46 protein-coding genes and 1 pseudogene are annotated in these 46,749 nt (G+C 57.6%); 12 read left to right on the top strand and 35 right to left on the bottom strand.

All coding sequences use genetic code 11. The features are described 5' to 3' along the window. The 3 genes and pseudogenes from ACCD02_RS29165 to ACCD02_RS29155 form a co-directional block, all read right to left on the bottom strand. Positions 1-335: pseudogene (locus tag ACCD02_RS29165) on the bottom strand (hypothetical protein); the annotation flags it as partial. A gap of 26 nt (positions 336-361) precedes the next feature. Then, positions 362-745 (bottom strand): GFA family protein, encoded by a 384-nt coding sequence (locus tag ACCD02_RS29160; protein WP_413309548.1) that lies wholly within the window; start codon positions 743-745, stop codon positions 362-364. A gap of 741 nt (positions 746-1,486) precedes the next feature. Beyond that, positions 1,487-2,089, bottom strand: coding sequence for a hypothetical protein (locus tag ACCD02_RS29155; protein ID WP_413309546.1), 603 nt, complete (start codon positions 2,087-2,089; stop codon positions 1,487-1,489). 432 nt (positions 2,090-2,521) lie between these two features. Here ACCD02_RS29155 and ACCD02_RS29150 point away from each other — a divergent pair, with 432 nt between their 5' ends. After that, the gene (locus ACCD02_RS29150) at positions 2,522-3,640 is read left to right on the top strand and encodes a hypothetical protein (RefSeq protein WP_413309544.1); all 1,119 of its coding nucleotides are present in this window, start codon (positions 2,522-2,524) and stop codon (positions 3,638-3,640) included. Between the two features lie 45 nt (positions 3,641-3,685). Here ACCD02_RS29150 and chrA read toward each other — a convergent pair whose 3' ends face one another. The 4 genes from chrA to ACCD02_RS29130 all read right to left on the bottom strand — a co-directional run bounded on the left by chrA (position 3,686) and on the right by ACCD02_RS29130 (position 7,155). After that, a complete protein-coding gene (gene chrA / locus ACCD02_RS29145) occupies positions 3,686-4,900 on the bottom strand; it encodes a chromate efflux transporter (RefSeq protein WP_413309542.1) in 1,215 nt (404 codons plus the stop codon). Positions 4,901-4,982: 82 nt separating this feature from the next. Then, positions 4,983-5,588, bottom strand: a complete 606-nt coding sequence (locus tag ACCD02_RS29140; RefSeq protein ID WP_413309540.1) for a hypothetical protein — start codon at positions 5,586-5,588, stop codon at positions 4,983-4,985. 165 nt (positions 5,589-5,753) lie between these two features. Continuing rightward, entirely contained in the window at positions 5,754-6,389 is a 636-nt protein-coding gene (locus ACCD02_RS29135) for a hypothetical protein (RefSeq protein ID WP_413309538.1), read from the bottom strand. A gap of 16 nt (positions 6,390-6,405) precedes the next feature. Beyond that, entirely contained in the window at positions 6,406-7,155 is a 750-nt protein-coding gene (locus ACCD02_RS29130; RefSeq protein WP_413309537.1) for a creatininase family protein, read from the bottom strand. Positions 7,156-7,305: 150 nt separating this feature from the next. Here ACCD02_RS29130 and ACCD02_RS29125 point away from each other — a divergent pair, with 150 nt between their 5' ends. Beyond that, positions 7,306-7,458: a hypothetical protein gene (locus ACCD02_RS29125; protein WP_413309535.1), complete on the top strand. Its 153-nt coding sequence runs from the start codon at positions 7,306-7,308 to the stop codon at positions 7,456-7,458. Positions 7,459-7,546: 88 nt separating this feature from the next. On the opposite strand, the gene ACCD02_RS29120 is transcribed toward ACCD02_RS29125, so the two are convergent. Continuing rightward, the gene (locus tag ACCD02_RS29120; protein ID WP_413309533.1) at positions 7,547-9,493 is read right to left on the bottom strand and encodes a helicase; all 1,947 of its coding nucleotides are present in this window, start codon (positions 9,491-9,493) and stop codon (positions 7,547-7,549) included. Positions 9,494-9,734: 241 nt separating this feature from the next. Between ACCD02_RS29120 and ACCD02_RS29115 the strand changes: the two genes are divergently transcribed. Beyond that, on the top strand, positions 9,735-10,145 hold the full coding sequence (locus ACCD02_RS29115; protein WP_413309531.1) for an ester cyclase: 411 nt from the start codon (positions 9,735-9,737) through the stop codon (positions 10,143-10,145). Here the strand turns inward: ACCD02_RS29115 and ACCD02_RS29110 are convergent. The 3 genes from ACCD02_RS29110 to ACCD02_RS29100 form a co-directional block, all read right to left on the bottom strand. Beyond that, entirely contained in the window at positions 10,137-10,622 is a 486-nt protein-coding gene (locus ACCD02_RS29110; protein ID WP_413309529.1) for a MarR family winged helix-turn-helix transcriptional regulator, read from the bottom strand. The genes ACCD02_RS29115 and ACCD02_RS29110 overlap by 9 nt on opposite strands. A 38-nt stretch (positions 10,623-10,660) precedes the next feature. Then, positions 10,661-10,990 (bottom strand): DHCW motif cupin fold protein, encoded by a 330-nt coding sequence (locus tag ACCD02_RS29105; RefSeq protein ID WP_413309527.1) that lies wholly within the window; start codon positions 10,988-10,990, stop codon positions 10,661-10,663. A 276-nt stretch (positions 10,991-11,266) separates the two neighbouring features. Beyond that, the gene (locus ACCD02_RS29100) at positions 11,267-12,175 is read right to left on the bottom strand and encodes a DUF6508 domain-containing protein (RefSeq protein ID WP_413309525.1); all 909 of its coding nucleotides are present in this window, start codon (positions 12,173-12,175) and stop codon (positions 11,267-11,269) included. A 103-nt stretch (positions 12,176-12,278) separates the two neighbouring features. Here ACCD02_RS29100 and ACCD02_RS29095 point away from each other — a divergent pair, with 103 nt between their 5' ends. Continuing rightward, on the top strand, positions 12,279-13,067 hold the full coding sequence (locus ACCD02_RS29095; protein WP_413309524.1) for a phosphodiesterase: 789 nt from the start codon (positions 12,279-12,281) through the stop codon (positions 13,065-13,067). A gap of 69 nt (positions 13,068-13,136) precedes the next feature. Then, a complete protein-coding gene (locus tag ACCD02_RS29090) occupies positions 13,137-13,340 on the top strand; it encodes a DUF4214 domain-containing protein (RefSeq protein ID WP_413309554.1) in 204 nt (67 codons plus the stop codon). Positions 13,341-13,415: 75 nt separating this feature from the next. Here the strand turns inward: ACCD02_RS29090 and ACCD02_RS29085 are convergent, their stop codons facing one another. The 3 genes from ACCD02_RS29085 to ACCD02_RS29075 all read right to left on the bottom strand — a co-directional run bounded on the left by ACCD02_RS29085 (position 13,416) and on the right by ACCD02_RS29075 (position 16,405). Beyond that, on the bottom strand, positions 13,416-14,345 hold the full coding sequence (locus ACCD02_RS29085; RefSeq protein ID WP_413309522.1) for an SdiA-regulated domain-containing protein: 930 nt from the start codon (positions 14,343-14,345) through the stop codon (positions 13,416-13,418). 63 nt (positions 14,346-14,408) lie between these two features. Continuing rightward, complete coding sequence (locus tag ACCD02_RS29080) at positions 14,409-15,863, bottom strand: MFS transporter (protein ID WP_413309521.1); 1,455 nt, start codon at positions 15,861-15,863, stop codon at positions 14,409-14,411. A gap of 122 nt (positions 15,864-15,985) precedes the next feature. After that, entirely contained in the window at positions 15,986-16,405 is a 420-nt protein-coding gene (locus ACCD02_RS29075; protein WP_413309519.1) for a Rid family hydrolase, read from the bottom strand. A gap of 185 nt (positions 16,406-16,590) precedes the next feature. On the opposite strand from ACCD02_RS29075, the gene ACCD02_RS29070 reads away from it, so the two are divergent. Further along, complete coding sequence (locus tag ACCD02_RS29070; protein WP_413309517.1) at positions 16,591-17,538, top strand: GlxA family transcriptional regulator; 948 nt, start codon at positions 16,591-16,593, stop codon at positions 17,536-17,538. A 33-nt stretch (positions 17,539-17,571) separates the two neighbouring features. Here the strand turns inward: ACCD02_RS29070 and ACCD02_RS29065 are convergent, their stop codons facing one another. The 4 genes from ACCD02_RS29065 to ACCD02_RS29050 all read right to left on the bottom strand — a co-directional run bounded on the left by ACCD02_RS29065 (position 17,572) and on the right by ACCD02_RS29050 (position 20,818). After that, a complete protein-coding gene (locus tag ACCD02_RS29065) occupies positions 17,572-18,054 on the bottom strand; it encodes a YybH family protein (protein WP_413309515.1) in 483 nt (160 codons plus the stop codon). A 47-nt stretch (positions 18,055-18,101) separates the two neighbouring features. Further along, a complete protein-coding gene (locus ACCD02_RS29060) occupies positions 18,102-18,953 on the bottom strand; it encodes a DJ-1/PfpI family protein (RefSeq protein ID WP_413309513.1) in 852 nt (283 codons plus the stop codon). A 150-nt stretch (positions 18,954-19,103) separates the two neighbouring features. Then, the gene (locus tag ACCD02_RS29055) at positions 19,104-19,850 is read right to left on the bottom strand and encodes an SDR family oxidoreductase (protein ID WP_413309511.1); all 747 of its coding nucleotides are present in this window, start codon (positions 19,848-19,850) and stop codon (positions 19,104-19,106) included. A 167-nt stretch (positions 19,851-20,017) separates the two neighbouring features. Beyond that, on the bottom strand, positions 20,018-20,818 hold the full coding sequence (locus tag ACCD02_RS29050) for a hypothetical protein (RefSeq protein WP_413309509.1): 801 nt from the start codon (positions 20,816-20,818) through the stop codon (positions 20,018-20,020). A 213-nt stretch (positions 20,819-21,031) separates the two neighbouring features. Between ACCD02_RS29050 and msrA the strand changes: the two genes are divergently transcribed. Together msrA and ACCD02_RS29040 are read left to right on the top strand one after the other, a co-directional pair. After that, positions 21,032-21,538: a peptide-methionine (S)-S-oxide reductase MsrA gene (gene msrA, locus ACCD02_RS29045; protein WP_413309507.1), complete on the top strand. Its 507-nt coding sequence runs from the start codon at positions 21,032-21,034 to the stop codon at positions 21,536-21,538. Positions 21,539-21,663: 125 nt separating this feature from the next. Continuing rightward, a complete protein-coding gene (locus ACCD02_RS29040) occupies positions 21,664-22,365 on the top strand; it encodes a DUF3053 domain-containing protein (protein WP_413309505.1) in 702 nt (233 codons plus the stop codon). Between the two features lie 160 nt (positions 22,366-22,525). On the opposite strand, the gene ACCD02_RS29035 is transcribed toward ACCD02_RS29040, so the two are convergent. Continuing rightward, a complete protein-coding gene (locus ACCD02_RS29035; RefSeq protein WP_413309503.1) occupies positions 22,526-23,452 on the bottom strand; it encodes a Gfo/Idh/MocA family protein in 927 nt (308 codons plus the stop codon). Positions 23,453-23,720: 268 nt separating this feature from the next. On the opposite strand from ACCD02_RS29035, the gene ACCD02_RS29030 reads away from it, so the two are divergent. Beyond that, positions 23,721-25,109, top strand: coding sequence for an ATPase domain-containing protein (locus tag ACCD02_RS29030; RefSeq protein ID WP_413309501.1), 1,389 nt, complete (start codon positions 23,721-23,723; stop codon positions 25,107-25,109). 82 nt (positions 25,110-25,191) lie between these two features. Beyond that, positions 25,192-25,554, top strand: coding sequence for a response regulator (locus ACCD02_RS29025; protein ID WP_413309499.1), 363 nt, complete (start codon positions 25,192-25,194; stop codon positions 25,552-25,554). A gap of 192 nt (positions 25,555-25,746) precedes the next feature. On the opposite strand, the gene ACCD02_RS29020 is transcribed toward ACCD02_RS29025, so the two are convergent. From ACCD02_RS29020 to urtA, 9 genes are all read right to left on the bottom strand, one after another. Then, on the bottom strand, positions 25,747-26,781 hold the full coding sequence (locus ACCD02_RS29020) for an XAC2610-related protein (protein WP_413309552.1): 1,035 nt from the start codon (positions 26,779-26,781) through the stop codon (positions 25,747-25,749). Between the two features lie 170 nt (positions 26,782-26,951). After that, positions 26,952-27,422, bottom strand: a complete 471-nt coding sequence (gene gvpU / locus ACCD02_RS29015) for a gas vesicle accessory protein GvpU (protein WP_413309497.1) — start codon at positions 27,420-27,422, stop codon at positions 26,952-26,954. Positions 27,423-27,527: 105 nt separating this feature from the next. Next, positions 27,528-27,875, bottom strand: a complete 348-nt coding sequence (locus ACCD02_RS29010; RefSeq protein WP_413309495.1) for an FmdB family zinc ribbon protein — start codon at positions 27,873-27,875, stop codon at positions 27,528-27,530. Between the two features lie 175 nt (positions 27,876-28,050). Beyond that, a complete protein-coding gene (gene fmdA / locus ACCD02_RS29005; protein ID WP_413309493.1) occupies positions 28,051-29,280 on the bottom strand; it encodes a formamidase in 1,230 nt (409 codons plus the stop codon). Positions 29,281-29,398: 118 nt separating this feature from the next. Beyond that, the gene (gene urtE / locus ACCD02_RS29000) at positions 29,399-30,088 is read right to left on the bottom strand and encodes an urea ABC transporter ATP-binding subunit UrtE (RefSeq protein WP_413309491.1); all 690 of its coding nucleotides are present in this window, start codon (positions 30,086-30,088) and stop codon (positions 29,399-29,401) included. An 18-nt stretch (positions 30,089-30,106) separates the two neighbouring features. Continuing rightward, complete coding sequence (urtD, locus tag ACCD02_RS28995) at positions 30,107-30,865, bottom strand: urea ABC transporter ATP-binding protein UrtD (RefSeq protein ID WP_413309489.1); 759 nt, start codon at positions 30,863-30,865, stop codon at positions 30,107-30,109. After that, entirely contained in the window at positions 30,862-32,028 is a 1,167-nt protein-coding gene (urtC, locus tag ACCD02_RS28990; RefSeq protein ID WP_413309487.1) for an urea ABC transporter permease subunit UrtC, read from the bottom strand. Before urtC ends, urtD begins: the two co-directional genes overlap by 4 nt. 10 nt (positions 32,029-32,038) lie before the next feature. Continuing rightward, complete coding sequence (gene urtB / locus ACCD02_RS28985; RefSeq protein WP_413309485.1) at positions 32,039-32,956, bottom strand: urea ABC transporter permease subunit UrtB; 918 nt, start codon at positions 32,954-32,956, stop codon at positions 32,039-32,041. 148 nt (positions 32,957-33,104) lie between these two features. Continuing rightward, complete coding sequence (gene urtA, locus ACCD02_RS28980; RefSeq protein ID WP_413309550.1) at positions 33,105-34,334, bottom strand: urea ABC transporter substrate-binding protein; 1,230 nt, start codon at positions 34,332-34,334, stop codon at positions 33,105-33,107. A 405-nt stretch (positions 34,335-34,739) separates the two neighbouring features. Between urtA and ACCD02_RS28975 the strand changes: the two genes are divergently transcribed. Together ACCD02_RS28975 and ACCD02_RS28970 are read left to right on the top strand one after the other, a co-directional pair. Next, a complete protein-coding gene (locus tag ACCD02_RS28975; protein ID WP_413309484.1) occupies positions 34,740-38,129 on the top strand; it encodes an ATP-binding protein in 3,390 nt (1,129 codons plus the stop codon). Continuing rightward, complete coding sequence (locus ACCD02_RS28970) at positions 38,104-38,781, top strand: response regulator (RefSeq protein WP_413309482.1); 678 nt, start codon at positions 38,104-38,106, stop codon at positions 38,779-38,781. Before ACCD02_RS28975 ends, ACCD02_RS28970 begins: the two co-directional genes overlap by 26 nt. Positions 38,782-38,845: 64 nt before the next feature. Here the strand turns inward: ACCD02_RS28970 and ACCD02_RS28965 are convergent, their stop codons facing one another. From ACCD02_RS28965 to ACCD02_RS28935, 7 genes are all read right to left on the bottom strand, one after another. Further along, entirely contained in the window at positions 38,846-40,459 is a 1,614-nt protein-coding gene (locus ACCD02_RS28965) for a hypothetical protein (protein ID WP_413309480.1), read from the bottom strand. Continuing rightward, the gene (locus ACCD02_RS28960) at positions 40,456-41,172 is read right to left on the bottom strand and encodes a hypothetical protein (RefSeq protein WP_413309478.1); all 717 of its coding nucleotides are present in this window, start codon (positions 41,170-41,172) and stop codon (positions 40,456-40,458) included. Before ACCD02_RS28960 ends, ACCD02_RS28965 begins: the two co-directional genes overlap by 4 nt. A 159-nt stretch (positions 41,173-41,331) precedes the next feature. Continuing rightward, entirely contained in the window at positions 41,332-42,273 is a 942-nt protein-coding gene (locus ACCD02_RS28955) for a LysR family transcriptional regulator (RefSeq protein WP_413309476.1), read from the bottom strand. Positions 42,274-42,342: 69 nt separating this feature from the next. Next, on the bottom strand, positions 42,343-43,221 hold the full coding sequence (locus ACCD02_RS28950; protein WP_413309474.1) for an aldose 1-epimerase: 879 nt from the start codon (positions 43,219-43,221) through the stop codon (positions 42,343-42,345). Between the two features lie 147 nt (positions 43,222-43,368). Beyond that, positions 43,369-44,649 carry a TRAP transporter large permease gene (locus ACCD02_RS28945; protein WP_413309472.1) on the bottom strand — a complete coding sequence of 427 codons (1,281 nt, stop codon included), beginning with the start codon at positions 44,647-44,649 and terminating at the stop codon, positions 43,369-43,371. After that, on the bottom strand, positions 44,650-45,177 hold the full coding sequence (locus ACCD02_RS28940; RefSeq protein WP_413309470.1) for a TRAP transporter small permease: 528 nt from the start codon (positions 45,175-45,177) through the stop codon (positions 44,650-44,652). 67 nt (positions 45,178-45,244) lie between these two features. Then, positions 45,245-46,219: a TRAP transporter substrate-binding protein gene (locus ACCD02_RS28935; RefSeq protein WP_413309468.1), complete on the bottom strand. Its 975-nt coding sequence runs from the start codon at positions 46,217-46,219 to the stop codon at positions 45,245-45,247. Between the last annotated feature and the right edge of the window lie 530 nt (positions 46,220-46,749).

Below are 46,749 nucleotides of genomic sequence, written 5' to 3'. Positions count from 1 at the left end.
CGACATTTTCGCGGATGAATCCGCTCCCACATAATTCGCGATACCTCGTACGCAACACTTAATGCAGACAGAGCCAAAAGATCCGCCCCGTCCATATCACTTCGCGCCAGTCCCGCTGTCTGTGCGCGTTCCAGCAGTCGCGTGCCGGACGCTTTCATGCTGACGCACGATGCATGCAGTGCCGAGTCGGGGTCTTCGATGGCGGCGACCATGGCGGCGATGACACCGCGCAGGCTGCAGGCGATTTCGACAATTTCCCGCAGCCAGGTCACCAGCGCCAGATCGGCCGGTTCCATGCCTTGCAGCTCCTCGGCGCGTACGGCCAGGGTGTTCACACCATGCCTGCGCACCTCGTTGAGCCTCAGTCCAGGTAAGCCCAACCATCTGCCCCATCAAAATGTCGAACCGGGGTCTTGTTGATCAGCGCCTGACCAAAGTTATTGATATTCACGCCAATATCGGCACCCGCCTCGGGCAAAATCGCTTCCCAATGGGTAACGCAGCCGCAGGTGCTACAGCGGATTGTCCTGAGGGTTTCCTTACCCCAAAGGTATGAAGAAGTGTTTTCCGGGTGCCCGACAATGTCTACCATTGCCGCGTCGTAATGAGCCCAATGTGCGCCCAGCCTGATGCAGATAGAGCAATTGCATTTGATGGCGTACGCGGGCGGATGGGCAAGCGCGATACGTACTTTTCCGCAATGGCAGGAACCTTCCAGTCTTTCATTTTTGGCTTTTATGCCCATTCTTGCTCCTTGATTGGCTCAACTTGCTCAACATCATTTTTTGAAGCGAGCGCTACTGCCAAAGCCTGATCCCCAATGTAAAAAGCGACCGTATTATTATTCTGACGGTGGATGGCAAAGAACTATTAACGGAGGAATTGACGTCTGAACGAGCCACCAGGCAGCTAAAATCCACGATATGGACTCATGAAATAGGAACGATATTTTTGCTCTGTTTATCCTGGATACTTCATCGCATAGTAAGAAAAAAAGCGCCCCATCAGGCAACCCTGACTCAGCTTGATATCATCGTTTCGAGCTCACTCTCCAGCCTCGATAACGCAACGTTTTTCCCTTCACCCCGGTACGCGACACGTCCCTCACAATCAACAACCACCCTGACTCCCGATCCCGTCCTGTCCCCCGGAAACTTGCGTAACCCCAACTCCACCACCGTATCACTCAACCAAACCGACCGATCCACCGACCAACACGCATCTGCAAACTGAAAAACACATACCCCCCGCTGCGTATCAACAATGTATGGCGAATACACCCACAGTGTATTACGTGCCTCCCAGGGCAATACTCGCACACAGTAGCGCCCATCAGGCGAAGTGGAATGCAGCTCACTCTCCCCCATCGGCATTTCAAAACCCGGCGGATTTTGTTCAGTGCGTGAGGCGGATTTACCAACTTCCGGAGAAAGAGCCGCATCAGGCTCGCCGTCAAAGCACGCCCTCAACCAACGCACAAACTTCATCACTGCGGCTTCAAACCCATGGAAAACTCGTCCAGGGTTTCCTTGTCCACCCACCCCGCCGCGCAGTCGCCGGTATAGGCGTAGCCACGGCGGGTGAAGTTCGTGCCCGCTCGGGTGCAGGGTTTGCCGGTGACGGGTTTGAACCATTGCACGGGGCGTTCGCCGTAGTCGGTGCAGATCGCATTGTCTTTGCAGTTTTCCACAGTCGCGACCGGTACGGCCTGAATGTAGTAACGCAGGGTTTCTTCTTTTTTGCCGACGATCTGAATGCAGACGAATTGCCCTTTGGACAGGTGGGCGATGGGTCGGGTCAGGTCCAGGTTGATGTTGTCGGCGAGAGTAACGCCGTCGTCGGCGTAGACGCCTGCGTAAAAACCGTCGCTGTCGCAGCCGTAGCCGCCGATTTCGTATCCGTCGGCGGTGCATTCGGGGTAGTTGTATGCGTTCTTGTGGCAGTCGAGTTGCGCGGTGGGCGCGCGGGCGGCGATGTAGGCGCGGGCCAGCTCGACGTTGCGTAGCGGGTCTTCGGCTTTGCTGGCGGCCAGGGCTGTGAGTGACAGGGCACACAGTACAAAGGAACAGATGATCTTCGGCAGTTTCATAAGGGTCTCGAGTCCTTGCTTCGGAACTTGAACAGCTCAAACACATGGCTGGGAGTGAGACGCCAACAATCCATGTCGCTAGTGCCCTGTCTCGCAAATAGAACCTGAAGCGTGTATGCGATGAAGTTGCCAATCCTCCGGCCTTTAGTCAGGCCCGTCAAACCTCAGTGGCAGGGGAGAAAGTTTCGCGATCTGATCAAATTTTTCGGAAACGTCGCGTTGTTCACACTGCGTTTGGTCGGGGTTTGACAGTGGTCCCGGAAAGATCGGAGGATCTGATGGATAACTTTTTTGGATAACCATCCTCGCTGATGGGCTCGCCATGTTAATCAGTCCCCTTTGCGTCGCTCGGCTATTTCGCTGACGGCATCCTTTCAAGGCAAGCCCGTAAAAAACACTATGAAGATCCGCTCGGCACTATTCAGTTTTCTAATGCGCGCGTTGCAGGTTGCCTTGAGCTTTGCGGGGTTTTTCGTCGCGGGCTTTACCCTGGGCATGTCGTTTGACATAGGCGCGCAGCCCTTCTCCACCATTCTGGGAGTGATTGTGCTGGGCTTCCTTGCCACGGCTCTGCACGAAGCCGGCCACTGGCTGGGTGCACGGCTGGGCGGGATGACGGTGTTACAGGCACGGCTCTTTGCCGTCGATATTCAGGCTCTGCGCCATGGAGTTCGGGCACGGTGGGCAAGAGGCGGCAAGGGGCAGTCATGGCTGGGTTTTGTGTTTGCGGCGAATGCGCCCGATCAACCCGTCCGGCGCGCCAAGCTGTTGTTTATCGCCATGGGCCCGCTGATAAACCTGATGATTGGCGGCGTTTGCCTGGCCGGCGCGGCCATCGCCTGGCCCCATGGCGGCGTGGTATTGGCGTTTGCCGCAGTCAACCTGGCCATCGGGCTGGCCAACCTGGTGCCCACCAACAAAGGCATGCCGAGCGATGGCGCGCAGTTGCTGAGCTGGTGGCGCAGACCCGATGAGCACAGCCCTGACTTTGCTTATTCGCGCTTGTTGGCGCTGTATGTGTCTGGCGTCGATGCAGCGCAGTTGCCCGCCGCTGATATGCAAACCCTGGCCCGACAACCCATGCCCATGCCGTTGGTGGCGCTGTCCTTTCGCCTTGCGGCTTTGCAAGTCGACGGCGATTGGGGCGCAGCGCTGCGCCTTGATGACGAGTTGAAAGACTTGCTCGACGCCAACCCGAAGGCCCTGGGGCCGTGCGCTGCAAGCATTGCCATCCTGCGCCGTGAACTGGATTTCTGTCGGGCGATGGTCCACGGCGACGCCGGGATATTGAATGCGCCGTTGCTCAATCGCGATATCGACTGGTACTCGCCGACACTGGCGCCGCGGTGCCATGCCCTGCAGGCGGCGCTGTCCGGCGATGGCGTCGCGATGGAGCATTATCTGGCTGAGGCCATGATATTTGCGCGGAACTCCCAGGTCCGATCCTTCGCGCCGTTTGAGGCGGCGCTGGCCCCGCAAATCCGGGCATGCCTGCGTAATCCTCAAGCCGTATCGACGGCGTTGTATTCGTCGGGTGAGCTGCAGGCGTGAAGGTGAAAGGCAAAAGCCTGCGCCAACGCTGCGAAACGGCTTTTCTCAAACAACCGCGCCGAGCAGCCATCCGCACAAACCACTGCCCAATACGACGGCCCAAGGCGGTACCTTCCAGAACATCAGGGCCACCAGGGCGATCAGGGCCAGGCCAAAGTCCAGCGGCTGCACGATGGCACTGGTCCAGACCGGGTTGTACAAGGCAGCCAGAAGCAGTCCTACCACCCCAGCGTTGACACCGGCAAGCGCCGTTTGCGTGCGCAAGCTATGGCGCAGTCGTTCCCAGAATGGCAATACGCCGATCACCAACAGGAATGACGGCGCAAAAATCGCGACGAGGCAGATCATGGCGCCGACCCAGCCAGAAGGCGGCACGTTCATGGATGCGCCGAGAAATGCCGCAAACGTAAACAGCGGGCCGGGCACGGCCTGGGCCAGGCCATATCCGGCGAGAAAAGTGTCGTTGTCCACCCAGCCGTTGGGGACCGTGGCCGACTGAAGCAACGGCAACACCACATGACCGCCGCCGAACACCAATGAGCCCGCGCGGTAGAAGGCATTTACCATGGCCAATGCCTGAGACGGCCAAGCCTGAATCAGCAATGGCAGGGCAGCCAGTAAGCCGAAGAACAACGAAAGCGATATCAGGCCTGCCTTGCGGCTGACCGCGAATGGCAAGGACTCGTCAATCCGGGTGTGCACGGGCTTGAACAGCAGCAAGCCTATGCCGGCGGTGCAGGCAATCACGCCTATCTGCCCCACGGCGCTGGGCCAAAGGAGTGCCACGCAGGCTGAGAGCGCAGCGAGGGTCACCCGCGGTACGTCGGTGCAAAGATTACGCGCCATGCCCCATACCGCCTGCGCGACAACAGCAACCGCGACTATCTTGAGGCCGTGCAACAGCCCGTTTGGCATAGCCCCGCCCCAAGTGGACAGCCCTTGGGCGAAGAGAATCAGGATGAGCGCTGAAGGCAGAGTGAACCCTGCCCAGGCGGCGACGGCGCCTGAAAATCCGGCGCGAGACAGCCCGATGCCTATGCCGACCTGACTGCTCGCCGGCCCTGGTAGAAACTGGCAGAGGGCAACCAGATCGATATAACTGCGTTCACTGAGCCATTGGCGCCGAGTGACGAACTCTTCGCGAAAGTAGCCAAGATGGGCAATCGGGCCGCCAAATGAGGTCAGCCCCAGGCGCAGGAAGATCAGGAACACCGTCCAGGCGCAATCAGGCGGGGCTGCCCTGCTGTTATTTGCCGACACGGCTCAGGCTCCTCAAAGCGGTAGTTTCAGATGAGTTTAATCGCTGCGAAATCACGCTTATAGAGTATGCGAGCCAGGCTCATCACGGTTTTTTCGCTGGATGCGCCGCAACCGTAAAAGTAAACGGCATGCGCTTCTCGGCGTTCTCCATCATGAAATACTGCCCGGCGATGCGAATCTGCCCGTTCTCTTCGTGAAAGCCCTTGCTGCCTTTCTCCACCCAGGCTGAATAAGCGTCGTCGATGCCAGGAATATCCACGTCCTGATTGCTGATTATTTTCCCGGTGGCCGGGGACAATTCCGTCACGCTCAGTAGGGTCTGCGACAGGGAGGTCGCCTGGTTGGTGTCGGTCTGGACCAATACGAACAACGATCCATCCATGGCGAAGCAGTGGGTGGCGCGGTTCTGGTACATGTCGGCGTCCGCCAGCGGGATGGCAGTCATCCAGCGTGGCTGGTGGGTCTTGCTGTCTTTGAGGTACACATAGGCGCGGCCGTCCATTCCTTCCCTGGTGGCGTCCCCGGCAACACATTCGCCGCCCTCCACCGCCGTGGAACCGTAGAGGTGGAAGGTCTTTGACCATTTGCTCTCGGCAGGCTCGGTTTTCGCGGCGGTGGCGCCATGGGCGAGCCAGGGCAAGGCGAGCAGGCCGGCAAGCAGCCAGGCGCGGGAATGATCATTCGTCACGGGTAACTCCTGTTTAGCGGGCGCGTGTGTTTATGTCGGCGCCCTGAATACCCGTCGCCCGCAGGTTGAGCAACTGATGGCACGGCACAAGACACCAAGGATGAGACCAACTTGGCAATTCAGGCGTTTCGTTACTCCCGTCGATGCAGTGCTTGAATCCAGTCACTACAAATCCAGTTGCATGACATCGTGCATGCGCTCGCCGATGGAGCGCCGCAACCAGGTCGCATGAAACTCCATTTGCTCAAGTGGAATGTCCATGCCGAAACGACGTTCGGTCGGCTTACCGTTGGTGCCGATGTAACTCACCTGGTAGTGCCCGGACCTGGCATAGCTATAAAGCAAATAGGGGGTAATCGACTGGATTGCACTGTAGGCCACCGTGATTTCAACGGGCTTGCGCATAGAGCGAAGTTCCGTGAAGGTCATGATTTGTCGCGGCTCATCGAAGCTGAACCTTGCCACGGTCGGGCCAGACCCCGCCCAACGAACCGCCACCGCGCCTAACACCGCGGTGCCGATCATGGACCCGAAAAACATGGGGCTGCCCAGCGTTTGCATATAGGACAGCGGCAACCCCTTGAGCGCCTCCGCAGCGGTGATAACCAATAATGTCAGAGCGTAAAACGGCAAACAGATCGCGATGACGACGACAAAAATAAATCCCATCACTGACAGGCCCGGATGAACAGACAGACCGTCGTCCGAATGCCAGTAAGGTGGATGGTCTTCGACAGGCTTGCCTTCGGTCACAACAGAGGTCGTCGACTGGATCAATCGGGGCGGCGCTTTTCGTTTCATCAAAGGCTTTCCGACGTCACTGCGGCGTCACCTCCCGACTGAACGCCTCCACCGCCCGCACCAGCCCCTGCGCTGCCAGTTTGACCAGTTCGCCGCCTTTTTCCGGCGTAGCCAGGGCCGGGTCGGAGCCCATGCGGCCATCAGGGAAGCGCGCGCGGAAGTCCCGGGCTTCGCGGATGGGGCCGGTCGGGGCAATTTGCGGTTGGTAGTCGGCGGTCTTGATCGACTCCGGGTAGGCCCATTGAGTGATGGCGATTTCCGAAGGCGTGGCATGGCTGCCATGGCCGACAGGGAATTGTTGATTGGCCAGGGCATTGACGCCCTCCAGATCCCACCAATTGCACAGCTTCAAGGCAAAGCCTGCAGGACGCCGGGCAAAACTGGCTTCGGCGTACAGCTCGGAGAATGCGGCTTCGATGGTGGCGACATTGCCGCCATGGCCATTGAGGAAGAGGATTTTTTCGAAACCGTGCCCTGCCAGCGAGCGAACCCAGTCACCGATGGCGGCGATAAAGGTCGAGGGACGCAGGGAGATGGTACCGGGGAAGCCCAGATGATGTTGTGCCATGCCGATATTGAAGGTCGGGCCGACGAGGATATCGGCGTTGGCCTGGGCTTGATGGGCAATGATTTCCGGGCACATCCAGTCCGTGCCCAACAGGCCGGTTGGGCCGTGCTGCTCGTTGGACCCGATGGGCACGACGATGGTGCGGCTGTGGCTGAGGAATTGTTCGATTTCAATCCAGGTTGATCGGTGTAAGAGCATCTGGGCCTCTGGGTTGGCAGGGATTGGCGGCGCGTCAGGTATATACGCCTTGGCACAGATATAACAGAGGATGGGGTCGTTGTCGGCAACGACGGGCAGCAATAGCATCAAGTGGGATCTGGGTCGAACGGACGGAGCATTGATTCAGCCATGACAGGCGCCATCGCGGCGCCGACTATCTTGGGCGCCGCAGAAGAGATGATGGCGTTTGCCGTGCTTCAGGACGATCCGGGGGCGGTGTTCAATCAGCACTTGAGCAAGTTGCTTGGGGCGTTTGGGGTGCCGATGCGACCGGCTGGCTAGTCAAGCGACGGATGCCTGCGCAGGAGCCAATTTGTCGGCGAGCGGCACGACACGAGGTTAGATATCGCGCCTCATGGTGAAAGCTCGCTCACAGGTGACTTTTCGCCCAATTTGAATGGTCTGAAATCCAGTCCTTCATATAGCCGGGCACAATCAATTTGAAGCGTGTGCGTGTGCTGCCTATATAGAGTGCAGCGAAGGCTCTGGCTGCGCTTTTGCGATCCGTGGCGCGATCGTCATAGAAAAGGTCAGGAGCCAGCATAACGGAGTCAAGTTCAAGATTTTTAGCATCGAAGACCTTTCCAAGCCTGATGATCGGCCTATCCGCCTTTTCGAGTTTAGCCCATGACGCTTCAAAATCCGCTAACTTGTAACCTCGCTGCAGCATTCGATCTATCAGTTTGAAAGAGGGATCATTCTGCATGGTATATTGCAGATCCGACCAGTCATCATAGTGAAAAAGAGCGCCATGGACCGGATGATTGCCTGCTCGATGATAAAAATTAATGCACTCTATCGCGAAGCGTTTAAACCCTTTCCTGGACTGGGCAAGAATATCAAATTTCACATTCTCATTTCCCAGCCGTTGAAACCATTCGAACAACCCCCACTCCGAATTGACCAGAATAGTAGTGCAACCATCAGGAATTTCCGTCTTATCATAATAGACGACCTGCGAATCGTGACCTCTACTTCCTTCCAGGAGGGGGACATGAACGAAGGGATTACTGTTTATCAGCGGGTTGACGACCGCTTCGATCTGCCGACCAGCTCTTACCGAATGAGAGATCTCACGATACCGCACATGCTTACCTCGGCAAGGGGCCCAACCGTCCAGTCGCTGGCACGGATCGCCAAGTGTAATGACTTGCTGATCACACCTATCTAGAAACTGAATCAGAGGAGGAGTTAAATCATGAGACTCATCGATAATTATGTGCGTGTAACGAGCTGATAGCGTTATATGTTTCAAAAGAGAGAGTTTTTTTACTAGATGAAACCCGCGGAGCGGGAGTTCGTGAGTGGGGTCGGTTGGTACGGTGGTTTGCTCCCATAACCGGGTCGCATACTGCACTAACACTTCCTCTTCGGGTTTTGAAAATGTGAACCTTTGCGGGGGTATGTGCCTTGCGGTGACGGCGTTATCACGGCCATGGCAAAAGCGTTTGACCATGCTTGTACAAATCAAGGCCACCATTGTCGAGCCGAGACGACCCACAGGGAGAAATTTTAACCGTTTGGCGACATTCTCATATGAAACCTGATGTTCCTGACGGCTTCGATATGCTCTTCGCACTAATGATTCACCGTGGGTGAACCGGAGAAGACCATCTGCCAGCTGTGAATATGTCATCCCACAGACTTTTTTTTGCCCGGCTCGGTCTAGCAACGGTTTAAGTTGTGCCCATGTGAATGCCAATACCAGAGGTTGATAATTTGCCAATGCCTCAATCATTCCACCGATCATATGGGTTTTGCCCGTCCCCGCCAAAGCCTGAATATGAAGATGGTCTTCAGGGTTGCTCAAAAAATCGGCGTAGGCACGAGACTGCTGCGAAGTTAATCGAATGGTGGCACCTGAAGGCATCGCAAAAGCCTCGGTAACAGGATTAAGCGTCTGAGCATATCGTGTACGAAAACTGAAATCCCATTGCCCACTTTCAAGCAGATAACCCTGCCCAGACAAGGCATCACTGTCGATCAGTCTTATATTACAGGACACCAGTAACCCAACACCTTCCTTGAACAGTAGAGGGTCAAAACGTCGAGCAACGAGTGTCTGAAGGTCCTCTTCACTCTTTGCGTCAAGTAAACCAACGCCCGTCTTTATTATTTCCGCAAGCTGCCTTTCTATCAACTGGAGAGTCCTGTGACGCATATCATTACTACATAGTTTTTGAACTGTGAAGACAGCCGCAGCTTCAGCGATGCTGTAGGAACTTATCTCGGATTCAAGATCCCGTTCAGAATCGACCAGACGGCGAATATGTGCAGTAGTCAGCGGGATAAACAACACTTCCGGTTTTTCGAACATGATCTGATCTTGAATGATAGCGACCGCCCAGTATTGTTATTTCCAGACATCCCAGATACAGGCAGAAAGGATCACTAGTCGTGGGAATCATCCGAAGAGAGTGTCGGATGCGTCTGGCGGCGGTATGAGCCAGGCGGAGAATCAGGCCACGACCTCACGCTCGTTGGGTACCTTGTAGATCGAATTGCATTTATACAGTCTAACTGTATATTAATTGTAATCCTCATCTCAAAGGTGCCTCATGTCCGCCACCCACAAAACCATCGTCCAACGCTTCAACCAAGAGGTCATCGCCCAGTGCCAGCGCGAGGCTTTCGAGGCGTTGGTCGCCGAGGATTTCGTCAATCACAGCGCGTCCTCGGGCCAACCTCAAGGCCGGGAAAGTCTCTGGCATACGTTCAAGAATGTGCTGCACGCAGGGTTGGCGGACTTGCAGGTCGAGGTGCTGGATCAGATCGCCGAGGGAGATAAGGTCACGACCCGCAAGCGCATCTCCGGGTTGCACAGCGGGGATCTGCTAGGGATTGCGCCGACCGGGCGCCGGGTGGTCATCGACGTGATTGATATCGTGCGCATTCGCAACGGCCAATATGTCGAGCACTGGGGGATGAACTCGTTAGGCAGCGCCCTCGCCGCCTTGCGCTCAGCCTGACTGCTCAGTTGGGTCGTCTGCCACCAGTCGCTCAAGGATTACCACAGCCTCGCGCAGGGTATTCAGTTCTGCGCAGGTGGCCTTTTGCTGGAGCTGGTCGGCCAGCCATTGGCTGCGTTGATGGCGTTGCTGCTCAACGGCAGCGCGGCCCTGGCCAGTCAGGGTGATCAATTGTTTGCGGCCATCGGCAGGGTCAGGGGCGCGCTCGACCATGCCTTGTGATTCCAGCTGATCAATGACCAGACGCATGCTCTGGTGTTTGACGTGGCGGTAGGCAGCCATCTCGCTGATGCTGGCAGGACCATTGCGGTCGATGAAGCCCAGGGTTTCCGATTGGGCTGATGAGGGCGTCTGCGCCTCGCCGCGTACCTTGCGCACCAGGTTGCCAATGATCGAGCGCAGTTGCTCGGCGACCCGATCGGCCTCAGCGGCCTCGGGCGTGAGCTTGTGCTGACCGGATTTTGCAGGCGAAGACAAGGCGGTTCCTCTGGGCAGGTGAAGCGGAAAAATAGCAACTAATCGACAATAAACAATTTCGCGCCGGTCTGGGTAAACGACCGATGCCCTTCGGCCTTGTCGCCCACCTGATAACTCATTCCGGCCGTCAGGACGAATTGCCGACCGTCTTCCAGCTCCGTGTGCAGCTCACCCTCCAGGCACAACAGGATATGGCCTTTCCAGCACCAGTGATCGGCCAGGTAGCCGGGGCTGTATTCGACCATCCGCACGCGGATCGAGCCGAACTGGCAGGTGCGCCACCAGGCGGTGCCGGTCTCGCCGGGGTGCGGGACGGCTTCGATTGCGGACCAGTCGGTGGTGCCGAAGGGGATGCCGGTGAGTTCCATGCCTGCCTCGGTAAATAACGATAGGTGGGCACCGTAGCAATCAGGGCGATGGACGCGGTAGACACAGATGCGCTGCTTTAACGGCATACAGCGGTCGGGGTTAGCTCACTCCGGCTCGTTAACTGGACGCGCTTTGAACGTGGCCGGCTTGCTGGCGATGGCGTCGGCTCAGCCACTGAAGCCATTGCGAGCGCTACGCACTCGATCGCCACCAAGGCGCTCCTACGGGTCCGGCATTTGCTTGGCGAAAGTGCGGCGTCAGGAGTTTGCAGCCACTCACATCTGCTCGCGCAAAACCGCCAATCGGTTCAACACATTCAATACATGCCCCTTCTCGACCATCGATCCCCAATGCCCATCGCAAAAGCGCTCGCCACGGATGCACCAGGTCAACATGCTCTGTATTTCCGCAAGATTGGCCTGGGCAATATAAGTCGGGCTCTTGAGCATGGTACCTGCGCCATGCAGGTTGTACTGCACATCTTCCCAGCACTCCTTGGCCAGCAGTTTATAAAAGCCGACAACCGCAGCGTCATAGTCCGGCCAATAGGTACCTTCACGCACTTCATAGGTCTTGATGGCAACGCCTTCTGGGTATAGGCGCGGAAGACAGAGCAGCAGTTCGTCTATATCGGCCGCTTGAGGGGCAGGCTCGTTTGGCTCTCGAACCAAGCTTGCAAGACGTGCCAGAAGCGCCTCATCCCGCGCCGGATCTTCGGGCAGGCGAGCGATGACGTAAAGGTCGAATGCCCAGACCCGGGGCGTGGTAAGCCCGATGTCCTTGTAGTAATGAACATGGGTGCGGTAAGCGGAAAATTCATCCGATTGCGGACCATCGGCAAATAACGAGGCAAGCGCCGCGCTTTGTACCAGCCAGTAGATATCCGGGGAGAACTCCTGGGCTTTGCTGCTGCCCAGATCCATGGCCTTTGCCAGCAGATCCCTGGCCAGTTGCTGGCCTGTCTCGCGCAGCGCCGGATCGGCGACCGGCGTAGCAAGCCTTTCTACCAAGGCGATATACGTCATATAACGATTGCGCAACGGCTCGGCGGACGGCCCTAATGGAGGGCATGCCGGCGGATGCAGAACAGCCGACCGCGGCATCGATGTGTCGACTTTGCTCTGCAGATCAGCGCCCTCACTGCGAGCGAAAAATGCTTTCATCTGGCGCACAAATTTCATCATTGGAACGTCCCTGAACATAGCGTGGTATGAGCCGTCAGCGTAAACGAAGGGACGACGACCTGGCGGGCGAATAACGCCCCTGAAAACCACGGGAGGACACGCAGTGCTTATCGCTCATTTATCAGACCTGCATATCAGACCACCCGGCGTCCTCTATCAGGGCCTGGTGGACTCAAACACCATGTGCCGACAAGCTATCGAACATCTTGATGCGTTACGCCCGCGCCCGGATGTCGTGATCATTACCGGCGATATAGTCGATGAAGGACTACCGGCCGAATATGAAATGGCGCAAACGCTATTGGCGCAGATCAAGCAACCTTTACTGATCATCCCCGGCAACCACGACGACCCCACGCTGTTCAGAACTGCTTTCGCCCACGCAGCGAGCGAAGGACCGTTGCACTTCATTGCATCAGATCTTGGACCGGTACGGATCATCGGCCTGGACATCAGCGTACCCGGCGAACATCACGGCGACATGAGCGAAGCGGCGCAGCACTGGCTTGAAGCGTCCCTGGCACAGGAACCCGAGCGCCCTACTCTGATCATGCTGCACCAACCGCCGTTTCTTAGCGGCATTCCCTACATCGATACCTACGCCTGCCGCAATGCCCAGCGGCTGGTTCAGGTGGTAGAGCGCTATCCGGCAGTCGAGCGAATCGTATGCGGGCATATTCACCGCGCCATGCAACTGCGCTTCGGCGGCTCGTTGCTGTGCACCGCTCCCAGTACCACCACCGCCATCGCCCTGAGGCTGGACGCCGATGCCCCTGAAGCGTCTTACGTAGAGCCGCCCGCCTTGTTGCTGCATCACTGGAAACCTGACACAGGGCTTATTACTCACTGGGTGCCCATCGGTACATTCCGCGGCCCCTTGCCCTTCGCCTGAGTTGGAGCCTGGCCCGGCCGTCCCTTCAACTTGCCAGTCATCCGACATCCTTGATAGCGTTTTGACCACATATTTTCGACTCGTTCAGGACACCGAGAGATGGCCGCTTCAGACTACATCGACCAGGTACAAAAGCTTTATATCGCCTATTTCGGCCGGCCCGCAGACCCTACGGGTTTGAATTACTGGACCAGTCAGGTCAACGCAGCAGGCGGTAACATGGTCGTTGCGATTGCCGGTTTCTGTTTGGCACTGTCGATCTGTCGACGATGAGTACCAGTGACATTGCGCTGGTCCTTTAAACCCCGCGTGGTTAACTCTTGCGCGCCCAACCGGGCGCGTAAGACTTCAGTTCTGCGAGCCCCGCCCAACCTCCTGCGCCTTCCTGAACACATAAAAAAGATTCGGCTCACTCACCAGATACACAGTGCCCTCATCGTCCAGCGCCACACCCTCGGCCTGGGGGACGGTCTGGGTCAAGCCATGAAAGCCACTGCGTAGCACCAGTGTGCCAACCGGCTTGTGATCGGCACCCAACTCCACCAGCAGACGCGACTGATCCGACAGGGCCAGCAGGTGATTATTACGCTGATCGAAATCCAGGCTCGACAGGTCGGTCATGAACAGGTCCGCATCACGCCCGGGGTTCTGCACGATATGAATCTCCGGTGGCGCATCACCCGTGCCTGGAAAGCCGCTGATTTCATAGATTGTCATCGGTGACTGCTCGTTGGCCACGTACAGGCGATTGCGCGCACGGTCGAAGGCCAGACCCTCGAAGCCGCGATTTCTGCGACCGCCCAGGTTGAGCACCATTTGCCCTGCAGCGCCAGCATCAAGGGATGTCGTATGGTCGTCGATCTGCACCGACATCAGACGTTGATGGCGCTCGTCACTGATCACGAAGGTGCCGGGACGTATGTACTCCACGCCTTCAGGGTCGCCAAAGCCGACCAGGGCGATGCGCCGCAGAATCGTGCCCTCCAGTGACAGCTCCACCAGTTCGGAATGCTTGTTGGTCACGGTAAACAGGGTCTGGCGCTGCGGGTCGAAAGTAAGCGCCGAGACGTCCGCCAACCCTTCTATAGGCTTACCCTGAATGACCGCACGATAGTCGGACAGCCCCAGGGAATGCTCGGGGCCGCCGCTTAACGTCTGGTACAGGTGGAACCAGGCAAGTTCAAAGAAACGCTGGGAATGGCCGATGAACGCCAATGAAACGACGAGTGCCGCACATAGCCCGATAAGCAGGTAGCGGCCTTGGGACTTGAAGCGCATGAAGGTGGCTCGCAGGGATATCGAGACAGTGTACAAGACCGCCGGTCGACGACCTAGGCTGTGTCACGCCTGTGACAACGGCCGTGCCACCTGTTCCAGTGATTGCCGTTCCGCCGCCACGCCCCAGATCGCCTGCACCAAAGCCGCCAACATCATCAAAAATGCGCCGATCACATAACCGACAAACAGGCTGCTGCGCTGCTGGCTCTGGATCAACTCGCCAAACAGCATGGGCCCGATGATTCCGCCCAGGCCAGTGCCGAAGGCGTAGAACACGGCAATCGCCAGCGCGCGGATTTCCAGCGGAAAGGTCTCCGCCACAGTCAGATAGGCTGAACTGGCCGCTGCCGAAGCGAAGAAGAAAATCACCATCCAGGCAACGGCCTGCTGCGTCACGTCGAACCAGCCCTGCTCGAAGCAGTAGCCGCTGATGGCCAGCAGCACGCCGGATACTGCGTAGGTCAGGCTGATCATGACCCGCCGTCCGATCACGTCGAACAGGCGGCCAAGCAGCAGCGGCCCGCAGAAGTTGCCCAGCGCCAACGGCAACACATACCAGCCGACGTGTTCAGCGGGCACCTGATAGAAATCGGTAAGGACCAGGGCGTAGGTGAAGAAAATGGCGTTGTAGAAAAATGCCTGGGCGGTGAGCAACGTCATGCCGACCAATGCGCGGCGTCGGAAACTGACGAATAAGGTCTGGAAGACTTCGCCCAGTGGCGTATGACTGCGCGCGTGCAGACGCAGGGGGTTGCCGGTTACCGTTGACAGAACATGCCCCTGCTCACCCAAGCGTCCTTCTATGCCTTCAACGATGCGCCGCGCCTCTTCAGGCTGACCATGGATCAACAGCCAGCGCGGGCTTTCCGGCAGCCACAGGCGCATGACCAGAATCACCAGGCCCAGCGCCGCGCCTATGCCGAAACACAGGCGCCAGCCCAGATCACCACCAACGGTCTGCGGATCGAGCAGGATAATCGCCCCGCCCGCGCCCAGGGCCGCTCCGAGCCAGAAGGTGCCGTTGATGGTCAGGTCGACCCAGCCGCGATAACGCGCCGGGGTGAACTCCTGAATGGTCGAATTGATCGCCGTGTACTCGCCGCCGATGCCCATGCCGGTAAGGAAACGAAACAGCAGGAAACTTTCCAGATTGAAGGAAAACGCAGTAGCCGCCGTAGCCCCCACGTATAGCCAGAGGGTGATGAAGAACAACTTGCGCCGCCCGAGCCGATCGGTCAGCCAGCCGAAGAACAACGCGCCAAGCACCGCACCGGCGATATAGATGCCGCCGGCAAGGCCTATATCGAAGTTGCTCATGTGCAAGGCGGGGCTGCTCTTGAGCGCCCCGGAGACGGAACCGGCCAGAGTCACTTCCAGGCCGTCAAGCAGCCAGGTGATGCCGAGGGCGAAGACCAGCAAGGTATGGAAACGCCCCCAAGGCAACCGGTCCAGGCGCGCCGGAAGATCGGTTTCATAAACCTTGCCGCGTTGCTGGCCGATATCCGCTTGCAGTTTCATCGTCGCCACTCGCACTGTGCAGTGAAGTTGAGAGTGGGCGCTTAATGAAGGAGTTCAGGGGAATTGCCGCAAACGTGCCGCTTGGCTGCACAAGCTCCTGCCCTGCCAAACCAGGTCCCTGATTATTTGCCTTCGGGGAAAACCGCGACGCTGCGGATTTCAATTTTCAGTTCAGGCAAAGCCAGCGCCTCGACGCCAATGATCGACCAGGCCGGAAACGGCTTTTCGGTGTAGCGGGCTTTTACCGGCAGGAACTCGTTCACCGTGTCTTTCAGGTTGACGTGATAGCTCACCACCTCAACCAGATCGGCCAGGGTCAACCCCTGCAAGCGCAGCACTTCCTTTGTCCGTTCCAGAGCAAACCTGGTCTGTTCGGCAACGCTTTCGGGGATCGAGCCATCGGCGCGAAATCCGACTTCACCAGCGATAAAAAGCAGGTTGCCGGCACGCACGGCCGGTGAGTAGCCATAACTCTCATAGCCGCCATGGGTCGCGGCAAACATCGGGTGATCCGCAGGGATCTCAAGCACTTTCTTGGTCATGTTGCGTGTCCTTGTTCTGCTGGGTACATCGAACGAACCGCAACTGTAAGTTTGATTCGCACAGGCACAAACGACGTTTTTCCCTCATTTCCGGACAAACACCAGACCGCCAATCACTGCACCAAAAAGAATGATTTACCATGACTCATCCGAGGGTTTTCCCCGGGGCCTAGAGTTACTTCATCATGCATCGAGTTGGATTCTTTGTTTGCCGTGGCCATGACGCGCTGGATCTTGGCGGGCCACTTTCAACGTTCAATCTGGTATCCACAGCCGTTGGTGACTCCCCCTATGAACTGCATGTCATCTCCGGAGCCGGGGGGCCGGTTCCCGGTAATAGCGGTTTGCTGATCGAGACCTCGGCGGCAGACACGAGCACTTATGACACCCTGGTGTTCATCGGCGGGGATATTGCACCGATGTCGGCACCGCAAAACGTTGCTGCCGCCAAGCAACTGGCAAGTAGAGCCTCACGGGTGGGCAGCGTATGTACAGGGGCTTTCCTGCTGGCAGAAACCGGTTTGCTGAACGGTCGCAGAGCAACAACGCACTGGCGCTACGCGACTCAATTACAGGCGCGCTTCCCGTTGACCAGAGTCGAAAGTGACAGTATCTACACCGAAGATGGGGCTATCTGGACCTCGGCGGGTATTGCTTCCGGAATCGACCTGGCCCTGGCCATGATTGAACGGGATATGGGCGCAGACCTTGCGCGTGCAGTCTCCAGGCTGTTGGTTGTTCCGTATCGCCGCCCCGGTGGGCAATCGCAATTCTCGGCCATGTCGCAAATGGAGCCGGAATCGGACCGCATCCGCATTGCCCTGAATTTTGCCAGGGAACATCTGGCCGAAGCGCTGCCGGTGGAGCGACTCGCCGATGCCGCCCGATTGAGCCCGCGCCAGTTTGGCCGGGCGTTTCGCCGGGAAACAGGTGAAACTCCGGCCCGAGCGGTGGAGCGCTTGCGGGTGGAAGCGGCGCGGTTGCGCCTGAAGGATGGCAGTGAACCCATTGAACAAATTGCTCTGGCCGTGGGCTTCACCGACCCGGAGCGAATGCGCCGGGCCTTCATCAAACTGCATGGGCATCCGCCGCAATCGATCCGGCGCGAGAGCCGACTGAGTGATGAGCGCTGATCCATCAGCGCTCATGGCATCAGCCCTTCTAAATCAACGATCAGTCGGCTTTAGCGCGCTGTTGTCGTTCCACATATCGCGATGAAGTTTCCAGACGCCGTCCTGTTTGACGAAGATGAGCATCTGCTTGGCACGCACTTTCAACTTGCCGTCGCGGCTGCGGATTGAGGCATTCGACACTTCTGTCACGACCTCATCATTACCGTAGAACTCGAACTCACTGAAAGAAACCGTATCCGGCGTTTTACCTGCATACCCTTCGGCGAAGTAGCTGGCAATTGCATCCGGGCCTGTGACCCGCTCCCCTCCCGGTTGCAGGAGAGCGCCGTCGCGGGTGTAGAGGCGCCCGATCGCCTGATAGTCGCCTTGCTTGAAGGCTTCGGCCCAACGGGCATTTTCCGACTTGATCGCAGCTTCAGTGGAGGGCTGCGGACCTGCTGCCCACGCGCTGAAGGATGTGGCAGCGAGGGCGGCAACGGCAGGTATTAACATCAGCTTGGAGAAAATGGAGCGCATAGGGAGTGTCCAGTCTGGTTGGCTAGATTTGCGGATAGGTGCGGGCTTCAACGAACGCCGGGGATGCGTGCAAGCCCCTTGGACGCGCCAGGCAGCTCCTTGTTGACCATGGCGATAACCTCTGGCCGGGCCTCACGCGGATGGCCGGAATGGAACGGCGGTGCGGGGTCATATTCGATGGCGAGCTGGGTGAATTCGGCGGCTTGCCGGCCGCGCAATTTGGCGGCAACGCGCAGGGCGAAATCGATGCCCGCCGTCACCCCGCCGCCACTCATGAACCGGCCGTTGTCGTCTTCCACGAAGCGATCCGCCACCGGGATGGCGCCGTATTCGGCCAGCTTGTTGACGAAGGCCCAATGACAGGCGCTGCGCTTGCCGTTGAGAATGCCGGTTGCGGCAAGCACCAGTGAGCCGTTGCACACCGAAGTAATGTGCCTGGCACTTTCAGCCAGACGGCGGATCTGCGTCTGGTATTCCGGCCCCATCGGCGCCGACAGATCGGAGCCACCGGGGACCAGCAGCACGTCGGTCCGCTCAATATCGGCCAGGCGCTCGGTGTTGCCATACACGACACCGAACTCCAGGGTCACGTTGCCGCCCTTGAGGCTGGCATAACGAACGTTGGTATTGGGCAGTCGATGAAAAATCTCGCTGGGGCCGGCGAAATCCAGCAGCGTGCCGCCGTCGTAATTGACGATCAGGATATTCAGCGGATCACTGGGGGCCAGCTCCGCTGCCCGACCTGTTGTCTGGGCCAGGACCGAGCCGGCATGGCCCAGCAAACCGCTGCCAGCCAGTACCGCACCAACGGTGGCAACACTGCCGAACTTGAGAATACTGCGGCGGGAATGGCCGGCCTTGGCGAGCGACTCGCCACTGTTATCGTTATTGTCGGTCAAGATAACTTCTCCTTGCTCTTCGCCCGCCCTGGAAGCACCGCAGGGTCAGGCACGTTTGAACAACCACCACAACTAAAAACGTGGCGGGTACGATCAATATCTGCATAAGTTGCATTGACGCGTCCGGCTCTGGAATCAGAAACCGAAGACTTAAAGTTGCGAGGCGCCACCGTCGACAACCAGTTCGCTGCCGACCACATAAGAGGATTCGTCACTGGCCAGATACAGCGCCGCATAGGCGATGTCCTCGGCCTTGCCCATGTGCCCCACGGGGACGAACTTGGCGAACTCGTTCTTGAACTGCTCAAGATCCGCGTCCGCCATGCCCCATTTACCGAGCAGTGGCGTGTCGATGCCGCCGGGCGCAATGGCGTTGAAGCGGATCCTGCGGTCGAGAAACTCGAACGACCAGCTCCGCGCCAGGGAGCGCACGGCGGCTTTGGCGGCGGCGGTCAGGGAAATGTTGTGCTTGCCGGTCTGGGCGACGAAGGAGGTATTCAGGATGAACGAGGCACCATCACGCAAATCCGCCAGTACCGCCTGAAGGGTGAACACCACGCCCTTGACGTTGATATCCATGATCTCGTCATAAAGCGCCTCGTCGATATCACCGAGCGCCGACGGGAAAGCCCGGCCAGCATTGGCGAAGACGATATCCAGGCCACCGAACTTTTCCTTCGCCTGAGCTGCAATCGCCCGCATGTCCTCGATGCTGCGCACGTCGCCCTTGAGCACCAGCGCGTTCTCGCCCAGCTCGGCTCGCACCTGCTCGAATACAGACTCATCACGACCGGTAACCGCTACCCGTGCGCCATGGGCAATAAACAGCCTTGCGGTCGCCAGACCGATGCCACTGGTACCGCCGGTGATCAGAGCTGCCTTATTCTTGAGTCTCATCCTGTGTTCCTTTTTCTGCTTGATTTGCGCAGATTATGGAACTCGAGGTAGAAGGCTCAAAGGACGTATAACCCTCAAAAAACGTCACCTTATTGCGAAATAACAGGTCAGTCCCGCATGAGCAATGTGTTCGGCAAACGAAAGCAGTCCAGGGCATCGCTTATGGCTCAGTACTTGTAGACAAGCCCCAGCTTGCCCATGAGCTCCAGTGCATTGACCAACCCCAGACCATTCATGGGCAGGCAGGCAAAGGTCTGGCGCTCATCGAAATAAGTACCAAGCGCCAGCAGCTTCAAATCGTGGGCTTCCAGTCGGGTATTGAAGTACTGCAGCAGCGCCCGCTCCCAATCCTTGGCGCGGTTGACGCCATCAATGGCTTTACCGTCAGGCGCGGGGATCTCGATGTTCGACTGCTGAAGCGGTGCAAGGGCATTGACGGCGGCGACGCCATGGGTCGACCACTCCTTCCATTCGAATTCAGCCAACTGATTGCCCCCGGCCAGCGCGGCCGCGACTTGAGCCCAGGCGCAGTCCTTCTGCCCCGTCACAGCCGGGATATTCTCAATCAGGGTTTGCGCCCTTGCATCATCAAACAGGCAATAAAACAGGTCGGTCAGGACCTCGGCCAGATCGGGTTGCGGCCCTTGCTTCTGTGTATCCAGATCCTGACTCAAGCGTAACCAAAGCCGCTCCAGCTCCGCCCAGTCCTCGTCATCCATGTCGTCATCGATCATCTGCGCCTTGTGACCACGGTTGTAGTTATCCAGCCGCGTCTTGCGTACACGAATCCCACCCTCGGCGACGTCCACCGCATAGCTGCAGTTATCCACATAGTTGGTCTGGAAAACGATGCGATCAGCAAACACATCGTGAACAATACTTTCTTCATCATCGAAATACGCCGCGCCCTCGGGCGTGCCGTGGGCGGTAGTGATGCGTTGAAACGACAACAGATCGATAGGCTTCATGGGATTTGATCGTCTGGATGAGAATGTGGGGGGACACGTCGCAACCGCTGAACCGTAGTCGGCCCGGGCTGATCGTACAACAAGGTAAAGGGCTGCGGATGCCGGACGCCCCGCGAATACCGCCGGGATATTTGCGCGGTTCAACCTTGGAATCGGCCAGCGCGCCCTCATAACATCGGCTATATCCAACGTCCCCGAGGGGAAGGACAGACCATGACCAGTCAAACCGAAACCGCCATCCTCGCCGGCGGCTGCTTCTGGGGCATGCAGGACCTGCTGCGGCGCTACCCCGGCGTGCTGCACACACGGGTCGGCTACACCGGTGGCGATGTGCCCAACGCGACCTACCGCAATCACGGCAACCACGCCGAGGCCATCGAAATCGTCTTCGACCCTGCCGTCATCAGCTACCGGCAGATCCTCGAATTCTTCTTCCAGATCCACGACCCAAGCACGCCCAACCGCCAGGGCAACGACCGCGGCCCCAGCTACCGTTCGGCGATCTATTACCTCAGCGAACAGCAGCGCGATATCGCCGAAGACACGGCGGCCGATGTCGACGCCTCGAAGCTGTGGCCCGGCCCTGTGGTCACTGAAATAGAACCGGCGGGGCCGTTCTGGGAAGCCGAGCCGGAGCACCAGGACTATCTGGAGCGGATTCCCAATGGCTACACCTGTCACTTCATCCGACCGAACTGGAAGCTGCCCAAGCGCGCCTGAAACCCGGCAGTGAACTGAAATGCCATCGCAGGGTCTGCTTATCTCAGCTCACGCTTTAAGCCTGCGCACCCTGGGCAGGGGCGATCTGTGCCTGTCGTTATCGTTGTACTCTGGAGATTACTTACATGAAGTTCATGCTTCGCCCTCACCTGCTGCTGGCCCTGGCGCTTCCTCTGGTACTGGCCGCTTGCGGTAACAAAGAACCCGAACAGCGAGCCGCCTTCTCGCAATTCCTGCAGACCCGCATCATCGACAAGCCTGGCGTACGAGTGCCCAAGCTGACGCCGGAAGAAGCCAAATCGTTCGGCGACTACAGCACCCAGTATGCGGTCATTACCGATTTCAATACCGGCATGGATAACTCGGTCAAACCTCTCAACGGCCTTATTCAAAAAGGTGCCGTGCGTTCGTTGAATGACGTGATTGCCCATCGCGACGACTTCAAACAGATCCAGAGCGGTCTCAATGATATGGGCACGCAGCTCACCGCAGAGCAGGCCAAGGCCGACGCCGCCCACGCCCAGCTCAAGCAGCCGGATGACCTGAAAGTGGTGTACGACAAGGCCTATGAAAAGACCGTGAGCCTGCCGGCCAATACCTTCAAGGAGATCCTGCCGCAGATCAACAGCACCTTCGATAGCAGCCTGAAAATTGCTGACTATGTGAACGCGCACAAGGACAAGATCGAGATCAATGGCGCGATCATCAAAGTCAATGATCCGAAAGTGCAGACAGAATTGAATGCGCTGTTGCAGGACTTGAATGTCCAGGCCAAGAACGTGCAACAGGCTCAAGCACGTTTGCAGACGGTGATGCTCGGTCGCTGATCCAGGCCGTGAAAACGCCGGAACCAGGTTCCGGCGTTTTTGTTTGTGTCAGCCTGACCGCTAATACAAATGCGTCGAATGTACTGGCCTTTCGCGAATGAGTTCGCTCCCACCGAGCCACGGTGATTGATCAGCAGCGGCTCCAGGTGTGCTGCTGCCATCAGTCGTAAAACGCCTCAACCAATGTTCGGCTGCCGACAAAAAAGCTGTCCGCCACCAGTCGCAGCGGCTGCAGGTCCAGGTCACTGGCCTTGTCGCCGATCAACTGCTGGAAATGCCGGTACACCGCTGCGTACTCGCCCTCTTCCGACACCGTCTGACGCACGCCGTCGATACTCAGCAGCGCGCCGCCGTTGTCCAGACGCAGGACACCGTCCGTGCAGCGGATCTCGATGCTCCAGAGTTCATCATGACCGTGGTCGAAATCGAATTCCGCATGCACATCGAGTTGCTGCGCGTCAGACATCTTGATACTGGCGGCGATGGGCGACTGGCAGTTGTCCGGGACGCGCAGTTCGGCGGACTCGACGAACAACGGCAGCGCCAGCAGGTGGGTGACGATCGACAAGGCATTGATCCCCGGATCGAATACGCCCAGGCCGCCGGGCTGCCAGATCCAGGTCTGACCGGGGTGCCATTTGCGCACATCCTCCTTCCAGTCGATCTGCACACTTTGCAGGGTGCGGGTAGCCAGCCAGTCTCGGGCAACCGGAATACCTGGCGCATAACGCGAATGCCAGGCGAACAGACCGCTGACGCCCTGCGCCTCGACCTGGCTTACCAAAGCCATCGCCTCGCCCAGGGTGGCGCAAGGCGGCTTTTCCACCAAGACGTGTTTACCCGCAGCCAGGGCCTGTTGCACCAGGGCAAACCGACCTTGCGGGGGTGTGCAGAAAGCAATCGCATCCACCTCCGGCCCCTTTGCCAGCAGTTCACCCAGGGAAGTGAAGTTCTCGACCCCGGCGCAGGGCTGCCCCTGGGTGGCAACGGCCACCAGCTGGAATGCGGGGTTGGCGCGGATAGCGGGGACGTGTTGGTCTTGGGCGATCTTGCCGTAGCCCACCAGACCGAGACGAATCGGTTGCATCAATGTCTCCTGAGTTTTTGTACTTATGTCGGGGCATCAAATTAGACGTAAATCAACGGAAAGAGAAATATCTCTGCGCTAATAAAGCCGAAATCATCGATAGCATTGAACTTACCTGCGCCCGCGTGCTCTGGTGCTGGTGCACAGCCTCGTTCCCTGGCGTTGCTTGGAAAATGCCGGTAAAACGGCAACAATACAAAGCCGTACAATTTCGCGAAGAAGCTCGCACCTTTACACGCGCCGTATAGCACTGGCAGAGGGCTCAATTTTGGATCAGCTCAAGCGCCTTCGTAGTGGCATCGAAGGACTGGATACATTACTCAAAGGCGGACTCGTTGCTGGCGCCTCTTACATCATTCAAGGACGTCCGGGATCAGGCAAAACCATTCTGGCGAATCAGCTTGGTTTCAATCATGTAAAAAATGGTGGCCACGTCCTGTTCGCCACGCTGCTGGCCGAACCCCATGATCGTCTGTTTGAGTTCATGTCGACACTGAGCTTTTTCGACAAGAATGAAATTGGCGCGAAGATCCAGTTTGTCAGTGCCTTTGACACCCTCGAAAACGAGGGGCTGGACGAAGTTGTAAAGTTGCTGCGCAGGGAAATCAGTCGGCACAAGTCCACGGTGATGATTCTTGACGGGCTGCTGAATGCGCGCTCGAAAGCAGAATCGCCGCTGGATACCAAAAAATTCATTTCGGAATTGCAGGGCCACGCGGCATTTGCCGGTTGTACCGTGCTTCTGCTGACCAGCTCTCAGCTCGACGACGGCAGCCCCGAGCACACCATGGTCGATGGCGTTATCGAGCTGGGTGAGGAGTCCATCGGGCCACGAACCGTGCGCCGTATCAAACTGCGCAAGACCCGTGGCAGCGGGGCAATTTCCGGCATCCATGAGTTCGAGATCACCTCCAACGGCATCACCGTCTATCCACGAATAGAAAGTGTGCATGTTCAGCCGTCCCATGAAGACCGCGAAGATATCACCCGCTTGAGCAGTGGTATCAAGTCCATGGATGCTTTGATTGGTGGTGGCCTGGCGGACTCGTCCATCACCCTGGTCTACGGGCCCTCGGGCGTCGGCAAGACATCTCTGGGCCTGCAGTTTCTCAGCGAATCCACTGTTGAAAACCCCGGTCTGCACTTCGGCTTTTATGAGTCACCGCAAAGGCTGAGGCTCAAGGCCCGTTTCATGGGCCACGACTTCAAATCCCTGGAGGCCAGCGGGGCACTTCATCTGTCATGGCATTCGTCTACCGCAGGACTGATCGACAAGCTGGCCTACGATCTGCTGGCGACGGTCGACCAATACCGGATCAAACGGGTATTCATCGATAGCCTTGGCGGCATGACCCGGGTGGCGGCGGATAAAACCCGCGTCCTGGATATGTTTACCGCGTTGATGGGAGAGCTGCGCGCTCGTGGTATCACGGTAATGGCCTCATGGGAGTTGGAAAGCATTTTCGGCGGTAATATCGATGCGCCGGCGCCAGATCTGTCCAGTCTGGTCGATAACCTGCTGTTGGTCAGGTTTGCTCAAGACGGCGCTGAACTAAAGCGACAGCTCTCCATTCTCAAGATACGAGACAGCGCGTACGACCCTTCCCTACTGGAGGTTGTCTTTAGCGAATCCGGGCTAGATGTGAAGAAGGTCTGAAGATGTCATCGGTACCCAGGTCCATACCATCGTTACCGTGGTCATCGCCGGTTGTGAAAGTGCTCTCTCGGGCGAGCATTTTATGACGACCATATTGATAGTTGATGACGAGTATCTGATTGCCGATATCTTGAGTTTTGCGCTCGAAGAAGAAGGCTATCTCACTGTGACCGCAGGTAACCCGCTCAAGGCCCTGGACATCCTCGATCGCGAGCGCCCTGACCTGATCATCACCGATTTCATGATGCCCAGCATGACCGGTGTGGAGTTAGCCGAAGCCGTCAGATTGCGCCCTGGTCACAGCCAGACACCCATGGTGCTGATGAGCGGCGCCCAGGCGCATATGGGCGTGGAAAGAAGCGACCTGTTTGTCGATGTCCTGCAAAAACCGTTCGATATCGACGAAGTGATCCGCAAGGTGCGGGACATCGTCAGCCCGGACTGACTGTCGCGCAGCAAACACTTGGCAAAGGGCGGGAGCAATCTTGTGGGAGCGGATTCATTCGCGAAGAGGCCAGAACATCTGACACATTTGTAACGTCTGCAATCCCGCTTTCGCGAATGAATTCACTCCCACCGAGTTTCGGTAATCCAGTAGTACGTTTTGCGTTATTGATAAGAGCCCGCAAGCGGGCACTTACTGCGCAACAGCCTTCAATGCCGCAGCGACATCCTCGAGAGACCCCTGGGCCGGCTCCGGCAGCAACTTCAGCTCGGTCACCTTGCCACGTATCACCACCTGCATGCTTTTCGGCGCGCCATGGCTATCTCCAAGAATTCGATAAGTCGTGTCGCCGCGCGCAAAACTCAGGGTATGCCCGGCACTGTCATAGTCGAATTGCTCGGTGTCGGATTCGGGGTAGACCAGGCTGACTTCACTCTTGCCATCGACTGCAGCGTAATACACCGAGTCACTGATGCCGGGGGTAAACAGGACAATCTTTTTACCGGACGGCGCCAGCTTGAACGCCAGCAATATCTTGCGCTGCTCATCGTCCTCCCAGACGATGCGGCTGGTTTCAACCATCTTGCCGTTTTTATTCTGCCCGTGAGTTTCTTCGATCAAGCCCGAGGGCGAGGTCTGGTCGATCACCGTATGGGTTTGCTGATAGGGCTCGCCGTCACGGATGCTGTAGGTGGCCATTTCATGCAAGCAGCAACCGTCCTTGGTCATAACGCTCAACTGACGGGTTTTCTTGTCGACGCCGAACATTCCGCAGTAGTTCTGGGCCAGGTCGGTAAACGAATCGCTGTGAGTGAAGCCATCTTTCGAGCCCAGAAATACCTGGAAGGACGGGCCGTGATAGCAACTGTTCTGGCCGTCCATCAACGCCAGGTCCTTGATGCCATCGAAGTTGAAATCCTCATAAATCAGCACGCTTTGCTCACCGTAGGGCAACTCATGGACGTTGGCCTTGACCTCATTGGTGCTGGAATTGGTGTCGAGCACCAGTTCGTCTGACTGCACCTGCATCAGCACCGCGCCGCTTTTCTGGTCGTATACCCTGATGATTCCGGGGCGGAATACATCACTGTCATCGGAGACTTCCAGCGTTGCCCGGTATTTATCGGAAAACTTCTGCAGGCTGTAAGTGGTCCTGGCGGAGCTCTCGAACTTTGCCGCGTCCATTTCTCCGTAAGCTTCAGGCTCCGGGGCTGCCGAGGCCAGCATTGGGACTATCACCCCGAACAGTATTGCGGTATTGGTCAATAGACGTTTTATGGTCGAACCTGGCACGGCAAGAACTCCTGTTTGTTTCGCCCAGTATATTGCATGCACCCGCGCCGTATCCCCAATGAAAAAGCCCCGGCAATGGCCAGGGCTTCGCGTGTTTCAACTCATCACTGCCTGACGATACGGCCGATGGTGAAGCCGTCCACCGCTGCAATCCGTCCGCGCCACAACACACCCGCTTCACAGATCGGGTCCTGGTTGGTCGAGTAGGTCTTGCAGTCTTTGAGGTGGATAAAGTGGAACGCCGGAGTATCTTCCGCCGACTCACCCGGTTTGAAGGACAGGATCATTTCCTTCATCGAGGCATCGGTGCCGTTGTGGAACTTGCCGAACGGCGCAGAAATATCCTCGGCCAGTTGTTCGAAGTAGGCGTCGTGGGAAATCAGATGACCGGACACCAGGTTGCCACCCACCGACAGGGTGATACCCATTTCAACCTTGGTGTTGGCGACAAATTTCACAAGCCACTGCAACAACCAGTCAATCTGCTTGCCTTGCCATTTGAACTGAGCAATCACGTCATCGTGACTCTGGCCGGGCAACGGTTGTGATTGTTGTACTTGATCTTCATCTGCCATTTTTCAAAGCTCCTTGCCATGCAAAGTAATGAGCCCAAGCCATACATCAACCCGGACGAATACCAACCATAGCCGTTGCTTATGACTATCGCGAATCGATCTGTCTCAGTGGCTTATCATCCAGGGTCTTCCAGCGGCCTTGCCTTTGAGGGCGTGGGGGTTGGTTTTGCCGGGCGCAACAGGCTTGCTCGGGCTGCAGCAGCTGCAACCGCCGGGGTGGCGTTTGCTGTCCTGATATTCGGCTACGGTCTTTGGTGCGTTGGCACTGCGCTCATTGGTTTCAATGGCGCGGCGCTTGTTGCCGGAAACGGTGCTCAGGCCCGGCGCGGACAGGATCACGCGCATGCTTGAGGCACCGCATTCCGGACAGGCGCAGGGCTGGCCGCTTTCAGCCATAGGGCGCAGGGTAGTGAAATCGCCACAACTGGGGCAATCGTATTCGTACATGGGCATGGGCAGACTCCTGAAGATCCAGACTTGAAATACTCGTGGGAGCGAGGCTTGCCCGCGAAGAGGCCCATACAGCCGACACAATGTTTGGGGATAACAACATTGCATTCGCGGGCAAGCCTCGCTCCTACGGGGTTCTGTGTTTTCCAGCAATAACGCAGGGCCCCGTTTTCTTCGCCTACAAATCGTAGGCAATCGGCAGATCCACCAACCCATCGATGAATTTGGTCGGGCCGTTGGCGTTGGGGTTGATGTCAAACTGGAAAATCTCGGTCGGCAGCCAAAGCGTTGCGCAGGCGTTGGGGATGTCCACCACGCCGCTGATATGCCCCTGCACCGGTGCCGAGCCAAGCAGCGCGTAGCCCTGGGCCGGGGAGTAGCCGAATTTCGTCAGATAATTGATGGCGTTCAGGCAGGCCTGGCGGTAGGCGATATTGACGTCCAGGTAATGCTGCTTGCCCTGCTCGTCCACCGAGATGCCTTCGAAGATCAGGTATTTGTTGTAGTTGGGCACGATGGGGCTGGGCTTGAACACCGGGTTCTTGATGCCGTACTTGGCCATGCCGCCCTTGATCAGCTCGACGCGCATATGCACCCAGCCGGCCATTTCAATGGCACCGCAGAAGGTGATTTCGCCGTCGCCCTGGCTGAAGTGCAGGTCACCGACCGAGAGCCCCGCGCCGTCGACATAGACCGGGAAGAACACCTTGGAGCCCCGTGACAGGTCTTTGATATCGCAGTTGCCGCCATGTTCACGAGGCGGCACGGTGCGCGCGCCAGTGGCAGCGGCCATGTCACGGGCCGGCCCCTTGAGCTTGCCCAGGTGGGCGGTCTTGGCATGGGGCGGGTTGGCCAGGGGCGGTACGCGGGTTGGATCGGTGTCAATCAGTTCCTGTTCACGCTTGTTCCACTCGGCGAGCATCTTGTGATCGGGCAGGCAACCGATCAGGCCGGGGTGGATCAGCCCGGCGAATTCAACACCGGGAATGTGCCGGGAGCTGGTCATCATGCCCTTGAAGTCCCAGATGGCCTTCTGCGCCGACGGGAAGTGGTCGGTAAGGAAACCACCGCCATTCTGTTTAGAGAAGAAACCGTTGAAGCCCCACTGGGAATCGGCGCGGGCACCGATATCCAGCAGGTCCACCACCAGCAGGTCCCCCGGCTCGGCGCCGTGTACACCGACCGGCCCGGACAGGTAATGCACGGTGGACAGATCGACGTCACGCACATCGCTGGCGTCGTCATTATTTTTGATAGCGCCAGCGGTCCAGTCGTAGGTTTCCAGGATGAAGTCATCCCCCGGCTTGACCCAGCAGGCCATGGGGATATCCGGGTGCCAACGGTTATGGATCTGCTCGTTCTCGGTGACCGGCTGGTTGAGGTCGACTTTGATCAGGGTTTCGGTCATGGCGTTGCTCCTTGGTCAGGTTTGATGTCATGCCCTTTTCGCAGCCTTCGGCAGCTCCTACAGAGGCAGGCAAGCATATGTAGGAGCTGCCGAAGGCCGCGAAAAGGTTCAGATCGAGTTACACAGAGAGATACCGACTGATCGTCGCTTCATCGACATTGGCCCGGGTCTCCTCGACGACGAAGCGGCCTTTCTCGATAACCAGGAAGCGGTCGGCGATATCCAGGGTGAACGACAGCACCTGCTCCGAGACAACGATGGTCAGGTCGCGCAGGTTGCGGATCTCTTTGAGGGTGCGGGCGATATCCTTGATGATCGATGGCTGGATGCCTTCGGTGGGCTCATCCAGCAGCAAGACCTTGGGATTGGTCGCCAGGGCTCGGGCAATCGCCAGTTGCTGTTGCTGACCACCGGAGAGGTTGCCGCCGCGACGACCGCGCATGTCGTAGAGCACCGGAAACAGTGCGTAGAGGTCTTCCGGCACCACGCCCCGGGCCGACGCAGGCAGGCCGGTCTGGATGTTCTCCAGCACGGTCATGGCCGGGAAGATCATTCGCCCTTGCGGCACATAGGCCATGCCATGCTCGACCCGAGAGTGGGTCTCCATGGCCGAGACGTCCACGCCCTCGACCTTCACCTGCCCTGCCCACTGCGGCAGGATGCCCATCAGGCTCTTGAACAGGGTGGTCTTGCCCATGCCGTTGCGGCCCATGACCGCAACGATTTCACGCTTTTCGACGTTGAGGTCCAGGCCATGGAGGATCTGGCTCTGGCCGTAGCCGCAGGCCAGTTGACTGATAGTGAACATGCCGTGCTCCTTGATGGCTCAGTGGCCCAGATAGACTTCGATGACTTTCGGGTTCTTCTGCACCGACTCCATGCTGCCTTCAGCCAAGACCTTGCCCTGGTGCAGCACGGTGACCTTGTGGGCGATGCTCTTGACGAACTCCATGTCGTGTTCGATGACCAGCACCGAGCGGCCCTGGCTGATACGGTTGAGCAGGTCGGCGGTCTGCGCCCGCTCGCTGACGCTCATGCCCGCCACCGGTTCGTCGAGCATCAGCAGTTCCGGGTCCTGCATGAGCAACATGCCGATCTCCAGCCACTGTTTCTGCCCGTGGGAAAGCAGCCCGGCCTGTTGTTGCAGCAGATCACCGAGAAAGATATCCGCCGCCACTTCCTCGACCCTGGCCACCACCTGAGCGGTGCGTTGGAAGAACAGCGCGCCGAACACCGTGCGGCCCTTGGGGAAGGACATTTCCAGGTTCTCGAACACCGTGAGGTTGTCGTAGATGGACGGGGTCTGGAACTTGCGCCCTACCCCGGCGCGGACGATGTCGTACTCGCGCATGCCGGTCAGCTCGCGGCCGTCGAACTGAATGCTGCCGCTGGTGGCGCGGGTCTTGCCGCAGATCAGGTCAAGTACCGTGGTCTTGCCCGCGCCGTTGGGCCCGATCACTACCCGCACTTCGTTGCGGTCGATATACAGGTTGAGGGAATCGACCGCCTTGAAGCCGTCGAACGATACGGTCAGGCCCTCGATGGCCAGTACCGGCTTGTTCATCTGGAAGCCGACGGCGCTCATGGTTGAGTCTCCAGGGCAGGCGCCACTGGCTTGGCAGCCTCGGCAGGTTTGCTCGGCGTGGCCGTCGGGGGCGTTGCGGATTTGCCGATTCGGGCCAGCCATTTACGCCCGTGGCTTTCCCACAAACCGGCCAGGCCGTTGGGGAAATACATGACCACGGCGATGAACAGGCCGCCCATCAGGTACAGCCACAGTTCCGGGAAGGATTCGGAGAAGTAGGTCTTGCCGTAGTTGACCAGCAGCGAGCCGTACACCGCGCCGAGCAGCGACATGCGCCCGCCCACTGCGGCGAAGATCACCATCTCGATGGACGGCACGATGCCGACGAAGGACGGCGACATGAAGCCCACCTGCAAGGCGAACATAGCCCCGCCAATGGCCGAGAAACCGGCGGCCACGCAGTAAACGAAGATCTTGAAACTGGCCACGTCATAGCCGGAGAAACGCACCCGCTCTTCCTTGTCGCGCATGGCCATGAGCAGGCGGCCGAGCTTGGAGGCGAGGATGAATTTGCCGATAAGGATGCAGCCGAACAGCAGGATCGCATTGACGAAGTACAGCACCAGCTTGGCGCTGTCGGTACGGATATCCCAGCCGAGCAGGGTCTTGAGGTCGGTGATGCCGTTGACCCCGCCGGTCAGGCCTTGCTGGCCGATGATCAGCACGGTCAGGATCAGCGCGATGGCCTGGGTGACGATGGAGAAATACACATCGCCCACCCGGCGTTTGAACATCGCCACGCCAATCACCAGGGCCATGATCACCGGCACCGCGACCACCGCAAAGACCGTGAAGGTAAAGCTGTGAAAGGGCATCCACAGGCCGGGCAGTTCGGTGATCTGGTTCCAGTCCATGAAGTCCGGGATGCCGGGTGTGGACTGGATCTTGGTGCTTTCCGGGTCCGAGGCTTCCAGTTTGAGAAACATCGCCATGCAGTAGCCGCCCAGGCCGAAAAACACGCCCTGGCCGAGGCTGAGAATGCCGCCATAGCCCCAGCACAGCACCAGGCCCACGGCGACGAAGGCGTAGGTCAGGTATTTGCCGACCATATTCAGGCGGAAGGCATCGAGAAACAGCGGGAACACGACGAAGATCAGCGCCGCGAGCACCGCAAGGCCAATCACGCCCTGCCTACCGCCGAGGAGTTTGTTTAACGCATTCATCTGCCTGCTCCTATTTGCGAACTTTGCTTGCGAACAACCCTTGCGGGCGCATCAGCAGGATCAGGACCACGGTGGACAGGGTCAGCACCTTGGCCATGGAGCCACTCATGAAGAACTCCGAGATCGACTGGGTCTGGGCAATGGCGAAGGCCGAGGCGATGGTGCCGAGCAGGCTTTGCGCGCCACCGAAAACCACCACCAGGAAGGTGTCGACGATGTACAGAGAGCCGGCGGTCGGCCCGGTGGAGCCAATGGTAGTGAAGGCCGCACCGGCGACACCGGCGACGCCGCAGCCGAGGGCGAAGGTCATGCGGTCGACCTTGCGGGTGTTGATCCCCACGGCGCGGCTCATCACCCGGTTCTGCACCGTGGCGCGCACATGCAGGCCCCAGCGGGTACGGTAGAGCATCAGGAAGATGGTCGCGGTGAGCAGCACCGTCAGGCCCATGACGAACAGGCCGTTGCGCGGGATCTCGATGGTGTCACTGACATTCACCGCGCCCATCAGCCATTCCGGCGGCGTGGCACTGACCTCGCGGGCACCGAAAATCGAGCGGAAGGCCTGTTGCATGAACAGCGACAGACCCCAGGTTGCCAACAGGGTGTCCAGGGGGCGGTGGTACAGGCGACTGATCATCGCCCACTCCACCAGCCAGCCAATGGCACCGGCCACCACGAACGACAGCGCGATGGCGAAGAAAAAGTAGTAGGGCTGCATCGACGGCATGAAGTGCAGGGTCAGGCTGGACAGGATGTAGGTGGTGTAGGCGCCGATGGTGAGGAACTCACCGTGGGCCATATTGATCACACCCATCTGTCCGAAAATGATCGCCAGTCCCAGGGCCATCAACAGCAGCACGCAGAATACGGAAAGCCCGTTGAACCCCTGCATGGCCGCGATGGCGCCAAATTCCGATAGCCATTGCATGGTGGTCCCTCCTTCGGGAGCAATGTGAATTGAAAATGGTGATCGGGACCACAGCCGCAAGCCCCAAGCTTCAAGCTGCCAGTAAAAGCGACGCGAACCGCCCTTACTTGCCGCTTGCAGCTAAGCGCTCGCAGCTGCCGCGAAGCGGCTACTGATAGCCTTTAGGAAACGGATTCGGCTCGATCAGATCCGACTCGTAAACCACCTTGAACTGACCGTTGGGCAGGACTTCGCCAATGCGGGTCTTGCTCCACAAGTGATGGTTTTCGTGGATCTTCACGTAGCCTTCAGGCGCGGTTTTCAGCTCGATGCCCGGCGAGGCGGCGACCACTTTGTCGACGTCGAAGCTGCCGGCTTTCTCCACTGCGGCTTTCCACAGCCATGGGCCGAGGTAGGCGGCCTGGGTCACGTCGCCCATCACCGAATCCTTGCCGTACTTGGCCTTGAAGGCTTCGACGAAGGCTTTGTTGTTGGGGTTGTCCAGGCTCTGGAAGTACTTCATGGAGGCGTAGAAGCCGGCCATGTTTTCGCCGCCGATGCCCAGCAGTTCATCCTCGGTCACCGACAGCGTCAGCAGGTTCTGCTTCTCGGCAGTAACGCCCGCAGCTTTCAGTTGTTTGTAGAAGGCGACGTTGGAGCCACCGACCACGGCTGCGAAGACCACATCAGGCTTCTTCAGCTTGACCTTGTTGATGAGCGAGCCGAATTGCGTGTTGCCCAGCGGGTAGTAGTCCTCCCCGACCACAGTGCCGTGCAAAACGTTTTCGATATGCTTGCGGGCGATCTTCATTGAGGTGCGCGGCCAGATGTAGTCCGAGCCGATCAGGTAGAAGGACTTGGCACCCTTGGTCTTGGCGATCCAGTCGAGGCTGGCGAGGATCTGCTGGGTGGCTTCCTGGCCGGTATAAATCACATTTTTCGACTGTTCCAGGCCCTCATAGAAGGTCGGGTAGTAGAGCAGGCCGTTTTCCTTCTCGAATACTGGCAGCACCGCTTTGCGCGAGGCCGAGGTCCAGCAGCCAAACACCGTTGCCACCTTGTCGCCGACCAGCAGCTTCTTGGCCTTTTCCGCGAAGGTCGGCCAGTCCGAGGCGCCGTCTTCCTGGATCACCTTGATCTGCCGCCCGAGGATGCCGCCCGACGCGTTGATCTGGTCGATGGCCAGGCGTTCGGCCTGGATCGAACCGGTTTCGGAAATCGCCATGGTGCCGGTGGCCGAGTGCAGCTGGCCGACCGTCACTTCAGTGGGGGTTACCGCCAGCCCGGTGGTGTTGGCGTCATCGGCCATGGTCACCTGGCTGAACACCCCGGCGGCAATCAGCGAGAGCGCAGCCGCGCCCAACGCCAGCCTCCGAGGGAACAAACGTTTCGCGCCCATCAGTCGTAAATCCATGTTGCCGCTCCTGTGCTTGTGGTTCGCCACGACCAGACCGGTCAAGGCCCTGTCGCGAGGTTGGAGCAAGCATGGGGGCGACCCGCAAAAGCGGGTATACGCACCATGACGTAGCGGCGTACGTCATTTGACGTAGGGTCGGGAACTTTCGGTTTGGGCATGATGACGCCTGTGCGCGCTGACGGTTTTTTGCCCACGCAGCAGAAATTGTGGGAGCGAATTCATTCGCGAAGAGGCCGGTGCAGTCGATGCATTTTCATCGTCTGGAAAACCGCTTTCACAAATGAATTCGCTCCCACAATTCGCCGCATGGGAGCCAGGTGCCGATTCCGTAAATATTGCCAGGCACGAACCTTGCTGCTCGATCCCATCCCATCAGGAATCACCCAAGTGCGACCTTCCGGCTCTCAACGCATCGTCAAGGTGCGCCGTGACTACAACAGCCTGGTCGCCGACGAGACCATGGAGGACTACGCCCTCCGGTTTACCCCCAAGTCGTTTCGCAAATGGTCGGAATTCCGCATCGCCAACACTGCCGTGGGCGCGGTGTCGTTCCTCGCGCTGGAGGCCATCGGCGGCGCCCTGGTGATGAGCTACGGCTTCACCAATACCCTGTGGGCGATCATCGCCATGATGGTGGTGATCTTCCTCACCGGCCTGCCGATCAGCTACTACGCGGCGCGCTACGGTGTAGACATGGATCTGCTGACCCGTGGCGCGGGCTTCGGTTACATCGGCTCGACCATCACCTCGCTGATCTACGCCAGCTTCACCTTTCTGTTCTTCGCCCTGGAAGCGGCGATCATGGCCCTGGCCCTGGAACTGTATTTCCATATCCCCCTGGCGCTGGCTTATGTCATCTGCTCGATCATCGTTATCCCCCTGGTGGCCTACGGCATCACCCTGATCAGCCGCTTGCAGATGTGGTCGCAGCCGCTGTGGCTGACCCTGCTGGTCGTGCCGTACGTGTTCGTGATCTGGAAAAACCCCAGTGCCTTCGGTGATTTCCCGAGTTTTTCCGGACGCGAAGGCGAAGGCGGCACCTTCAATCTGTTGTTCTTTGGCGCGGCGTTCAGTGTTGCCCTGTCATTGGTCACGCAGATCGGCGAGCAAGTGGACTACCTGCGTTTTCTGCCGGAAAAGACCCGGCGCAATCGCCGCCGCTGGTGGACCGCCCTGCTCATGGCCGGACCTGGCTGGGTCATCCCCGGCGGCCTGAAGATCATGGCCGGGGCCTTCCTGGCCTTTCTCGCCCTGCAACACGAAGTGCCCATCGAACGCGCCGCCGAGCCGACCCAGATGTATCTGGTGGCCTTCCGTTACGTATTTGCCTCGCCGGAATGGGCGCTGGCAGCCATGGTCCTGTTCGTGATCATTTCCCAGATCAAGATCAACCTGACCAACGCCTACGCCGGCTCCCTGGCCTGGTCGAACTTCTTTGCCCGGGTCACCCACAGCCATCCGGGGCGGGTAGTGTGGCTGGTGTTCAACGTCGCCATTGCCTTGATCCTCATGGAGCTGGGGGTATTCGACGCCATCGAGCAGGTGCTCGGGCTGTACGCCAACGTGGCCATCGCCTGGATCGGCACCCTGGTCGCCGATCTGGTGATCAACAAGCCCCTGGGCCTGTCGCCGAAACATATCGAGTTCAAGCGCGCTCACCTGTACGACATCAACCCGGTGGGCGTCGGCGCCATGTCAGTGGCCTCATTGCTGTCCATCTGTGCCCATTTCGGTGCATTCGGCGCCCTCGCCCAGGCCGCGCCGCCGCTGATTTCCCTGTGCACGGCGCTGGTAGTGGCACCGTTGATCGCCTGGCTGACCAAAGGGCGCTACTACATTGCGCGCACCAGTGCGCCGGAGCTGCTGTTCCCCACGGGGCCGCAGAACACTCTGCGCTGCGGCCTGTGCAGCAACGCCTTTGAAACCCCGGACATGGCCTGGTGCCCAGCCTACGGCTCGCCGATCTGCTCGTTGTGCTGCTCTCTGGACGCCCGTTGCGCCGACCAGTGCAAGAGCCGTGCGCGCCTGTCCATGCAGTTCGAGGACCTGGTCAGCCGCCTGCTGCCGCACCTGCCGCGCAAGTACCTGCATACTCGGCTGGCGCAGTATCTGGGGTTGATGAGCATGCTCGTGCTGATGCTCTCCGGGGCCCTGGCGCTGATCTACAGTCAGGTCGCCCACGGTCTGATCGACCAGTCGCCGCAAGTCCATCACACCCTGCAACTGGCCTTTCTCAAGGCGTTTTTTACCCTGTGCGTGTTCGCCGGGATCCTTGCCTGGTGGGTGATTCTGACCCGGGAAAGCCGCCGCGTGGCCCTGGAAGAGTCGGAGCGCCAGACGGTACTGCTGATGCAGGAAATCGACGCCCACTTCAAGACCGACCAGGCCCTGCAACAGGCCAAGGAAGCCTCGGAAGCCGCCAACGCCGCCAAGAGTCGCTACGTTACCGGGCTGTCTCACGAGCTACGCACGCCGCTCAACAGCATTCTCGGCTTTACCCAGATTCTGCAGCGTGACGCCGCCACCCCGGCGCGGCATCAGGACTCCCTGGCCACCATCATGCGCAGCAGCTCGCACCTGCTGTCCCTGATCGACGGCTTGCTCGACGTGGCCAAGATCGAAGCGGGCAAGCTGCGTCTGGAGCCCTCGGAAATCCTCTTCCAGGAATTCCTCCACGACCTGGAGCAAATGTTCGCCCCCACCGCCCGGGAAAAAGGCCTGGGTTTTCGCCTGGATCTGGTCGGGCGCATGCCTGCGGTCGTGCGCGGCGACGAGAAGCGGGTACGACAGATCCTCATCAATCTGTTGGGCAACGCGGTGAATTTCACTGACAGCGGCGAGGTCTGCCTGCGAGTCAGCTACCGCCGCGAAACGGCGATCTTCGATATTATCGATACCGGCATCGGCATCGCGCCGGAGCAGATCGAACGGATTTTCCAGCCTTTCGAACGCGGCGGCCTGGTGCGTCAGGACAACGGCGTCGGCCTGGGCCTGACCATCACCCGCATGCTGACTTCACTGATGGGCGGTGCGCTGTCGGTGACCAGCCAGCCCGACGAAGGCACACGCTTCCAGGTGCGGCTGTTTCTCTCGGAGGTGCGGGTGCCCAAGGCGGTGATCCATGTCGAGCATGATGTTATCGGCTATGACGGCCCACAGCGTTTGATACTGGTCGTGGACGATCATATCGAGCACCGACGGATCATCAGCGGCATGCTCGCCCCCCTGGGCTTTGAAATCGCCGAGGCGGCCAATGGTCAGGAAGCCATTCGCCAGGTCTCGCTGCTGCATCCGGACCTGATCCTCATGGACCTGTCGATGCCGGACATGGACGGCTGGGAAACCAGCCGCCTGATCCGCCGCAATGCCCTGTCCCTGGCGCCGATCATCATTCTTTCCGCCAACGCCAACCCACTCAGCGATGGCCTGCCCCAAGTCTGTAATGACTACCTGGCCAAACCCGTACATGTGCCCGAACTGCTTGAGCGCATTCAACAGCATCTGCAACTGAACTGGCGCCATCAACTGCGCCCTGCCCCACAGGCCAAGGCAGCCTGGCACCTGCCGCCGCGCCAGGACCTGGAAGACCTTTACGAACTCTGCGGCCTGGGCTATGTGCGCGGGATCCAGCAGAAACTCGACGCCATCGAACGCGACAGCAGCACCAGTGCCGGTTTCGTCGCCGACCTGCGCCAGCTCGCCAAGGGCTTTCGCCTGGATGAACTCAGCCTGCAACTCAAGGAGGCCCTTAATGGACGCCCAGACTCAATCAGCTGACAACGGCGTGATCCTGATCGTCGACGACACCCCGGATAATCTGGCGCTACTCTCCGACGCCCTGGACGAAGCGGGCTACATGGTACTGGTGGCGCTGGACGGCAACAGTGCGTTGAACCGTATTCAGCGCCGTCGCCCCGACCTGATCCTGCTCGACGCGCTGATGCCGGGGCTGGACGGTTTCGAGACCTGTCGGCGGATCAAGGCCCAGGCGGAAACGGCGAATATCCCGGTGCTGTTCATGACCGCCCTGACCGACAGCGAGCATGTGGTCAAAGGCTTCGAAGCCGGGGCGATCGACTACGTGACCAAGCCGATCCAGTGCAACGAAGTACTGGCCCGGGTCGCTTCGCACCTGCGCACCGCACGCATCCTTCAAGCCGCGCGTCAGGCGTCCCAGTCAATGAGCCTGGGCTTCGACGACAAGCCCGCCTACGGCAAGCTGTCGAGCCGCTTCCAGTTGACCGAACGGGAAATCGAAGTATTGCGCTGGGTGTCCTGCGGCAAGACCAACAAGGATATCGGCGACATCCTGCAGCTGAGCCCGCGCACGGTGAACAAACACCTGGAACACATCTACATCAAGCTCGGTGTCGAAACCCGCACGGCCGCCACCTCAGTGGCATTGGCGGCGATGACTGACCGGGCGTAAACAAACTTACAAGAAAGGCTCGTTGAAGTTCCTCCAGCGAAAAGCTGGAGGAGTGCAGGACAGATCAACCAGACAAATACTCTAGCAGCTCCGCAGACACTGCATTTTTAATTACACGAGCACGGGCCGGCCCTACGCCATATATCTGAGACATCAAATCAGCTTCAGATTTTTTATAAAGGTCCTCGACCGTGTGAACATTATTTTCTTGAAGCTTCTCTATTTGCCATTTACTTAGCATCGACAACACTGACACGGGCTTCTGCATCATATCCTGGACCGAAATCTGGAACTTTTGATCATCCTCTATCGCTGAGGAAAGATCAGAAATCGATGCATAAGCCGAATGACTCTTTCCAAACTCAACATATTTCTTTATAGAAAGCGTTTGATAAAACTCTCGAGACTCAGCGTGAGGATGGGCAAAAAGAGACAACATGCAGCCATACTTTAATTCGTAACGCGCACCAAGTTCTGAACGAGTGGCACGAATGCTCTGATCCGTCTTCCGTATCACTCCGGTATACGTTAAAAGCCTCAAAGCTTCTTTTACTGTCTCAGGAGCATCTTTATGAATCCAAAAATATATACTTGATTCATCACTACCTTTGAATTTTCTTGAATCATTATAAGCCTGAAGAGTTGGAATCACCGTCTTTTCTAAGAAGTCCCGCCCCCAATCAATTAATGATTTATGCCCCTTATACTTTTCACCGAGAGACGTATGTTCTGACCAAATTTTTGTTCTGTAAAAATCCTTAATAACTTGATCAGCATTAGAGCTATTAAACTTAGGCAAATCCTGTATGGTTTTCAATATCATTCTCGGATTGCCACCTCCAGCGAATGCCAATGTCGAAAAAAGATCTGCGTTTACCTCAATAGCTTTTTGCAGTGCTACGTCAGCTTGCTTCATCACAATTGATTTAAAATACTGTATATACTCCGCATCCCTTATATCTCTTTCAATCACCTTATACAGACAATCATGAATAGGCTCGAATGAATCACCAAAATAAGTAACACCTGGGTAAATCGCAGCATTACAAGTAATATACGGAGACCTAAGATCCTTAAACAAACTAAAAAACTGGCGCTGTTGTTCCGGCCGAAAAACATGAGCTGCTTCATCAAAGAAAAAATAGATTCGGTCCAGACCATTCTCACTGCATATTTCTTGAATCGCCTCTTTAACCTCTTCGATATCGGGTAAACCAGAAATAGCAATAAGTGAACCACCTTTGTAGGACGCTTCAAACTCTTTCACTATTCGCTCAAGATCACGCTCAACCTCGTCTTCATTTCCAGACTCATCCTTGCTTAATAAACCCGCACTAAAGGCAGATATCGCGATCCCTTTTTTCTTAAGGCTAATAACTAATGCACGTAAAGCTTTCGCCAGCATCCAATGATAGAACTGCTGTGTATCATCTGTATTAATCAGCGAACTGATACTAAAAGACACAAATACGGCAATACAATTTTTTTCGCCCTCATCAATTTCTTGCTGGGCTATACGCATTAAAAAAGATTTACCCGTACCACGCGACCCCTCTAACACGCACGGTTCTGCAGAAGTTAGAGCCTTTACGACCAGCTTATCCTGTTTACTTTCCACGAACAAATTACGCAACTCGTCCGCCTTTATGCTCTCTGTTCTAAGATAAAAGTCTGTCATTTGATATCCTGAGGCCCGCCAAATAAAATCCGAATTGGTTCAACGTGATTAAACGAGCCCAACACAACCGGCTCCAACTTATCTAACTGGGATTGATTCATTTCTTTCAAAAAACGCAACACCAAGGAAAACTTAATGACTTCAGACACTTCTTTCAAGCACCCCAAATAAGCGACATACAAATCTGAACTATAGGATAAATTTACGCCTGTCTTCTTCCATGTCTCATTATTTCCATGTACATATTCGGAAAGAGACCTATATACTACTCTCGCACGATCCTGATACAGCTTAGAAAAATCATTAAGATCCGAAAAAAAAGCCCTTGCAATGCGAGGAGAAAAGACCCCCGAATCAGGATTATTTAAAGTCGACCATCTGATATCAGCTTCCACCTCTCCATTGATCCACTCCTTATATAATAGTTTATTAGTAGAAAACCAAACAGAACCTAACCCAAGTTCAAGTGAAAGCCTAAGCGAGGAAAACGAAGAACGATAAAGCCCAAGCGCCATAGCCAAGCAACTGGACTCTATTTGAGAACAAACTACTTGAATCATTTTCGACACATCAACGTCTGTAACCCTTGATATTTCGAATAACTCAACAGCTGAGGCATGAGCACACACAAATGCGTCTGAGTGGTTAATTGTCTCGTTAAAAATATCTTGTGATTCTTGATTCAAAAGAGAAAAATATTTTTCAATTTTCATAAGCCCTTACGCATCCTTTTCAAAAAACGTCCCTATACCTCTTCAACAGCATGAATCTTTTTTGCAATGTATCAAATCATGACCTCATATGCTAACCCAGATTTTAAGTCTGCCCCCCCACCAGTACAACGTATACCACTCCAGGCGTACTACTCTTCGCTAAATAAGCCCCTGCTCGGCACACACCTTGATCACCTGCTCACGAAACCAGCCATTGGCATCATCGCTGTCGGCGTGTTCGCTCCAGACCATGTCCAAAGTGAAACCCGGCAGGTCCACCGGCAGCTCGCAGACCGCCAGCCACGGCTCGTTGCCAAGCAAAGTCTGGATGCGTCGCGGCAGGGTCAGGATCAGGTCGGTGCCAGGAAGCATCTGCAGGGCCGCAGCATAGCTGTTGGCCCGTGCCACCACCTGGCGCTCCTGGCCGTGCTTCTGTAGCCAGGTGTCCACCAGATTGGTATCGGATGTCCAGGGTACCGGGTAGACATGGGGCCGGGAGACGAAGGTAGCGACGTCGATGGCAGGTTTATGGGAGGCGGTCTTGCGATCCATCACGCAGACCAGATCGTCCTCCAGCAGCACCTGGCTCGACAGGCCGCTGGGGATGTCCTGGAAGTCGGGCCCAAAACACAGGGCCAGGTCCAGATAGTCATCCCGCAGGCCACCCACCGGCAGCTGTTTCTCCAGGGTTCGTACCTCCACGGTCACGTCGAATCCGGAGCCGATAAAATTGCGCATCAGGTGCGGCAATACCAACAGCTCGAAATACTCCGGGGCATAGACGGTGAACATGGTCTGGCGCTGCACCGGGTCGAACATACTGAGTCCGGATTCGCAGGATTCGATATGGTGCAGGATCGACTGCACATGACTGCGCATGGCCGTGGCCTTGCGCGTCGGACGCATGCCATTGCGCGTGCAGATGAACAGCTCATCCTGAAAATGCATACGCAGTTTTTTCAGGCAGTGGTTGGCCACTGATGGGTTCAGATGCAGGGCATCACAAGCCAGCGTCAGGTTGCGTTGCTCGTAGACCGAAGCAAACACCAGGAAGTCCTGCACATCCAGCTTTCTCAACGCATTCGCATTATTGTTTTGCATGAGAGTCGCCTCATGGACACGGCAGCCGAAAACCGGCTAGTCCACTTCCACGATAACATCAAAATGCAATCATGCCAGCTTCAGATAAGTCAGGCTCCACTCCAGGCTGGCTTGCTGCCCCTGTGCCAATAACCGCAGGCCTGGGCGCCCCGACAGATGGTGGGCATTGACCGGATGACTGACCGGCTCGAAACAGAAGAAGTCCTTGCCCGGCGGGCAGAACAACATGAAGCAGTCGCTGCCCCGAACCTGGCCGTAGAGCTGATAACCGGCGTCGGCCTGAATGATCAGGCATTCGCCATCCCACTCGGTAAAAGCGTTATCCACCAGGGTATTGGGCAGGCCACTGGTTTGCTGGAAGTCCCATTCGGGCGGTATTTCACTCAGTCGTTCCGACAGGCCGGCGCTGTCACACAACCACACTCCGCTAGCCCTGACCTGCAAGCGAGTGTGTTCGGTGCGCGGCAGATAGGGATGCAGGCCCAGGCCATACCAGGCTGCCCCCTCGCCCAGATGAGTCACCTGCAAACTGATGCGCAGCGCCCCGCCTTCCAGCTCGAAACGCTGTCGCGCCCGATAGGGGAATGGCCGGGTGGACTCCAGTTCAAGGGTGGCGCTCAAAGCGTCCTGCTCAACCAGTGTCCAGGCTTGCTGCCAGGCACTGCCATGGATCGGTAACGGGTCGCCCGGACTGTTAGGGGTCAATGCCAGCCAACCATCAGGTTGCTGGAAACCGCCCTGGCCGATGCGATTTGACCAGGGCAGCAACGGATAACAGGACAGCCGCCGCGGGCTGCGTTCAGCCTGGTCACGCTCGCTGCTGTGACGCAGCAACCAGTGGCCGCTCTCCAGGGCCAGCCAGTTGACGATGCTGCCGCCGGTTTGCGGGGAAAGGGTCAGGCGGGTGATGCCGTTTTCCAGGGTGATGACGGGTGATAGATGGGGCATGGATGGGCTAATCCTCGACAGCAGTGAGACTGTTGGAGCGAGGCTTGCCCGCGAAGAGGCGGTGCATCCGACGAAATCTCAGAGATCGCAACATCGCTTTCGCGGGCAAGCCTCGCTACCACAAGCCGGATTCATCAAAACAAACGCTTATAGAACCAGATGCGGTAACCACAGCGAGATCGCCGGAATGTAAGTCACCAGCATCAACACAATGAACAGCACGCCATAGAACGGCAGCAGTGCCTTGACCGTCGATTCGATGCTGACCTTGCCCACCGCCGAGCCGACGAACAGCACCGCGCCCACGGGTGGCGTAATCAGGCCGATGCCCAGGTTGACCAGCATGATCATGCCGAACTGCACCGGGTCGACGCCGATGCCGAGGATCACCGGCATCAGGATCGGCGTAAGGATCAGGATCAGCGGTGCCATGTCCATCACTGTGCCCAGCAGCAGCAACATGACGTTGATGCACATGAGGATCACGTAACGGTTGTCCGACAGGGTCAGGAACATCGTGGTGATTTTCGCGGGGATTTCCATCAGGGTCATGATGTAGCCGAAGCTCGAAGCAAAGCCGATCAGCAGCATGACGATGGAAATGGTCCGAACCGTGCGGTGCATCAGCTTGGGCAGCTCGCGCCACTTATAGTCACGGTAGATGAACATGGTCACGAAAAACGCCCATAGCACGGCAATCGCTGCCGATTCAGTGGCGGTGAAAATCCCCGAGAGAATCCCGCCGAGAATGATGACCATGGCCATCATGCCCCAGAGGGCTTCGCCGCAGATTTTCAGCGCCTGCTTGAGCGGAATCACCTCACCCTTGGGATAATTGCGCTTCCTGGCGAAGACCAGACACAGCACCATCAGACAGGCGCTCATCAACAGCCCTGGAACGATACCAGCCATGAACAGTGAGGCAATCGACACCGTGCCACCGGCCGCCAGGGAGTACAGCACCGAGTTATGACTGGGCGGCGTGAGCAAGGCCTGCACCGAACCGCTGACCGTCACTGCCGTGGAGAAATCCCGGGGATAGCCGTTGCGCTCCATCTCCGGGATCAGTACCGAACCCACCGACGCCGTATCGGCCACGGAAGAACCGGAAATGGCGCCGAAGAAGGTCGAAGCCATGATATTGACCAGAGACAGACCGCCACGGACAAAGCCCACCAGCACCCCGGCAAACGCCACCAGACGCCGGGACATGCCGCCCTCGGCCATGATCGCCCCGGCCAGGACGAAGAACGGAATGGCCAGCAGGGAGAATTTGTTCACGCCCCCGGCGACCTGAATCATCATCGCGGAGAACGGAATGTCGATCCACCAGGCACCGATCAGTGCAGACATGCCTAGCGCGAAGGCTACCGGCACACCGATCAGGATCAGCGCAATAAAACTGCCCAACAGGATAAACGCATCCATTTATGCCGCCCCTTCGCTTTCTTCTACCAGATCGAAACGCACAACCCTGCGGTTGCTTTGGTCACCCAGAAAGAGTTTCTCCAGGACAAAGATCAGGGTCAGAAAACCACCCACAGGAATCGGCAGGTAACTGACACCCACGCGTACCGTTGGCAATGAACCAAGGAACTGATTCCAGGTGGCAGCGCACAACTTGATGCCCCAGATGGTCATGAACAGGCAGATGATTGCCATGAAAACCTGGGTCAGGACGCTCACCCGTTGCCGCACGCCGGGCTCCATGCGGTCAGTGAGCATGGCCACGGCCATGTGCGCACCGGCGCGGTAACTGGCTGCCGCGCCGATGAAGGTGAAGACCATCATCAGCAGAATGGCAGTGGGCTCCGGCCAGCCGGACCCGGAACCCAGTACGTAGCGGGCAAAGATGCCCCAGGGAATGATCAGGGAAATGGCCAGGACCGCCAGACCGGCGACCCAGATACAAGCCATGTAGATCTTGTCGTTGAGGCTGAGCAGCATATTTTTCATCAGGCTTCACCGTGAGAAGCACGCCGGGCGCAAGGCCGGGCGTGCAGAGGCGTCAGGAGATACAGGCTTACTGAACGGCGTCGATGCGCTTGATCAGTTCGGCGAATTGCGCGCCGTATTTGTCCCGCACCGGCTGGGTGGCGTCGTAGAAGGGTTTTTTGTCCACGGTGATGAATTCCACGCCTGCCGCCTTGAGCTTCTCTTCGGCACTGGCTGACTTGGCATCCCACAAGGTGCGCTCTTCCATCTGCGCGTCACGGGCGGCCTTCTTCACCAGCGCCTGCTCTTCAGGCTTGAGTTTGTCCCAGGTCGCCCTGGACATGACCACCGGTTCCGGCAGGATCAGGTGCCCGGTCAGGGTGTAGTACTTGGCATTCTGGTAGTGGTTGTGTTCGAGCAGGGTTGGCGGGTTGTTCTCGGCGCCGTCGATCACACCGGTCTGCAGGGCGCTGAAGATTTCCCCGGTGTCCATGGCGATGCCGTTGCCGCCCATGTCATTGATGGTGTCGATAAACAGCGGGTTACCCTGCACGCGGATCTTCATGCCCTTGAGGTCGGCCAGGGAGCGCACCGGCTTTTTGGTGTAGAGGTTGCGCGTGCCACCGTCCATCCAGGCCAGGGCAACCATTTTCGTGTTGGAGTTGGTGATCTTGTCGAGGATCTCCTGACCGATCTCGCCGTCGATGATCTTGCGCATATGAGCCTGGTCACGGAACACGAACGGCATGTTGAACACGTTCACTTCCGGCACCACCGGCCCGACCACACCGAGGCTGACCCGGGCCATCTGGATGGCGCCCAGTTGCACCTGCTCGATCACCTCCTTCTCGGAACCCAGCACACCACCGGCGAACATCTTGAAGCTGATATCGCCTTTGCTTTCCTTTTCCAGGACTTTACCCATATTGCTTTCGGCGACTACGGTCGGGTAACCGGCAGGATGGATTTCAGCGAACTTGATCTTGGTCTCGGCCTGGGCCGACGCAGCCAGACACAGGGCCAGGGGAAGTGCAGCAAGGAGGAAGGTACGTTTGAAGTCCATGGATATCTCCGGCGTTGTTATTTTTATGAGTGTCATCTGTTGTCGTATGACAGTTGAGGATTATTGACGGCCAAGGAAGTTTGTCAACGTGGCAATTATTGAGTGGGCTCGGCTCATTACTCATCGTTAATCCATGAGCAATAACGCTTTTATAACTATTGAGCGTCTTAATTCTGTTGCAACAGCCAACTTTTAGAAATAATAAGTTACACAAAGTCTGGTTTTATGAAACCTGATCCCGGGAGCGAATTCGTGCCCACAATTCGTTCTCATCAATCCATTAATCAACACGAAACCGGCTCAATCACCGGAGCCTTGTGCGGATTCATTCGCGAAAGCGGTCTTTCAGTCTCAGAAGATGCGTTGAATGTATCGGCCCATTCGCGAATGAATTCGCTCCCACAGTAGCGTGTGCATATCATCGAATCTGTGGGAGCGGATTCATCCGCGAATGGGCCAGTACATCCAACACATTGGCGGCGTCCGGAATAAAGCTTTCGCGAATGAATTCGCTCCCACAGTAGCGCGTG

It is taken from the genome of Pseudomonas sp. Pseusp88 (assembly GCF_047303955.1).
Taxonomy (GTDB): domain Bacteria; phylum Pseudomonadota; class Gammaproteobacteria; order Pseudomonadales; family Pseudomonadaceae; genus Aquipseudomonas.
Note: the sequence above shows the minus strand (reverse complement) of the source record. Positions and strands in the feature narration are given on the sequence as shown.

Bases quoted from the DNA above. Each gene is read 5' to 3' on its own strand.
- ACCD02_RS29160 (WP_413309548.1), bottom strand. From the start codon at position 745: ATGGGCATAAAAGCCAAAAATGAAAGACTGGAAGGTTCCTGCCATTGC.
- ACCD02_RS29155 (WP_413309546.1), bottom strand. From the start codon at position 2,089: ATGAAACTGCCGAAGATCATCTGTTCCTTTGTACTGTGTGCCCTGTCA.
- ACCD02_RS29150 (WP_413309544.1), top strand. From the start codon at position 2,522: ATGCGCGCGTTGCAGGTTGCCTTGAGCTTTGCGGGGTTTTTCGTCGCG.
- ACCD02_RS29135 (WP_413309538.1), bottom strand. From the start codon at position 6,389: ATGAAACGAAAAGCGCCGCCCCGATTGATCCAGTCGACGACCTCTGTT.
- ACCD02_RS29130 (WP_413309537.1), bottom strand. From the start codon at position 7,155: ATGCTCTTACACCGATCAACCTGGATTGAAATCGAACAATTCCTCAGC.
- ACCD02_RS29125 (WP_413309535.1), top strand. From the start codon at position 7,306: ATGACAGGCGCCATCGCGGCGCCGACTATCTTGGGCGCCGCAGAAGAG.
- ACCD02_RS29120 (WP_413309533.1), bottom strand. From the start codon at position 9,493: ATGTTCGAAAAACCGGAAGTGTTGTTTATCCCGCTGACTACTGCACAT.
- ACCD02_RS29115 (WP_413309531.1), top strand. From the start codon at position 9,735: ATGTCCGCCACCCACAAAACCATCGTCCAACGCTTCAACCAAGAGGTC.
- ACCD02_RS29105 (WP_413309527.1), bottom strand. From the start codon at position 10,990: ATGGAACTCACCGGCATCCCCTTCGGCACCACCGACTGGTCCGCAATC.
- ACCD02_RS29100 (WP_413309525.1), bottom strand. From the start codon at position 12,175: ATGATGAAATTTGTGCGCCAGATGAAAGCATTTTTCGCTCGCAGTGAG.
- ACCD02_RS29085 (WP_413309522.1), bottom strand. From the start codon at position 14,345: ATGCGCTTCAAGTCCCAAGGCCGCTACCTGCTTATCGGGCTATGTGCG.
- ACCD02_RS29080 (WP_413309521.1), bottom strand. From the start codon at position 15,863: ATGAAACTGCAAGCGGATATCGGCCAGCAACGCGGCAAGGTTTATGAA.
- ACCD02_RS29075 (WP_413309519.1), bottom strand. From the start codon at position 16,405: ATGACCAAGAAAGTGCTTGAGATCCCTGCGGATCACCCGATGTTTGCC.
- ACCD02_RS29070 (WP_413309517.1), top strand. From the start codon at position 16,591: ATGCATCGAGTTGGATTCTTTGTTTGCCGTGGCCATGACGCGCTGGAT.
- ACCD02_RS29065 (WP_413309515.1), bottom strand. From the start codon at position 18,054: ATGCGCTCCATTTTCTCCAAGCTGATGTTAATACCTGCCGTTGCCGCC.
- ACCD02_RS29055 (WP_413309511.1), bottom strand. From the start codon at position 19,850: ATGAGACTCAAGAATAAGGCAGCTCTGATCACCGGCGGTACCAGTGGC.
- ACCD02_RS29050 (WP_413309509.1), bottom strand. From the start codon at position 20,818: ATGAAGCCTATCGATCTGTTGTCGTTTCAACGCATCACTACCGCCCAC.
- msrA (WP_413309507.1), top strand. From the start codon at position 21,032: ATGACCAGTCAAACCGAAACCGCCATCCTCGCCGGCGGCTGCTTCTGG.
- ACCD02_RS29040 (WP_413309505.1), top strand. From the start codon at position 21,664: ATGAAGTTCATGCTTCGCCCTCACCTGCTGCTGGCCCTGGCGCTTCCT.
- ACCD02_RS29035 (WP_413309503.1), bottom strand. From the start codon at position 23,452: ATGCAACCGATTCGTCTCGGTCTGGTGGGCTACGGCAAGATCGCCCAA.
- ACCD02_RS29025 (WP_413309499.1), top strand. From the start codon at position 25,192: ATGACGACCATATTGATAGTTGATGACGAGTATCTGATTGCCGATATC.
- ACCD02_RS29020 (WP_413309552.1), bottom strand. From the start codon at position 26,781: ATGCTGGCCTCGGCAGCCCCGGAGCCTGAAGCTTACGGAGAAATGGAC.
- gvpU (WP_413309497.1), bottom strand. From the start codon at position 27,422: ATGGCAGATGAAGATCAAGTACAACAATCACAACCGTTGCCCGGCCAG.
- ACCD02_RS29010 (WP_413309495.1), bottom strand. From the start codon at position 27,875: ATGCCCATGTACGAATACGATTGCCCCAGTTGTGGCGATTTCACTACC.
- fmdA (WP_413309493.1), bottom strand. From the start codon at position 29,280: ATGACCGAAACCCTGATCAAAGTCGACCTCAACCAGCCGGTCACCGAG.
- urtE (WP_413309491.1), bottom strand. From the start codon at position 30,088: ATGTTCACTATCAGTCAACTGGCCTGCGGCTACGGCCAGAGCCAGATC.
- urtD (WP_413309489.1), bottom strand. From the start codon at position 30,865: ATGAGCGCCGTCGGCTTCCAGATGAACAAGCCGGTACTGGCCATCGAG.
- urtC (WP_413309487.1), bottom strand. From the start codon at position 32,028: ATGAATGCGTTAAACAAACTCCTCGGCGGTAGGCAGGGCGTGATTGGC.
- urtB (WP_413309485.1), bottom strand. From the start codon at position 32,956: ATGCAATGGCTATCGGAATTTGGCGCCATCGCGGCCATGCAGGGGTTC.
- urtA (WP_413309550.1), bottom strand. From the start codon at position 34,334: ATGGGCGCGAAACGTTTGTTCCCTCGGAGGCTGGCGTTGGGCGCGGCT.
- ACCD02_RS28970 (WP_413309482.1), top strand. From the start codon at position 38,104: ATGGACGCCCAGACTCAATCAGCTGACAACGGCGTGATCCTGATCGTC.
- ACCD02_RS28965 (WP_413309480.1), bottom strand. From the start codon at position 40,459: ATGACAGACTTTTATCTTAGAACAGAGAGCATAAAGGCGGACGAGTTG.
- ACCD02_RS28960 (WP_413309478.1), bottom strand. From the start codon at position 41,172: ATGAAAATTGAAAAATATTTTTCTCTTTTGAATCAAGAATCACAAGAT.
- ACCD02_RS28955 (WP_413309476.1), bottom strand. From the start codon at position 42,273: ATGCAAAACAATAATGCGAATGCGTTGAGAAAGCTGGATGTGCAGGAC.
- ACCD02_RS28950 (WP_413309474.1), bottom strand. From the start codon at position 43,221: ATGCCCCATCTATCACCCGTCATCACCCTGGAAAACGGCATCACCCGC.
- ACCD02_RS28945 (WP_413309472.1), bottom strand. From the start codon at position 44,649: ATGGATGCGTTTATCCTGTTGGGCAGTTTTATTGCGCTGATCCTGATC.
- ACCD02_RS28940 (WP_413309470.1), bottom strand. From the start codon at position 45,177: ATGAAAAATATGCTGCTCAGCCTCAACGACAAGATCTACATGGCTTGT.
- ACCD02_RS28935 (WP_413309468.1), bottom strand. From the start codon at position 46,219: ATGGACTTCAAACGTACCTTCCTCCTTGCTGCACTTCCCCTGGCCCTG.